Source organism: Nocardioides sp. (assembly GCF_036493135.1).
Lineage (GTDB): Bacteria > Actinomycetota > Actinomycetes > Propionibacteriales > Nocardioidaceae > Nocardioides.
In genome coordinates this window covers 1-57671 of record NZ_DASXQG010000035.1, presented here as the reverse complement: position 1 = coordinate 57671, position 57671 = coordinate 1, and the positions used below count along the sequence as shown (strand labels likewise).

Here is a 57671-nt window from a genome sequence, read left to right as displayed (position 1 = left end):
AGCGTCGATCTATCTGGCTCTGAACGCCGGGCACTCGAGCGCACACGGCTGGGGCGTCGCGATGTCGACCGACACCGCGCTGGCGCTCGGTCTGCTGGCGCTGCTCGGTCGCGACGTCCCCGACCGGGTGCGGGTCTTCCTGCTGACCGTCTCGGTCGTCGACGACCTGATCGCTCTGGCCGTCATCGCGGTGGTGTACAGCGACGGTCTCGACTTCGCTCGGCTGGGCATCGCCGTCGCGGTGTTCGCCGCCCTGCTGGTCGCCGCGGTTCGACGGGTGCAGCGGCGGTGGGTCTACGTCGGGCTCGGGCTCGCGATGTGGTCGGCGTTGCTGGCCAGCGGCGTCGATCCGATCGTCACCGGTCTGGCCATCGGGCTGTCTGCCCCGGCCTACTCCCCGCCCCGCGAGAGACTCGAGCAGGCGACGGAGCTGGTGAGGTCGTTCCGCGAGCAGCCGACCTCGGAGCTGGCGCGTTCCGCGAGCGCCGGCCTCACCTCCGCGCTCTCGCCCAACGAACGGCTGCAGACGTTCTTCCACCCGTGGACCAGCTATCTGATCGTTCCCCTGTTCGCGCTGGCCAACGCCGGCATCGAGCTCAACCCCGACTTCCTGGGTACGGCGTACACGAGCCCCATCACGCTCGGTGTGCTGATCGGCTACGTCATCGGCAAACCGGTCGCGCTGATGGCGACGTCGTCGGTGATGACGCGGCTGAGCCACGGACGGATCCGACCACCGGTCGGCTGGGCGGCCGTGCTGGGCAGCGGCACCATCGCCGGCATCGGCTTCACCGTGGCGCTGCTGATCGCCGACCGCGCCTTCTCCGGCGCCGAGCTGGCCGAGGCGAAGCTCGGTGCTCTGTCGGCGGCGGTCGTCTCATCGCTGCTCACCTGGATGGTGTACCGGCTCACCGGGCTGCTGTCCCCGGCCCGGCGGATCCAGGCGCTGCAGGGCGACGTCCGCCTGATCCAAGACCTGATCCCCGAGGTCGACCCCGAACGCGACCACATCCGCGGGCCGCACCAGGCAGCGATCACCGTCATCGAGTTCGGCGACTTCGAATGCCCGTTCTGCGGTCAGGCCGAGCCGGTGGTGCGTGAGCTGCTCGGTGGCAGTGACCTGCGCTTCGTGTGGCGACACCTGCCGCTGCCCGACGTGCACCCGGCCGCGCTCCTGGCCGCGGAGGCCTCGGAAGCTGCGGCCGCCCAGGGCAGGTTCTGGGAGATGCACGACCTGTTGCTCGACCATCAGGAGAACCTCACACCGGCCGATCTCGTCCGCTACGCCGGTGACCTCGGCCTGGATGTCGAGCGGTTCCACGACGACCTCAGACGCCACGTGTACGAGACGAGGGTCGCCCAGGACGTCGAGTCGGCCGACGTCAGTGGCGCGACCGGCACCCCTACCTTCTTCGTCAACGGACAGCGGCACTACGGCGCCTACGACCTCGACTCACTGGCGGCCGCCGTCGCCGCCGCCGACGCGCAGCTGCGCTCCGCCGGGGACGACCGGGGCTAGCGTCGGATCCGTGACATGGCTGAGTGAGCTCGGCGCCACCAGTCCGGTGGTGGCCGCGCCGATGGCGGGTGGCCCGACGACACCGGAGCTGGTGCTGGCGGCTGCCGGAGCGGGCTCGCTGGGGTTCCTGGCCGGTGGCTACCTCACCGCCGGCGCATTGGCCGAGCAGCTGGCCACGGTGCGCACCGCGACCGAGCTGTACGGCGTGAACCTGTTCGCCCCCAACCCGGTGCCGGTCGACCGCGTCGCCTATGCGGCGTACCGCGACCTGATCGGCATCGAGGCCGAGAGGTACGGCGTCGAGCTCCCGGCCGAGCCGGTCGAGGACGACGATGCGTGGCAGCACAAGATCGACCTCCTCGCCGAGCACCCGGCACCGATCGTGTCGTTCACGTTCGGGATCCCCGACGCCGAGTCCGTGGACGCCCTCCGGGCCGCAGGGAGCCTGCTCGTGCAGACGGTGACCTCGGCCGACGAGGCCCGGCAGGCCGACGCGGCCGGTGTTGACGCCCTCGCGGTCCAAGCGAGCGCGGCGGGCGGCCACTCCGGGACCCTGGCCCCCGAGCACATCCCGCCCGAACGACCACTCACCGACCTCGTCCGCGAGGTGCGGGCCGCGGTCTCGCTGCCGGTGCTGGGCGCGGGCGGCATCGCCTCGGCCGACGACGTGGCGGCCGTGCTCGCGGCCGGCGCGGACGCCGCCGTCGTCGGCACCGTCCTCCTCCTCGCCGACGAGAGCGGGTCCTCCGCCGCCCACCGGGCGGGGCTCGGCGACCACTCGAGGGAGACCGCGGTGATGCGCGCGTGGACCGGACGGCCGGCCCGCGGACTGCGCAACGCCTTCTCCGACGCGTACGACGTCTCGGCACCGAGCGGCTATCCCGCGCTGCACCACCTCACCCGCCCGCTGCGCCGGGCCGCGGCCTCGGCGGCCGATCCCGAGCGCGTGAACCTGTGGGCCGGCAGCGGCTACCGCGCGGCCCGTCAGGCGCCGGCAGCGGAGATCCTCCGCGGGCTCGGCTGAGCGACTCCGGCCGTCGGGAGCGACGGTCACCTCGGCCCCACGCCGAGTCGCGGGACCTCTCAGGATCCTCACGGTCACCACCCGTACCCTTGGGTCCGTGCCGCTCCTGGAAGCAGTCAAGGGTGCCGTGCGCCGCCGCCTCGTGGCGCGGGCCGGTGGCATCGACCTGACCCAGGTCCACCGGGTTCCCGACCGGCTCAGCTGGCCCCTCGACCGGGAGCTGGCCGACCCTCATCCGCGGATCGGCGAGCTCCGCGCGAAGGACCCGGTCTCGAAGCTGATCACCTTCCTCGGCATGGACGTGTGGCTGGTGACCGGCGACGCCGAGGCCCGAGAGGTGCTCGGCGACCTCACGTCGTACTCGACCGACGTGCGGCCCTACTACGGCAAGTCCGGCGCCGAGAACGGCGACATCGGCGGTCTCGGGTTCACCGACCCGCCCGAGCACACCCGTCTTCGCAAGCTGCTGACGCCGGAGTTCACGATGCGCCGGCTGGCCCGGTTGAAGCCCGCCATCGACCGGATCATCGAGCAGCAGCTGGACGAGACCGAGCGGGTCGCCGCCGAGAACGACGACCTGGTCGACCTCGTCAAGACCTTCGCCTTCCCGATCCCGTTCCTGGTGATCTGCGAGCTGCTCGGGCTGCGCGACGAGGACCGCGAGACGTTCCGCAAGCTCGGCTCCGCCCGGTTCGACGTGAGCATCGGCGGCAGCGCCATCATGGGCGCGGTCGGAGCGTCGCGCGAGTTCCTGTTCGCGGAGTGCGAGCGGCAGCGGACGCAGCCGGGACCCGGTCTGATCGGACAGATCATCCGCGAGCACGGCGACGAGATCGACGACTTCGACCTCGGCGGCCTCGCCGACGGCGCGTTCACCGGCGGCCTCGAGACCTCGGCCTCGATGCTGGCCCTCGGCACCGTGGTGCTCCTCGGCCGCCCCGAGCTGTACGCCGGCATGGCCGGCGACCCGACCTCGGTGACGCCGACGGTCGAGGACCTGCTCCGGCACCTCTCGGTCGTGCAGGTCGCCTTCCCGCGGTTCACCAGGCAGGAGGTGACCGTCGGCGGACACCGGATCCGCAAGGGCTCCTGCGTGATGGTGCACCTGCCGGCCGCCGACCGCGATCCGCGCGCCTACCCCGCGGGCGACCTCCTCGACCCCGCGCGCGCCACGTCGTCCCACCTGGCCTTCGGCTACGGCTTCCACCGGTGTGTCGGCGCCGAGCTGGCCCGGATGGAGCTGCGCGCGGCGTACCCCGCCCTGGCGCAGCGCTTCCCCGACCTCACGCTCGCCGTACCGGCCGAGGAGCTGGACTACCACGCCAAGTCGATCGTGTACGGCGTGGAGTCGGTCCCGGTCCGCCTGCACGGCTGACCGGGATCGACCCTGCGCTCAGCCCTCGAGGGCGTCGACCTGTTCGGCCGCCTCGACCGGACTCGGCTCGTCGCCGCGGTCGAGCTTGCTCGGCCACCAGATCTTGCTGCCGACGTCGAGGTTGATCGCGGTGACCAACACCGACCGGACGATCAACGTGTCGAGCAGCACGCCCAGCGCGACGGCGAACCCGATCTCGGCGAACGCCACCAACGGAAGCGTCGCCAGGACCGAGAACGTCGCAGCCAGCACCAGGCCGGCCGAGGTGATCACCCCGCCGGTGGCACCGAGCGCGATCAGCGAGGCCCGCCGGGTGCCGTGCTGCGGTGTCTCCTCACGGACCCGGGTCATCAAGAAGATGTTGTAGTCGATGCCCAGGGCGACCAGGAACACGAACACGAACAGCGGTAGCGAGGCATCTGCCCCCGCGAACCCGAACACGTTCCGGAAGATGATCGAGCTCAACCCCAGGGACGCCCCGAACGACAGCACGACCGTGGCCACCAGCAGCAGCGGGGACAGCACTGCCCGCAGCAGCACCATCAGCACGAGCATCACCACGATCAGGACGAGCGGGATGATCACCTTGTCGTCGTGCAACGAGGCCTTCTCGATGTCGGTACTGATCGCCGAGCCGCCGCCCACGATCGCATCGGCGCCCTCGACCTGGTGCACCTGGGCCCGCACTCGGTCGACGGTCGCGAAGGCCGCCTTGGAGGTCGGGTCGGAGTCCAGTGGCGCCTGGACCAGCGCGACCCCGCCCTTGACGATCGGCGGCGAGGGCTGGCCGATGCCGGGGATGCCCTGCATCGCTTGCTCGACGGCTTGCCCCTGGTCGGCGTTGGCGACGACCTGGACCGGCGACGAGGTGTCGGCCAGCCCGTGGTCGACGAGTGCCTGCTGGCCGGTCACGGAGTCGAAGTCCTTGGTGTAGGCGTCCTTCGTGGCCAGACCGTGGGCGTTGAGCTGCAGGAACCCGAGGCTGCACACCGCCAGGACCACCGTGGTGACGACCCACACGAACCGCGGCCGCGGAGCGATCCGCGCGCCGATGCGGGCCCAGAAGCCTGCCGAGCTCGGCTCGACCGTGTCGTAGTTCGGGCGCCGTGGCCAGAAGATCCAGCGACCGAAGATCACCAGCAGTGCGGGCAGCAGGGTGATCATCACCAGCAGGCCGACGCCGATGCCGATCGCCGCCACCGGACCGAGGCCGGCGGTGGAGTTCATGTCGGCGAAGACCAGGCAGAGCATGCCGAGCACGACGGTGAGCGCGCTGGCGATGATCGCCGGGGTCGCCCGGTGCAGGGCGAACGCCATCGCCTCGTGCCGGTCCTCGTGCCGGTGCAGCTCTTCTCGATAGCGGGCCACGAGCAACAGCGCGTAGTCGGTGCCCGCGCCGAACACCAGCACCGTCAGGATGCCCGCACTCTGCCCGTTCACCGTCAGGTCGGCATGCTTGGCCAACAGGTAGATCACGGCCTGGGCGCAGGTCAGCGCCACGCCGGCCGAGAGCACCGGAAGCAGCCACAGCAGCGGGCTCCGGTAGGTGAGCAGCAGGATGACGATCACCACGATGATCGTGCTGTAGAGCAGCTTTCCGTCGATGCCCGCGAACGCCGCGGCCGAGTCGGCGGCCTGGCCGCCCGGGCCCGCGACGTACACCTTGGCGCCGTCCAGCGTGGCGATGCTCTCGATCTGGTCCTTGACGTCGGGCAGCTTGTTCCAGCCGTCCTTGCCGAAGTTGAAGGTCACCATGCCCTGCGCGACCTGGCCGTCCTTGGAGACCTGAACGAGCTGGCTCGGCTGCACGGGCGTGCCGTCGGGCGCCTTGGCCGGGACGGCTCCGTCGAGCTTCTGGATCTGGTCGATCTGCTGCCCGATCGTGGCGAGGTCGGCCTTGGTCAGGTGGGAGGTCTTCTCGTAGACCATGACGGTCGGGATGTCGTTCTGGTTCTGGAAGGGCGCGAGCTTCTCCAGCGCCTTGGTGGACTCAGCGCTGGCCGGCAGCCAGGACGACGCCTGGTTGTCCTGGACACCGGTGAGCTTGCCGGCGACCGACCCGGCCGCCATGACGATGATGATCCAGACGGCGAGCACGACCCACTTCGTGACGCGTCCGGTCAGCTTCCCCGCGATTTGTCTATGCATGCGAGCAAGTTCAGCAGACAGCCCCGACGGTCGTCATCGGGGTTTACCCCGAGTTCCGGCGCTTCGTTGCCTGATCGTGACGTACCTGAGGTACCTCAGGTCAGCTCGGTCTCGCGGCCGGCCTTGGCGCCCTTCGCGGTCGGCAGGTCGTCACGGGCCGAGGCCGCCGTACCCTGCTTGCGGAGGGTGGCCACGGAGACGTGCGGCCAGCGCAGACCGTTGAAGTCGAGCATCACGGTCTGGGTGTACTGCAGCTGCAGGAAGTGTCCACTGGTGTGCGGCTTCTTGACCTTCTCGATCCAGAACGTGGCGGTCACGTGGTCGGCCGAGGCGTTCTGGGTGAGGAAGAACGTGTTGGCGGTGCCGGCGCTCAGCGGCTGGCTGTTCCGCGCGTCCACACGGAGCACGGTGGTGCGCACGATGTCCTGGCCCACGATCGCCTTCTGCAGCACGTGGTTGGGGTTCTTCACCATCCCCTGCGTGATGTCCGGCTGGGTGGTCGCGTCAGACGGCTGGCGGAACTTCGTCTTCTTGGCCAGGTTCAGCTCGGGGAACGACTTCTCGGCGTCGGCGAACGAGCCCTTGCTCGAGGGGTCGTTGCCGAAGAACGGGATGATGTCGGTGTCCTTGATGACCGGTGGGCCGGCGATCGTGAAGGCCCTGCCCTGGGCGAGGACGGCGGTGCCGTGCGGGATCGACGCCATCCGGACGACGGTCGGCGGCTCCTTCGGCGCGGTGGTGGCGGGCACCGTGGCCCAGATGCCGGGCTCGAGGTGGATACCGGCCGACAGGGCGCTGTCGGAGACCTGCTGCATGTAGTGGACGCCGAACATCTCGATGTCCTTCTGGGCCAGGCCGCGGTTGGGGATGGCTCCCGGGATCTCCTCGAAGACCAGCGTCTCGGAGGTCTGGTTCAGCTCGAGGAACCGGTCCTGTCTCCCCGAGGGGAAGTGGGGACGCCAGATCGTGTTGAATCCGGTGCCGGTCCAGGTGCCGGGAAGGGCGGCGAGCGGCCCCAGCGGGTCGTTGATGGTCTTGAAGGGGTGCGGCTCGGGATTCGCGACTGCCGGCACGGGCTCGAAGGCGAAGTGGTGGAGATTCATGTTTCTCCCTACGTGTGGGGCGCCCGGAGCCCCGTGCCCGGACGCACGTCGAAGGTGAAGAGGGGCGGTGTGACTGACCAGATACGTCAGCCGTAGAGGCGGTCGATGACGTCGGCGTACTTGGCGTGTACGACGCGCCGCTTGAGCTTGAGCGTCGGGGTGAGCTCCTCGGACTCGGCCGTCCACTCGGTCGGCAGCAGCTCGAAGAACTTGACCTGCTCGGGTCGTGAGAGCCGCGCGTTGGCACTGTCGACGGCGGCCTGCGCCATCGCCCGGATCTCCGGCTTGGCGGCCAGGTCGGCCAGGTCGGTGAAGTCGATGCCCCGGGTCCGCGCGAGGACCGGTGCCACCTCGCCGTCCAGGGTCAGGACGGCGACGACGTACGGCCTGTTGTCGCCGAACGCGAGCGCGTGCCCGACGATCGGCGACTCCTTGAGGAGGCTCTCGATGTTGGACGGCGCGACGTTCTTGCCGGCCGAGGTGATGATCAGCTCCTTCTTCCGGTCGACGATGGAGAGGAAGCCGTCGTCGTCGACGGCACCGATGTCGCCACTGTGCACCCAGCCGTCGTCATCGAGGAGGGTGGCGGTGGCTTCGGGGCGGCGGTGGTACCCCGACGTCGTGATCGGGCCGCGCATCAGCACCTCGCCGTCGTCGGCGATGCGGAGCTCGACGCCCGGCAGCGCCCGGCCGACGGTGCCGAGGCGGAACTGTCCCGGCCCGCACGCCGTGGCGGCGCCACAGGTCTCGGTCATCCCGTAGATGTCGTGGATCGCCAGCCCGAGGCCGGCGAAGAAGCGCGCCACCTCGACCGGCATCGGCGCCGACGCACTGCCTGCCCATGTCACGCGCTCGAGGCCGAGGCGAGACTTGATGGGGTCGAGCACGGCGGCGCTCGCGGCGTCGTACCGCGATCGGAGATCGGGGGACGTCGCCCCTCCCACCTGGAGCGACTCGACGTACTCGGTGCCGACGGCCATCGCGCCCGCGATCGCGGCCTTGCGCGCGGCGTCGGGTTCCTGGGCGAGCATCCCGGACAGGCCGGCGCGGATCTTCTCCCACACCCGCGGGACCCCGAAGAACTGGATCGGCCTGACGTCGACAAGGGCGGGGACCAGCAGGGTCGGATCGCCGACGAGGTGGACGTGCCAGTCGCCGAAGTGCGGTGGGAGGTACATGCTGAGCACGCGCTCGGCGATGTGCGCGTAGGGGAGATAGGACAGCGTGATGTTGCCCGGGTCGACGCCGTTGCGACGCATCGTCGACTCGCACTCGTAGACGACGTTGGCGTGCGAGAGCACGACGCCTTTCGGGTCGCCGGTGGTGCCGGACGTGTAGAGGATCGTGGCCGGATCCTCCGGTCGTACGGCGCGCGCCCGGGCGTCGACGTCGTCCTTCGGCAGGTCGGCTCCCTCGGCCACGAGGTCGTCCCAGCGCACGAACCGCTCGTCGTCGTGCTCGGGGCCGTCGGGGCCGATGTCGCCGATGCCGACGACCAGGCGGATCGAGGCGACCTCGGCCAGGGCTTTCCGCCACCGTTCGACGTGGTCGGCAGACTCGAGGAACACGGCCTGCGGCTCGGCGTGGCCGGCGATGTAGGAGACCTGCTCGGGGGAGAGCGTGTTGTAGATGGACATCGGCACGGCGCCGGCGAGCAGTGCCGCGTGGTCGGTCACGACGTGCTCGATGCGGTTGGTCGCCATGATCGCGACCGTGGCGCCGGCGTCGAGACCGCGCCCGACGAGCGCGGCCGCGACGTTCCGCCCGGTCGCGTGGAGCTCGGCCCAGGTGAGCGTCCGCCAGGCTCCCGTCGGGGTGCTGGTCCCGGACGCCACCTGGTCGCTGTACGCCGGACGCTCGCCGTACGCCGCGACCGTCCGGGCCATCGCATCGAGGACCGTCAGGCCCGCGACCTCCTGCTCGATCTCCCGGCGTTCGTCCGTGACGGTCATGCTCGCCATGCTGGCACCGGCGCGAGGTCGGGGGAAGGGTCGGCCGGACCCACCTCGGGGAGTGCTCCCGGACCGACCCGTGGCGTCACAGTCCCAGCGAGCGGCCGATGATCTCCTTCTGGATCTCGGTCGTGCCGCCGTAGATCGTCTGGACGCGGGAGTTCACGAAGGCGCGGGCGACGGGGTACTCGGCCATGTAGCCGTAGCCGCCGTGGAGCTGGACGGCGCGGTCGACGATCTTGTTCTGGAGCTCCGTGGTCCACCACTTCGCCATCGACGCGGTCGCGGTGTCGAGCTCTCCGCGCACGTGGCGGGCGAGGCAGTCGTCGATGAAGACCCGGGCGATGTGGGCCTCGGTCGCCATCTCGGCGAGCGTGAAGCGGATGTGCTGGAACTTCCCGATCGGCCGGCCGAACGCCGAGCGCTCCTTGACGTAGTCGAGCGAGGTGGCGACCAGGGCCTCGCAGGCCGTCGCGGCGCTGACCGCGATCGAGAGCCGCTCCTGGGCGAGGTTCGTCATCAGCTGGACGAAGCCGGAGCCCTCCTCGCCGAGGAGGTTCGCCTTCGGCACCCGCACGTGGTCGAAGAAGAGCTCCGCGGTGTCCTGGGCGTGCTGGCCGATCTTGTCGAGGTTGCGGCCGCGCTCGAATCCCGCCATCCCCCGTTCGACCACCATCAGGGAGATGCCCTGGTGCCCGGCGTCGGGATCGGTTCGCGCGACGACCACCACGAGGTCGGCCAGGATCCCGTTGGAGATGAAGGTCTTCTGGCCGGTGAGCACGTAGTGGTCGCCTCCGTCCACCGCCGTGGTGCGGATGCCCTGCAGGTCGGAGCCGGCACCGGGCTCCGTCATCGCGATCGCGGCGATCGTCGTACCGGCGCAGAGGCCGGGGAACCATCGGCCGGCCTGCTCGGGCGTCGCGCTCGCCACGAGGTACGGCGCGATCATGTCGTTGAAGAGGGGAAAGGCGCAGCCGTAGATGCCACGCCGGGTCATCTCTTCGCCGACGACCGCGTTGTAGCGGAAGTCGGGCGTGCCGCCGCCGCCGTGCTCCTCGGGGAGCTGGAGCCCGAGCAGCCCCTGCGCGCCGGCCTTCGCCCACACCTCGCGGTCGACGACGCCGTCCTTCTCCCACTGCTCGTGGAACGGCACGGCCTCCTTGTCGAGGAAGGTGCCGACGGTCTCTCGGAACGCCTCGTGCTCGGCCTCGAAGATGCTGCGGGTCACGCCTCAACAGTGACAGTGAGACTGTCACGGTGCAACCGGGAGGTAGCGGTGCGGATGAGTGGTTGCGAGAAGGTGGGCATACCTGTATGATCGAACGTATGTTCGAGACGCCTTCTTCCGACGGTACGGCGCTCGACACCGGCTGCGTCGACGCGTGGGTCGAGCAACTGGCAGCCAGCAATGGTCCCGACGACGACGAGTCGCGAGTGGCGATGCTCGGTGCCCTCGAGCGACTGACCTGCGCCGCGGCCGGGCTCCAGGCCGAGATCACCGCGCGGCTCGACGAGTCCGTGCGCCGGGTCGAGACCGAGCGAGGCGTCCGCAAGGAGCGACAGGGTCGCGGAACCGCAGCCGAGGTCGCCCTCGCCAGGCGGGAGTCGCCGCATCGCGGGCGCCAGCACGTCGGGCTCGCGCGGATCCTCGCCGACGAGATGCCCTGCACCCGGCGCGGGTTGCGCACAGGCCGCATCGGCGAGTGGAAGGCGACGATCCTCGTCCGCGAGACGGCCTGCCTCTCGCTCGAAGACCGGCAGACGGTCGACCGTCGCCTCGCCGGCGACCTCGACCGCGTCGAGACGATGGGGGTGCGCGAGCTCGAGGGCCGGGCCACGAGTCTGGCGGCCGAGCTCGATGCGGCAGCGTGCGTCCTGCGGCGTCGGGTCGCCGAGTCGGAACGTCGGGTCACTCTGCGCCCGGCACCCGACACCATGACGCGGCTGTCCGCCGAGCTGCCCGTGGCGATGGGTGTCGCAGTCTTCAGGTCCCTGTTGGACGCGGCCGATGCCGCGCGGGCGCAGGGCGACCCGCGCAGCCGCAACCAGGTCATGGCAGACACCCTCGTCGAGAGCGTGCTGGGCACGACCGCGGGAGTCCCGGTCGAGATCGAGCTGGTCGTCAGTGACGAGGTGCTCCTCGGCACCCGCGAGGACTCGGCGTACCTCGGCGGGTACGGCCCGATCCCCGCGGAGCTGGCCCGTGAGCTCGCCAAGCAGGGGGCTGAGCAGGGCCTGGCCACCGTCCGCCGGCTGTACCGGGGTCCGCGGCCGGGCCAGCTGGTGGCGATGGACTCCCGGAGCCGTCGCTTCACGGGTGGGCTCGCGCGGTTCATCCGGCTGCGGGACCAGACCTGTCGCACGCCCTGGTGCGATGCCCCGATCCGACACACGGATCACCCGGTCCCCGTCGCCGCCGAGGGGGAGACGTCGCACGCGAACAGCGCGGGCCTCTGCGAAGCCTGCAACTACGCCAAGGAAGCCCTGGGCTGGTCGGTACGCGTGGTCGACGTTGAGCCGCACATGATCGAGATCCGCACCCCGGCCGGCCAGGTCCACCGTTCGCAGGCCCCACCACTACCGGGCCACGTGCCGCGCGTTGACCTGGTGTTCTCCTACGGTGCCGCGTAGCCCAGCCCGAGCTGGTCGAAGAGGAACGAGTAGATGTCCGTCGATTCCTCGACCATCTGGTCCAGCGACCCGTCGAGGTGGCCGCCGGCCTCCATCCGGAGCAGCACCGGATGCTCCGACCGGGTCGCGGCCTGGAGCCGGGCGGCCATCTTCTTGGCGTGCCAGGCGTCGACCCGGGTGTCGTGCTCGCCCGCCGTGAGCAGCACCGCCGGGTAGCTGGTCTGGTCCGCGACGTGGTGGTACGGCGAGTAGGCCAGCAGGGCTGCGAAGTGCTCCGGGTCGGCCACCGTGCCGAACTCCGTGACGTTGTAGACGCCGTTGGTGCTCGTCTCGGACCGGAGCGAGTCCAGGACCGGTACCGCGGCGACCACCGCGCGGGCGATGTCGGGTCGCTGGGTGAGCACCGCGCCCATCAGGAGCCCTCCGTTGGAGCCGCCGAGGATCGCCAGACGATCGTGACTGGTGATGCCGTGGATCGCGAGGTGCTCGGCGCAGGCGATGAAGTCGTCGAAGCAGTTCTGCTTCGTGGTCAGCCGGCCGCCCTGGTGCCACTCCTCGCCGTACTCGCCGCCGCCGCGGATGTTGGCCACGGCGTACACGCCACCTTGTTCCAGCCAGAGCACCCGTTCGGCATTGAACATCGGCACCAGCGAGATGCCGTAACCGCCGTAGGCGACGAGCAGCGCGGGGGCGGAGCCGTCTCGGGGCGTGTCCGGTGCCGAGATGATCGAGATCGGGACCAGGGTGCCGTCCTTGGACGTCGCCATCTCGCGGGTCACCACATATCCCGAGAGATCGACGGAGGTCGTGGTGCGCAGGGCGGTGGGCCCGGGCGTGCCGCCGTCACCGGTCACCCACCAGGTGCCCGGGGCGGTGAAGGACGCGCCGCTCCAGGCCACGAGGTCGGGCCGGAGCCGGGTCAGGCGCGCGCCGTACGACGACACCGAGCTCACCGGCGGGATCTCCACCGACGCCAGCTCCTGGCCGTCGGGGTCGAAGCGGCGCACCTGCTGCGGACCACCGTCCAGGTCGACCACCCACACCGTGCCGGTGGTCACGGCGAGGTCGTCGATGGCGTGTTCGCCCGCCGGCACGATCGTCTCGGCGCCGGACACGGTCGCGCCCTGCGTCAACGGCAGCCGGAGGATCCGGCCACGCGGCGTCCCCAGCCGCGACAGCAGGTAGACGGCCTCCTCGCCGAGGACGGCGTACACACAACGGTCCGGGATGTCGGCGGCCTGCCACCACGCGGAGCCCGCGTCCTGCCCCCGCACGAAGATCTGCCACTCGCCGCCGTCGCCCTTCTGCACCCGGTCCATCACCCAACGGCCGTCCGGGGAGGAGGACAGGAAGTTCTCCGCGATCTGCGCGTCGGCGAAGGGGCCTGTGAGCTCGACGGTGTCGGTCCCGGTGTCGAGGTCGCGGAACCAGACCTGCTGCCGGAAGCCCACGTCGGCCGGAAGGGTGTACCAGATCCCGTCGCTGTCATGGCGCCAGGTCATCGACCCGCCCATCACGTTCACGTGCGGGATGGGCGCACCCACGTGCTCTCCGGTCGCTACGTCGTACACGTGCAGCGTCCCGTCCTCGTTGCCGTGCTCGGAGAGCGAGACCGCGACCCGGCGCCCATCGGGGGAGGGGACGAACCAGTCGATGGTCGTCTCGCCCGACGGGTCGACCTCCAGAGGGTCCAGGACGACGCTCTCGGTGCCGGGGTCGTCCAGGTCGGTCAGCGACACGAGCATCGGCCGCTGTCTGGGCCGCTGCTCCTTCAGCGCGAAGAACAGCTCTCCGCCCGACCCCAGGCTCACATACCTCGTCGACGCGTCTCGCATGAGCTCCTCGACCCGGGCGCGCAGGGCGGGGCGCCAGCCGATCGCATCGAGGTAGGCGCGAGTGCGCGCCTGCTGCGCCTCGGTCCACCGGATGGTCTCCTCGGAGGACGCGTCCTCGAGCCAGCGGTACTCCTCGGTGACCGCGACCCCGTGGTACGTCGTCGTCACCGGAACGCGTGGGGTCGGGACCACCGGGAAAGCCGTCATGCGCGGCAGTCAAACACCGCTCCCCGGCCACCGACAACGCTGGACACGTGCGTCAGACTGGCCCAGGACGTGCCAGGGGGGAGAGCCTGATGCGGACGTTGCTGCCTGGGGACAACCCTCAGGCCTACATCCCGGAGGACCGGAGACGGGCGCTCGCGCGCGGTGACGACCTGTCCCCACTGGCGTACGGCGCCGCCGTGTTCGTCGACATCTCCGGCTACACCCCGCTCACCGAGGCTCTCGCCCGCGCCCACGGCGAGCGCCGCGGGGCCGAGGAGCTGACCGCGACCGTCGACCGGATCACCGCCGCGCTGATCGAGGTGCTGCACCGCTGGCAGGCGAGCGTCATCTACTTCAGCGGGGACGCCGTGACGGCGTGGATCGACCAGGACGACGGGAGCCGGGCGACGGCGTGCGGCCTGCAGATGCAGGAGGTGATGAGCGGCATCGGCAGCGTGATCACGCCGGGTGGCCAGACCTCCGGCCTGGGCGTGAAGGTCGCCGTCGCCGTGGGACACGTACACCGCTTCGTCGTCGGCGACCCCAAGGTGCAGCTGATCGACGTCCTGGCCGGTGAGCTGATGGACTCGCTGGCCGCGGCCGAGCAGCAGTCCCGGTCCGGTGACGTCGTGCTCGACGCGGGCGCGATGGCATCGCTCGGAGATCGGGTGACTCTCCTCGAGACCCGGCACGGCGACGCCGGCGACGTGGGAGTGGTCGCCCGGCTCGTGGACGCACCGGCGGAGCCGGACGGCGCCACAGACTGGCCACACCTGCCCGACGGCACGGCCCGCGAGTGGCTGCTGCCGACCGTGTGGGAGCGGATGGTGGCGGGGCGCGGCGAGTTCCTGGCCGACCTGCGTCCCGCCGTCCCCGTCTTCGTCCGATTCGGCGGGCTCGACTTCGACGAGGACCCGGAGGCGCCGCGGGTCCTCGACGACTTCGTGACCCGGGCCCAGGTCGTGCTGGACGAGCACGGCGGATCGGTCCTCCAGCTCACCATCGGCGACAAGGGTGCCTATCTGTACGGCGTCTTCGGTGCGCCGATCGCCCACGAGGACGACGCGTCGCGGGCCTGCGAGGCCGCGTTGCGGCTCCTCGAGATCGCGGACGACGTGCCGGTGACCGACGTCCAGATCGGGGTCGCGGCCGGTCGGCTCCGGAGCGGTACGTACGGGCATGCCGAGCGCCGTACCTTCTGCTGTCTCGGTGACGCGGTGAACCTCGCCGCCAGGCTGATGACCCGTGCCCCGGCCGGAGGCATCTGGGTGCACGGCGAGGTCGCCTCGCACACGGGGGACCGATTCGACTGGGAGGAGCTCCCGCCGACGCGGGTCAAGGGACGTGCCCGGCCCGTCCCGGTCAGCTCCTTGCGCAGCCGCGCGACGCGCCACGGAGTGGCCGCCGCCTCGGGTCCGTCGCACGCGATCATCGGCCGCGACGCCGAGCTGGCCCGTCTGCGCAGTCTCTGGCAGCTCGCCGCGAACGGCGAGGGTCAGGTCGTCGTCGTCCAGGCCGAGGCCGGCACCGGCAAGAGCCGGTTGGTCCGGGAGCTCACCGACGGACTGGCGGCGTCCGGCGTCCCCGTGGTCGCGGGGGAGGCCACTCCGCTGGCCACGCAGGCCGCGTACACCGCGTGGCGCGACGTCTGGCAGGACCTCCTCGGACTCTCGTCCGAGTCCGACGAGGCGGCCGTCGCGCAGGCCGTCGCCGGTCTCGACCCCGCGCTGGTCGCCCGTGCCCCGCTGCTCGGTCCGGTGCTCGGACTGGCGTTGCGCGACAGCGACCTGACCGTCGCCTTCGACGGCGAGCTCCGCAAGACCTCGCTGGAGGACCTGCTCGCCCGCCTCCTCACGGCGTACGCCGCAGCCCGCCCGCTGGTCGTCGTGCTCGAGGAGGCGATGTGGCTCGACCCCCTCTCGCGCGACCTGCTGGAGGTGTTGGCGCGGACCGTGCGGACCCTGCCCGTGCTCCTCGTCGCGCTGCTGCGGCCCGACGGCACCGCCGTCGCCGGTCTCCCGGTCCGCGGCGGCCACGTCACCGACGTCGTGCTCGGGCCGCTCGACGCCGACGCCTCCCGTGCCTTGGTCTGGACCCGCCATCGGGAGCTGGTCGGCCGTGACCCGGACCGCGGCCTCGTGGACACGGTGGTGGCGCGCGCAGAGGGCAACCCGTTCTACCTCGAGCAGCTGGTCGAGTACGTCCTGGCCGAGACGGCCGACGCGGACGCTGTGTCTGAGGTGCTGGAGCTGCCCGCGAGCCTGCACAGCCTGGTGCTGAGCCGGATCGACGCCCAGGCGGAGGGCTCGCGCCGGGCGGTCAAGGTTGCCAGTGTGATCGGGCGCGCGTTCCACACCCCGCTGGTCGCGACGGCGTACCCCGACCTCGGCGTCGAGGAGGCGGTCCACCAGGACCTCCTCGGGGCTGCGTCGACCCGCCTGATCGACCTCGAGGACCCCGCCGAGCGCGCCTTCGCGTTCGGCCACGCGGTGACCCGGGACGTCGCCTACGACTCGTTGCCCTTCAGCACCCGCTCGGTGCTGCACGGTCGGGTGGGTGACGCGCTGGAGAGCGAGCCCGACGGCCCTCGTCGACACCTCGACCTGCTCGCCTACCACTACTCACGCAGCGACGACCTGCCGAAGAAGCGGCAGTACCTCCGGCAGGCCGCGGCGGCGGCACGCGCGGCGTACGCCCAGGAGACGGCGATCTCCTACCTCGAGCAGCTGCTCCCCATCGTCGACGCCGACGAACAGCCGGAGGTGCTGCTCCAGCTTGCCGAAGAGCTCGAGATCGACGGCGATTGGGCGGCCGCCGAGGACGCCGTCGCGCGCGCCCGCGCGGCTGCCGAGGAGGTGGGGGAGGCGGCCGACGTCGCGCGTTCCCGCGTCGCCGGGGCCGAGCTCGCGCGCAAGCAGGGCCGGTACGCCGAGGCCGAGGCCGAGCTGTCCGCCGCGGAGACCGCGTTCGTCGAGCTCGGCGAGCTCGCCGGACGTGCCCGGGTGCTCCACCTGCGCGGCACGCTGGAGTCTCAGCAAGGGCATCCCGAGCGCGCGCGGGCGGCGTACGACGAGAGCCTGGCGCTGCGACGAGACCTCGGCGACGAGGCGGGCGTCGCGGCGATGCTCACCAACCTCGCCCTCGTCGCCGAGGACGAGGGCGACCTTGACGAGGCCGAGCGGCTCGGCCGGGAAGGTCTGGCCCGGCGTCGCGCGCTCGGCGACCGCCGTGCAGTGAGCGTCTCCCTGACCAACATGGGGATGCTCGCGACGGCGCGCGGCGACCTGCCACTCGCGCACGAGCGCTTCCTCGAGGCCCGGGCGCTGGCCGAGGAGGTCGGTGACCCGTGGGTCGTCGCCGTCGGCCGCCACAACCTGGCCAACGTCAGCCGTGACCTCGGCGACCTGGGTCCGGCCGCGGCCGACTTCCGCCTCGCCCTGGAGGCGTACGTCGAGCGCGAGGACCGCTGGTCGGTGGCGCACCTCCTTGAGGACGTCGCGGTGTGGGCACTCGCCGGAGGGTCGACGTACGACGTGGATGCGGTATATCTGCTGGCGGCGGCCGCGCGGGTCCGGGAGGTGATCGGCGCGCCCCGGTTCCCACCCACCGAGGCGGCGCTCGTCGAGGCCCTCGCGCCCGCGCGCGACCGGACGGCGGCCGAGGCGCTCGGCCGGGCCGAGGCAGAGGGTGAGGCGGCCGATCTCGCGTCCGCGGTCCAGCGCGCCACGGACCTGCTGACCGCCTGAACGAGCCGCCCTACCCCAGGCCCGCGTGGTCCCTTCGCATAGTCAGATCGGTGACAGTCCGCTGGGGTCTGGTGGGGTTAGTCTTCATTTGCCGCTCTCGGGGGACGGGTCCGGGCCCGACGGTGGCCGAGGGGGCTAACAGGGGGAGAAGTCAGCGTGTCCGGAACATTTCGTGTGTCTCAGTCCGTGCGCCCGGATCGGCGTACGTCGACGCGTCGGCCCGGTCGGCTGACCGCGCTCCTGGCGGCGCTCGCCACCGCGATCGGGCTTGCGACGCCACTAGCACTTGCCGGCCCCGCGGCCGCCGCACCGAGCGACCCGGTCTGGACCGCCAGCGGCACCGGCACGGTGCAGACCGTCTCTGACGGCACGGCGTCCGCAGCCCAGATGACCTACGACGCCACCAACACATTCACGGGCAGCTGGACCTTCACCGCGACCGCGACGAGCACCGGCACCGTCACGGTGCCCTACACCTGGCAGGGGCTCCACGCCTGGTTCCAGGTGACGACCCACCTCGAGGCGTTCGTCACCGGTGGTGCGACCCAGGTGCTCGTGAACGACGGCCCGGCGAACTGCTGCACGAGCCCGTCCAACGGGTTCGACTACGGCGGTGTGGCGACGTTCCAGGTGACCGCAGGTCAGACCTACGGGTTCCGGCTGAGCGGATCGAACTTCGACTCCAACAACTTCCTCCGCGGCTCCCTGACGCTGAGCACCAAGCCCTACATCGACGCGACGATCGGATCCGACAACCGGCAGTGGGTCGGAGCCGAGGACCTGCCCTCCGGCACCGGCATCGACCGCAGCCTGGCCGAGCCCGGTGAGACCCGTTGGTACAAGTTCCCGGTCGTGCCCGGCCAACAGGCGACGGTGAACCTGACGAACCTCCCGGCCGACTACGACGTCGCGCTCTACGGCGACATCGGCGCGGCCTTCGACCAGCTCAGCAACGGCACCGACCTGAGTCAGCTCGCCGCCGCGTCGGCCCAAGGTGCTCCCGGGTCGGAGTCGCAGATCCCGAGCTACCCGGCCGCGGCCACCGACATCCCGACGACCAACACCGCCGCGAAGTTCGCGCCGCGGATCTACGCACCCGACCTCTACGCGCCGCGGATCTACGCGCCGCGGATCTATGCGCCGCGGATCTACGCACCCCGGATCTACGCCCCGCGGATCTACGCGCCGGACGCCTACGACCCGAACCTCGCGTCCGACCCGGACTTCAGCAACGCGTTCTCGGCCGCGCAGGATCAGACGCTCCTCGCGGTCTCGGCCAACACCGGTAGCCAGCCCGAGACGGTCTCGGCGCCTACCGGCAACACGCTGGGCTTCTTCTACGTCCGGGTCCAGGGCCACACGGACCAGACGCCGGCCGGAGGCTTCCACGTCGCCCGGACCATCACCGACACCGCCGGCACCCAGTGCGCGGGCCTGCAGGACGAGAGCAACGTCCCGCTCGCCCTCGCGCCGCCGCCAGGAGCACCGACCGCGCCGGACCCGACCGACCCGCAGACCGTCGTGGTCACCGACACCAACCGGCTCGGCCTCACGGTGGGCACCCCCGAGTACGACGCGTACCTGGGCTCGCTGGACAGCCTTGCGAGCGGCACCGACGGCACGCGGATCGACGTCGCCCAGTCGCCCCGTGTGCAGGCCCTGTGGACGCAGGTCGCCGGGCACCCGACGTGCCCCTACGCCGTGAACCTCGTCGCGGGAGCCATCAAGGAGCTGGTCCACGGCTTCCGCAACGACAACAGCGCGTACGTCGTGCTGGCCGGCGGCGACGACGTCATCCCGTTCTTCCGCTACCCGGACGTCTCCGGGCTCGGCGAGGAGAGCCAGTTCTCCCCGCCGGTCCGTGACGACACTCCGTCGGGGGCCAGCCTCAAGGCCGACCAGGTGCAGAGCCAGGACGCCTACGGATCGGATACCACCGTCACGATCAGCGGCGTCACCCTGCCGGTGCCCGACCTCGCCGTCGGCCGGCTGGTCAAGACACCGGACGAGATCGAGTCCACGGTGACGCACTACCTCACTCTGCCGAACGGCACGCTCCCGACGCCGACCTCGTCGCTGGTGACCGGGTACGACTTCCTGGCCGACGCGGCCGACGGCGTGCACGACCAGTTCGCCGCCGCACTCCCCAGTGGGAGCAACGACACCCTGATCGACCACCCGGGCGTCGACGACGGAACGGCCGACAACTGGACGGCCACCCAGCTCAGCGACGCGCTGCTCGGGTCGCACCACGACCTGGTCTATCTGGCCGGCCACTTCAGCGCCAACGACACCCTGGCGGCCGACTTCCAGACGGCGTTCGACGCCAACGAGCTGGACCCGAACGGTGCCCACCCGAACGCGCTCAAGGACACCGTCGTCCTCAGTGCCGGCTGCCACTCGGGGTACAACATCGTCGACGCGGCCGGCGTGCCTCAGGTCACCAACCCGTTCGACTGGACGCAGCGGATGGCCGAGCAGCACGCGGTCCTGATCGGCGGCACCGGGTACCAGTACGGCGACTCCGACTTCCTCGAGTACAGCGAACGGCTCTACCTCGACGTCTCCCGTCGTCTGCACGAGACGACGGCCGGCAACGCCCCGGTCCCGGTCGGCACCGCCCTGGTGCGGGCCAAGCAGGACTACCTGTCCGGGCTGAGCACGGTCAGTGGCATCGACCAGAAGTCGATGCTCGAGGCCACTCTGTACGGCCTGCCGATGACCGGCTTCGATGCCCCCGGCCGTACGGCGATCGGGTCCGACGTCTCCTCCGCGTCTCCGCAGGCTGTCGGCGCCGGCACCCCGGGCGCCACCTTCGGGCTCAAGACCGATGACCTGGGGGTCGACACCCCGACGGATGCGCGCACCAAGGACTCCGGCGTGGATCCGTCCGACCCCCAGCAGGCCGGCCTGCCCGCGAAGAGCACCTGGCTCGCGGGCCGGGACGGCGTGACGGTCCTGCCCGGCGCCCCCGCCCTGCCCAAGCAGATCGAGGACGTCACCGTCTCGGGTCAGGTCCTGCGCGGCGTCGGCTTCCGGAGCGCCGACTACGCCGACACCACGGGAATCCTGCCGGTCACCGGCGCGCCCGCGATCGAGGGATCGACGCCGAACACGACGTTCCAATCGGACGCCTTCTTCCCGCAGCGGCTGATCACCCCGAACTACTTCGGGACCCTCGGCGGCAGCGGTCGCACGTCGCTGATCCTCACGCCCGGCCAGTACCGCTCCGACACCGGCGGCGCGCTCACGGACACGCAGCGGGCCTACACCCACATGGACATGCGGCTGTTCTACAGCGGGACCGACGGCCAGTCCTTCGGGGCGAACCAGCCGTCGCTCGCGGCGGCGCCGAGCATCGGCAACGTGCAGGGCACCGTCAGCAACGGCGTCGTGACGTTCTCCGCGACCGTCACCGGCGACCCGTCCGCCGGCGTCCAGGAGGTCTGGGCCACCTGGACCGGGACGGGCGCCGACTCCGGCTACGGCCACTGGAGGTCCGTGGACCTGACCCAGGACCCCCACGACTCCACCCACTGGACCGGCACCCTGCCGCTGCCGGCCGGGCAGTCGTCGTCCGGGATGCGGTTCTTGGTGCAGGCCGCCAACGGGGTCGGCGCGGTCGGCCTGGACACGGCGGAAGGCGACGGGTATCGCGTCGTCCAGGCCGGTGCCGACACCGCCCAGCTGAGCCTGGGCACCGCGGCGCCGACGTCGGGCTCGCCGTTCGGAGTGACGGCCACGGTGACCGACCAGAGCGGACCGGTCGCGAACCGCACCGTGCGGTTCACGGTCTCCCGCAACGGCACGCAGCTCTTTCAGTACGCCGATGCCTCGGCCGCCGACGGCACCGTCGTCCTGAAGCTGCCCGCGGGCGAGGGCCTCCCCTCCGGGCAGGTGTCGGTGCAGGCCGACCTGATCGGAGCCGACGGCGAGCCGATCGACTCACAGCAGGTCCAGGTCGTGCTCACAACGGCGACACTCACCCTCGACCCGGGATCGGCGACCACCTTGCCGGCTCTGCCGTTCCCGGACCTCCAGGCCACGCTTGCCGACGGTCGAGGACCGCTGGCCGGAGTCCCGGTGACCTTCACGCTTCCTGCGAACGCTCCGGGGGCCGTGTTCCCCGGGTTGAAGACGACCGCGACCGTCACCACGAACGCCCAGGGCGTCGCGTTCGCCCCGCGGATGACGTCGCGGCTGGTGGTCGGGACCTTCGCCGTCACCGTGACGGCGCCGAACGCCGTGCCGTCGACGGCGGCGTTGGCCACGTCGTACCTGATCAGCCCGTTCGCGCCGCCGATCAAGAACGGCGGCACGACGGTGGTGGGCGTCAACGGCACGACGAAGATGGCCGCCCTGGTGCTGCAACCCGTCCAGCTCGTCCCGGACGCCACGGCCAAGGCGCTGGTCGCGGCGAACCGGACGCAGATCCGCTGGCGCGAGGTCGGGAGTACCGGCCCGTGGACGGCACGGACCGACCTGGTCACCTACGACGCCAAGGAGCACACGTTCAACGCCACCCTGGTCGGCACGAAGCTGGGCTGGGTGAAGGGCAAGACCTACACGGTCACGTTCCGGATCCTGCCGGCCGCGAACGACGTGAAGCCCGTGGGCGAGGATCCCGTGAACGGCTCGTTCGACCTCGGGAGTCGTAGCTTCACGATCCAGCTGCAGTGACCGCCGCCGCGGCCCTGAGCTCCATCTCGGTGCGGGGGTCGCGGCGGTCCAGCCGGCTCGTGCTGCTCGTCGGAGATCAGTCGACGAGCTCGCGCAGCTGACGGATGGTCGCCGGCGGGTCGTCGCTCGCAGGCATCACCTGGAGGTTGGTGACCCCCGCCTCGGCGAAGGCCGCGATCCGCTCCTTGACGTACGACGCGGGGCCGACCAGGTTGCCCCACTCGAGCAGCTCGGCGGGGACGAGCGTCTCGGCGTCGCGCTTGTTGCCGCCGAGATAGAGGTCCTGGATCTCCTTGGCCTCCTTCTCGTAGCCGTACTGGCACATCAGGTCGTTGTAGAAGTTCTTGCCGCGCGCGCCCATGCCGCCGACGTACAGCGCGACCATCGGGCGGGCGAAGTCGAGCAGCGCCTTGGTCTCCGGACCCTCGCCGATCGCGACCATGCCGCCGGCGCAGATCTCCAGCGGGGCGAGCCCCGCTTGACGTTTCGCCGTGCCGCGCTCGAGCGACTCGCCCCAGACCTGCTGGGACCTCTCCGGGACGAAGAGGAACGGCAGCCAGCCGTCGGCGTACGCCGCGGCGCCCTCGACGCTCTTCGGGCCGAGCGCCGCGATGTAGAGAGGGATGCTGGGACGCTCCGGCTTGTTCATCAGCTTCAACGGCTTGCCGAGACCGGTGCCCTGCCCCTCCGGGAGCGGGAGCGTGAAGATGCCGTCGTGCACGAGCGTCTCGCGGCGCAGACCGCGCCGGATCAGGTCGATGATCTCCTTGGTGCGACCCAACGGCTTGTCGTACGGCACGCCGTGGAACCCCTCGATCACCTGTGGCCCGCTGGCGCCGAGGCCGATGATCGCGCGGCCCTGGGTGACGTTGTCCAGCCCGGCCGCCGTCTGCAGCAGCGCGCTCGGGGTGCGGGAGTAGACGTTGAGGATCGCGCTGCCGATCTCGATGCGCTCGGTCTTCGCGGCGAGATACCCCATCAGCGTGGGGGAGTCGAAGCCGTAGGCCTCTGCCACCCAGACGGTGTCGAGCCCGGCGTCCTCCAGTGCCTTGACCTGGTCGGCCGCGTCGCGCGGGTTGCCGGCGTACATCAGCTGCGTCGAGAGCTTCACGCTCCCGACTGTGACAGAACCACTGTCACGGTCGCAAGATCAGGACCTCTGGACCCGGTGGAAGGGCCGCGCAAGCTCGTGGGCGCGCTGTCGCAGAGTGCCCGGAGGTAGGCCTCGAAGACCTTCTTCGAACCGAACCGCTCTGTCGACCTCCCGGGACGTCATACGAATCGGGCGTTAGAACGACCAGAACGTATGACGTCCCACGTCGCTCAGCGACCCAGGCCGGCCAGTACCTCGGCACCCGGCAGCTCGCCGAGCAGGCGGCCGGGCACCAGCAGCTTGGAACGGCGTACGCCGGAGCCGATCACGGCGGCGGGGATGTCGAGGCAGGTGTCGTCCACGAGGATCCGCCAGGCCGCGGGCAGGCCGAGCGGGGTGATGCCGCCGTACTCCATCCCCGACTCCTCGACGGCCCGGTCCATCGAGAGGAAGGAGCACTTGCGGACGTCGAGGGTGCGCTTGACCAGGTTGTTGACGTCGGCGCGGGTGTCGGCACGGACCAGGCAGGCGGCCAGCCGCTCCTCGCCCTCGCGCTTGCCCATCACCACCACGCAGTTCGCGCCGTCGGCCATCGGGACGTCGTAGTGCTCGCTCATCGCGGCCGTGTCGGCGTACGCCGGGTCGATCTCGACGACCGCGACCTCGGCCGCGCCGGCCCAGTCGCTCAGCGCGTCGTGGACCGGCGGGGCCACCAGCTCGGGATGGGACAGGGCGGGCAGGGACACCAGTGACCCGATGCGCGGCAGCGGCATGGAGCCACTCTCGCAGAGGAGATCAGTCGCGATACCCACGCATCCGCGGCGCGGCCGCGACCAGGCCGGCCACGCCGGCGGCCACCCAGGGGATCGGGAGCAGCCAGCGCAGGTCGTGTGACCCGACGACGTCGGACATGTACAGCGCCCAGATGATGGTCAGCCCGGCGAAGGCGACGCCCATCACGAGGTGTCCCACGTTGATCGGGTGGAGACCGTCGCGCCAGCTGTCTGCGTGCTCCGTGGTGGTCTGGTCGAGGTCGCTCATCGTGACTCCTCCGTGTGCAGGTCGATCCCGCCGATGTCGAGCTGGGCGTCGATGGTCAGGGTCGGGGCGTCCGCCCCGACGACGTGGTGGGTGTCCATCTCGTGGCCGAAGCCGCCCTCGTCCTGGCCGAAGGCGTTCATGCCGCCGGGGCCGTCGATGTCGAGGTGGGCGTCGACGTTGAGTCCCTCGGGCACGCGGATGTCGAGATGGCCGATGTCTCCGGACACGTGGATCTCGCGCCCGTCCAACGCCTGAGGCGAGATGCCGGCGAGGTCGACGACCAGCTCACCGCTGTCCATCCGGTAGCTGCTCTGCACCTCCGCGGGCGTCGTCGGGCGCGCGACGGTGCGGTCGACGTCCCATCGGTCGGCGATCGTCAGGCCCGCGGTGACGGCGTAGGCGACGAGACCGACCAGGATGATCCCGCCGGCCCGGCCGAAGAAGGCCCCGATCAGGAGGGACACCGCGCTCAGCCCGAGCACCGTGGCGGGGTACGCCGAGGGTGCGACGTCGGCGCCGGCGAGGTCGGCGATCCCGAGGACACCGAGGGCGACGGCCATCACCGCCAGCGCGAACCAGAACAGGATCGGGCCCTTCTTGCGCGGGTTGACCGGGCGCGGCTGCTCGGGCACGACGTACGACGGGGGCGGGGGCGTCGCGGTCGGCGGCGTCGTGGTCGGAGGCACCGCGCCCTGGTACGTCGCGGGCGGACCGTCGCCGCGGTGGGGGAGCTGGGTGGAGACCACGACCGCGGCTGCGACCACGACCAGGCAGACGAAGAGCCATCCGCCGCCGCCCCACCAGCCGTGCTGGACCAGCAGGAGCAGCGCCAGCGCGCCGACGACGACCAGGGCGACCGTGCGGCTGCGGCGGTCGAGCTTGATCTTCGCCCAGTCGCTGCCGTCCTCGGGCAGGAGCAGCCACAGCGCGACGTACAGCAGCAGGCCGACGCCGCCGAAGAAGGTGAGGACCACGAACGCCACCCGCAGGATCACCGGGTCGATGTCGAGGTGACGAGCGAGCCCGCCGGCGACTCCGGCCACCTTGCGGTCGGACCGGCTGCGCCGGATCCGGGCAAGGTCGCGGATGTCGTCCCATCCCACGCGGGGGCCGGTGTCCGGTGTGGGGCCCTGGGGCGGGGAGGTGTCGGGTGGTGTCGTGGTCATGTCATCCAAGGTGCGCCATCCGCGCGGCGTACACCATCGGGGGAACCCCTGATCGCGCCCGCGCCGTCGGGGTCGCGGCTCAGGGTACGACCGGGGCTCGTCCTCGTGGTTCGGGCCCGGCCGACCTGAGACGATGGACGGTGTCATGACCACCATGTCCGCACCCACCGAACGTCCGGTGCGCCGCGCCACCCGTGACACGCGCCACCCGATCATCGGCGGGGTTGCGGCCGGCCTGGCGCGCCACCTCGGCGTGCCCGTGCTGTGGATGCGGGCGGGGTTCCTGATCGCGGCGGTTCTCGGCGGCAGCGGCATCCTGTTCTACGCCGGACTCTGGCTCGTGCTGCCCGCCGAGTCGCTCTACGACCATGAGGCACCCGGGCTCGAGAGCGCCGCCCGACAGGGCCGCCGTCCGGGACGCATCCGCCGGCTCGCGGACTCCGGTCCGGCCATCGCCCTGGTGGCGCTCGGCCTCGGCATGGTGCTGACCGCCGAGGCGATCTTCGGCAACGGGATCGTGATCTGGGCCCTGGTGCTGGCCGTGCTCGGCTTCGGTCTGCTGTGGCGTCAGGCCGACGAGGCGCAGCGGTCGCGTTGGCTCGACCAGTCCGAGAAGCTCAACCCGGTGCGCGCGGTGTTCGGCGCCGGTGGCTGGGCGGCGTACCTCCGGGTGGGCGCCGGCTTCCTGCTGATCGTGTCCGCGATGGCGCTGTTCGCCGTTCGGCAGGGTCACCTCCGCCAGGTGACCGACGTCTTGTTCGCCGCGGCCCTGGGCGGCATCGGCCTGGCGATCATCCTGGGGCCCTGGGTGTGGCGCCTCACCAACGACCTGTCCGCCGAACGCGCCGAGCGCGTGCGCACCCAGGAGCGCGCCGACCTCGCCGCACACCTGCACGACTCGGTGCTCCAGACCCTCGCCCTGATCCAGAAGAACGCCGCCGACGCCCCGACCGTCGCCCGGCTCGCCCGGTCGCAGGAGCGCGACCTGCGCGCCTGGCTGTTCGACGCGACGCCGGACGGCGGCACCATGGCCGGGGCGCTGCGCGAGGTGGTCCGCGAGATCGAGGACACCTACGGCGTCGACGTGGAGCTGGTGACCGTCGGCGACGTCGACCTCGACGAGGCCCTGACGCCGATCGTGGCCGCTGCGCGGGAGGCCGCCACGAACGCCGCCAAGCATGCCGGGTCGCCGGTCGTCGACATCTACGCGGAGGTCTCGCCGGACCGCGTCGAGGTGTTCGTGCGCGACCGAGGCACGGGATTCGACCGCCAGACCGTCCCCGCCGACCGCCAGGGAGTGCGGAACAGCATCCTGGACCGGATGACCCGCCACGGCGGCACCGCCGAGATCCGATCCACACCCGAGACCGGCACCGAGGTGCGGCTGAAGCTGCCGCGACAGGAGAGCAACCAGTGAGCACTGCGCCCCGAGGTGGGATCCGAGTCCTGATCGTCGACGACCACGCGATGTTCCGGGCCGGCGTGCGCGCCGAGCTCGGCTCGACGGTCGACGTCGTCGCCGAGGCGGCCGACGTCGACGAGGCGGTCGCCGCGATCGCCGAGCACAAGCCGGACGTCGTCCTGCTCGACGTACACCTGCCCGGCGGTGGCGGCGCCGAGGTGATGCGAAGGATGCCGCCGGCGATGGCGGCCGACGGTCCACGCTTCCTCGCGCTGTCGGTGTCGGACGCCGCCGAGGACGTGATCGGCACCATCCGAGCCGGTGCCCGCGGCTACGTCACCAAGACCATCACCGGCCCCGAGCTGGTGGACGCCATCAAGCGGGGGTCCGAGAACGACGCGGTCGTCTCTCCGCGGCTGGCCGGATTCGTGCTCGACGCCTTCGCCGGCACCATCGAGATCTCCGCCGTCGACGAGGACCTCGACCGACTCACCGAGCGTGAGCGGGAGGTGATGCGCCTGATCGCCCGCGGCTACGCCTACAAGGAGGTCGCCCGCGAGCTGTTCATCTCGATCAAGACCGTCGAGACCCACATGTCCAGCGTGCTGCGCAAGCTCCAGCTCTCCTCACGCCACGAGCTGACCCGCTGGGCGTCCGACCGGCGCCTGCTCTGAGGGTCTTGGGGGTGCCGGGCCGTAGGCTGGACCGGAGATGAGCGACACCCTTCCGATCATCGGCCAGACGCTCGGCCCGACCGATGTCGAGACCGAGAAGGCACGGCCCCGCGGTCCCTCGGCCGACGAGCTCCTCGCCGGGTTGAACGAGCCGCAGCGGGCGGCCGTCGTGCACGAGGGTCCACCGCTCCTCGTCGTCGCCGGCGCGGGCTCGGGCAAGACCCGGGTGCTCACCCGCCGGATCGCCTGGATCGTCTCCCAGCGCAAGGCTCATCCCGGCTCGATCCTGGCGATCACCTTCACCAACAAGGCCGCGGGCGAGATGAAGGAGCGGGTCGAGGAGCTGGTGGGGCCCCGCGCGCGCCTGATGTGGGTCTCGACGTTCCACTCCGCCTGCGTGCGCATCCTGCGCAAGGAGATCGACAAGCTCGGCTTCAAGTCCAGCTTCACCATCTACGACGCCGCCGACTCCAAACGGCTGATGACGATGGTGATCAACGACCTCGACCTCGACCCGCGGCGCTACCAGCCCGGCGCCGTGCTCCACTGGGTCTCCACCCACAAGAACGAGCTCCGCGGGCCGGAGGAGGTCGCGGCCGACACCCGCAACAAGTTCGAGGAGGCGTACGCCGCGGCGTACACCCGCTACCAGCAGCGGCTGCGCGAGGCCAACGCCCTGGACTTCGACGACCTGCTGATGACCACGGTCGACCTGCTCGCGACGTTCCCCGAGGTGCGCGAGACCTACCGGCGCCGGTTCAGACACGTCCTGGTCGACGAGTACCAAGACACCAATCACGTGCAGTACGCGCTGATCCACCAGCTCTGTGCCGACTCCCTCGAGGACCCCATCTCGTCGGTCGAGCCTGTCGAGACCACCACGGAGCGCGTCCCGCCCGCGGAGCTGATGGTCGTCGGCGACGCCGACCAGTCGATCTATGCGTTCCGGGGCGCCAACATCCGCAACATCCTCGACTTCGAGCAGGACTTCCCGGACGCCACGTCGATCCTGCTCGAGCAGAACTACCGCTCGACGCAGACGATCCTCAACGCCGCCAATGCCGTGATCGAGCACAACCGCGGCCGCAAGCCCAAGAACCTCTGGTCCGACGCGGGCATGGGCGCCAAGATCGTCGGCTACGTCGCCGACGACGAGCGCGACGAGGCGCGCTTCGTCTCCGGCGAGATCGACACGTTGACCGACGCCGGGTCGCGGCCGGGCGAGGTCGCGGTGTTCTACCGCACCAACGCCCAGTCGCGTGTCTTCGAGGAAGTGTTCATCCGCCTCGGCATGCCCTACCGCGTGGTCGGCGGCGTGCGGTTCTACGAGCGCCGTGAGGTGCGCGACGCCCTCGCCTACCTCCGGATGCTGGTGAACCCGGACGACGAGGTCTCGCTGCGCCGCATCGTGAACACCCCCAAGCGTGGCATCGGCGACCGCGCCCTGGAGTGCGTGACGTCGTTCGCCCAGCGCGAGCGCATCACGTTCTGGGAGGGGCTACGCCGCGCCGACGAGGCCCCGGGGCTGGTCAGCCGCTCGTTGCTGGCGATCCAGGGCTTCGTGGCGCTGGTCGAGGAGCTCCAGTCGATGGTCGACGCGGGGGAGCGGGCCGACGTGATCTTGGAGTCGGTGCTCGCCCGGTCGGGATACCTCGACGAGCTCGAGGCATCCGACGACCCGCAGGACGGCACCCGCCTGGAGAACCTCGCCGAGCTCGTCGCCGTCGCGCGCGAGTTCGCCGACGACCCGCAGGCGGGGCCGTCCGCCGACCCGACGGACGTCGACGCCGGGGTCGTGACGCCCGGCCTGTCCGACTTCCTCGAGCGCGTCGCCCTGGTTGCCGACACCGACCAGATTCCCGACGCCCCCGGCCCCGACAGCCCCGACGACGGCGGCATGGTCACCCTGATGACCCTCCACACCGCCAAGGGCCTGGAGTTCCCGACCGTGTTCCTCACCGGCCTGGAGGACGGCGTCTTCCCCCACTCCCGCAGCCTCGACGACGGCGGCGAGCTCGAGGAGGAACGACGGCTGGCCTACGTCGGGCTCACCCGCGCCCGCGAGCGGCTCTACCTCTCACGTGCCCTGGTCCGATCCGCCTGGGGAGCGCCGGCCCACAACCCCGGTTCGCGTTTCCTCGGCGAGGTGCCCGACGAGCTGGTCGACTGGCGGCGTACCGAGGCCGACCAGGTGCACTGGCAGCGGCCGGACCTGTCGCAGACCACCGGTGTGGGCCAGCCGACCGCGGCCGGGCGACGCAACTTCAGCGCGGCCGCGGCCCGAGCCGACGTGGCCGCGAAGTCCAAGCGGGCCCGTGAGGTGCCGTCGCTGTCGCCGGGTGACCGGGTCGCCCACGACACCTTCGGGTTGGGGACCGTGGTGACCGTCGAGGGCGTCGCGGAGAAGGCCGTCGCCTCGATCGACTTCGGCTCCGAGGGCGTGAAGCGGTTGCTCCTCCGCTACGCGCCGGTCGAGAAGCTCTGATAGGTCAGGGATTCAGGCCGTGCACCTGGAGCGCGGTGTAGGGGTCGACCGGGTCGCCACCGCCGGGGTGCACCTCGAGGTGGAGGTGGGGGCCGGTGACGTTGCCGGTGGAGCCGACGTACCCGATCACCTGGCCGGGCTTGACCGTCGCGCCGACGGAGGTGCCGAACTCGTTCTGGTGGCAGTACCACAGCTCGGTGCCGTCGGGGAGCAGCTCGATGGTGCGGTTGCCGTAGGCGCCGGAGTAGCCGACCTCGGTGATGGTGCCGCCGGCGACCGCCATGATCGGGGTGCCGGTGGGGGCCGCGAAGTCGAGGCCGGTGTGGAAGTGGGACCACAGCGAGCTGTAGTCGCCGAAGCGCGCGGTCAGGTGGTAGACGCCGGGCGTGACCGGCAGCACCCACTGGTGGAGCTTGACCTGGGCGGAGCGCTTCTCGGCCTTCGCGGCGAACTCCGAGAGCGCCTGATCGCGCTGCTTGGCCTGGGCGTCGGCCGCCGCCTGGAGGCTGCCGGCACCCGACGCCACCTGGCGGTCGGAGTCACGGCTCACGACCGTGCCCCGGCCTCCGAGCACGTTGGCCGAGCTGACCGCGCTGCTGCCCGACAGGGCTCCGGCGGGGGAGAGGTGTCCGTCGGCGTCGGTGCCCGAGAGGCCGGGATGCATCGCCTGGAGCGCACCGCCCGCAGAGATCGCGAGGACCGCGACACCGGCCAGGAGCGGCAGGCTCGGGACTCGGGCGCGCCGGGTGGCCACGCGGCGGCCGGAGGGCCGGTTGCGCTTGACGGTGCGCACGGCGTCCGGGCGCTTCTCTGGCGTCACCATGAGCTCGGGCTCGGTGACGAGCACGGGAGCCACGACCGTCTCGACCACCGGCACGACCACCGGCTCGGGCTCCGGCTCGAGGACCGTCTCGACCAGGGGCTCGGGGACCGTCTCGACCACGGGCTCGGGCAACGCCTCGACCACGGGCTCCACGGGCTCGGGCTGTGTGATCAGCCGGACCGTGGTGGCGACCCGGCGACCGACGTACGGCGTGAGGGTGGGCGCAGCGGTCGGCCGGAAGAGGTGGCCGGCGACGTCGTCGGAGTCGCCCGGGCAGTCCACGTCGATCGCGATCCGACGGCCGACCGGTCGGACGGTCTCGGTCTCGGACTCGCTCGGGGCGGGTGGAGGGACGACGGGGTCGCGCCCGGAGACGCGGCGGCCGACGTACGGCTCAGAGGTGCGCTGCTCCGCACTGTGGCGGGCGACTCGCTTCCCGGGGGTGGGTGCACCGACTGCGGTGGCCGTACCGGACGGACCGGCGCGGTGGTCACCCATGGACATGCTCCAGGAAGGGTCGGGGGAAAGGTGGTAGCGGCCATGACAGTAACGGAAAGGTCACGGGGGTTGTAATCCCCCCTCGACGGGTTGTGCACAAACGTTTGTACCGGATGCGTTCACCGTGGAGGGCACGACCGCAGCCGGAGGGGATCGCGGACGCGGTCGGTAGTCTGCGCGCATGGCGTCACCTTCCTCCCGGCTCCGCATCGTGGTGGCCAAGCCCGGGCTCGACGGTCACGACCGTGGCGCCAAGATCGTGGCGCGAGCCCTGCGGGACGCGGGGCACGAGGTGATCTACACCGGCCTCCACCAGACGCCGGAGCAGATCGTCGAGACCGCGATCCAGGAGGACGCCGACCTGATCGGGCTGTCGGTGCTCTCGGGTGCCCACATGACGCTGTTCCGCCGGCTGATCGAGCTGCTCGGCGAGCGCGACGCCTCCGACATCCGCGTCTTCGGGGGCGGGATCATCCCGGACGAGGACATCCCGGTGCTCGAGGAGCTGGGCGTGGCGAAGGTGTTCACGCCCGGCGCGACGACCGGCGAGATCACCGGCTGGGTGGCCGGCGCGTTCGCCGAACCGGCCTGACGGCGCGTCTCGCTACGCGCCCCGATCGACGTCGAGCACGATCCGCACCCGCTGCCCGCTCTGCCGAGCCTCACGGAAGCGCATCCGCTGCGAGGTGATCCGACGCGGCAGCAGGGGACGTCCGGCGCCCAGGGTCACCGGGGTCATCCCGAGGCTGACCTCGTCCAGCAGCCCCGCGTCGTCGAACTGGCCGACCAGGTCACCGCCCCCGACGATCCAGACGTCCTTCCCGTGCGCGGCCGCGACCAGCTCGTCGTACACCGGCGCGACATCGCCACGGACCAGATGCACGTCGACGCCCGGGATGCCCGGCAGGTCGCGATGGCTGAACACCCAGACCGGGCGGTCGTCGTAGAACTCCTGCCACTGCTCGGGGTGCTCGGTGAAGTGCCGGTCGAGCGTCCACTGGTACGTCGTCGCGCCCATGACCAGCGGCCCGATCCGGCCGATGAAGTCGTCCCAACTGCCGTCGTGCTCGGTGTGCGGCACCTCGTAGAGCCAGTCCAGCGAGTCGTGCTCGTCGGCGATGAAGCCGTCCAGGGTGCAGGCGGTGAAGTACACGACCCGGGTCATGGTCTCGACGCTAGCGGGATTAGGGTGCGAGAGGCTTTCTCGCGGCGGAACCGGTCTCACAGGAGTTGGTGGAACGTGGATCTGATGGAGTACCAGGCGAAGGAGCTCTTCGCCGAGCACGGCGTACCGGTCACGCTCGGCATCGTCGCCACCACGCCCGAGGAGGCCCGTGCGGCCGCCGAGAAGCTCGGCGTCGTCGTGGTCAAGGCGCAGGTGAAGGCGGGCGGTCGCGGCAAGGCGGGCGGTGTCAAGCTGGCCAAGACCCCCGACGAGGCCTTCGAGCATGCGACCGCGATCCTCGGCATGACGATCAAGGACCTCCCGGTTCATCGGGTGCTGATCGCGCCGGCCGCGAGCATCGAGGAGGAGTACTACTTCTCGTTCCTGCTCGACCGCGCCAACCGCCGTTACCTGTGCATCGCCAGCGTCGAGGGCGGCGTCGAGATCGAGGAGGTCGCGAAGACCAACCCGCACGCCGTCAAGCAGATCCCGGTCGACCCGGGAACCGGCGTCGACGAGGAGAAGGCGCGCGCGATCGTCGCCGAGGCCGGATTCCCGGCACCGTTGACCGACCAGGCCGTGGCCCTGGTGCAGGCCCTGTGGCGGGTCTTCGTCGAGGAGGACGCCACCTTGGTCGAGGTGAACCCCCTGGCCCGGCTGGAGGGCGACGTCCTCGAGGCGTTGGACGGCAAGGTCTCCCTCGACGACAACGCCGACTTCCGGCACGAGGACCACGCGGTCTTCGAGATGAAGGACGAGACCGACCCGCTCGAGGCCAAGGCCAAGGAGAAGGGCCTCAACTACGTCAAGCTCGACGGCGAGGTCGGCATCATCGGCAACGGCGCGGGCCTGGTGATGTCGACCCTCGACGTCGTCGCGTACGCCGGCGAGCGGCACGGCGGCGTGAAGCCGGCCAACTTCCTCGACATCGGCGGCGGCGCCAACGCCCAGGTGATGGCCGACGGTCTCGACGTGATCCTCGGCGACGACCAGGTGAGGGCCGTGTTCGTCAACGTCTTCGGCGGCATCACGGCCTGCGACGAGGTCGCCAACGGGATCAAGGGGGCCCTGGAGATCCTCGGGGACCACGCGACCAAGCCGCTGGTGGTACGGCTCGACGGCAACAACGTCGACAAGGGCCGGGCGATCCTCGAGGAGTTGGGCCACCCGCTGGTCACCCAGGTCGACACGATGGACGGTGCGGCCGACAAGGCCGCCGAGCTGGCCGGCGCCTGAGCGCTCGACGTACAGACGACTAGGACGGACTGACGAGATGTCGATCTACCTGAACAAGGACTCCAAGATCATCGTCCAGGGCATGACGGGCGGGATGGGCTCCAAGCACACCGCGCTGATGCTGGACGCCGGCTCGAACATCGTCGGCGGCGTCAACGCGCGCAAGGCCGGGTCGACGGTCGAGCTGGGGGGCCAGGAGCTGCCGGTCTTCGGGACCGTCAAGGAGGCGATGGCCGAGACCGGCGCCGACGTCTCGGTCGTCTTCGTGCCACCGGCCTTCACCAAGGAAGCGTGCATCGAGGCCATCGACGCCGGCATCGGGCTGCTGGTGGTGATCACCGAGGGCGTGCCCGTCCAGGACACCGCCGAGGTGTGGTCCTACCTCCAGGGCAAGACCACGCGGATGATCGGCCCGAACTGTCCCGGCGTCATCACGCCGGGGGAGTCGCTGGCCGGGATCACGCCGCACACGATCGCCGGCGCGGGCCCGATCGGGCTGGTCTCCAAGTCCGGCACCCTGACGTACCAGATGATGTACGAGCTGAAGGACTTCGGCTTCTCGACCGCCATCGGGATCGGCGGCGACCCGATCGTGGGGACCACCCACATCGATGCGCTGGCCGCCTTCGAGGCCGATCCCGAGACGCAGGCGATCGTGATGATCGGCGAGATCGGCGGCGACGCCGAGGAGCGCGCCGCGGCGTACATCGAGGAGCACGTCACCAAGCCGGTCGTCGGGTACGTCGCCGGCTTCACCGCCCCGGAGGGCAAGACGATGGGTCACGCGGGCGCGATCGTCTCCGGTTCGTCCGGCACGGCCGCCGCGAAGAAGGAGGCCCTGGAGGCCGTCGGCGTCAAGGTCGGGAAGACGCCGTCGGAGACGGCCGAGCTGATGCGGGAGATCCTGAGCTCGCGCGCCTGAGCTGTCACTCGGGCATCGCCGCGAGGCGCTCGCCGGCACGTCGTACCAGCGCGACGAACTGCGCCGTCGTCATCGTGTGCGACCCGTCGGGGACGAAACCGACTTGCGCGACCGCGCCCCCGGACCGGACGACGCCCATGTCGAACGTCATGGTCTGGTTCTTGGTGACCTGCGTCCGCACCCGCCACGCGGCCCAGGTCGGCCCGCTGCCGAGGCGCAGCACCTTCGTGCCCGGGTCGCGGTTGACGCACGACGCGAGCTTGGACCGGACGCCGTCGACGAAGCTCGTCGCGTCGGGCTCGGGCAGCCGCCCGACCGTCTCGGTGATGCCGAACGCTGCGGCCAGGTGACCGCCGGGCACCAGGAACGACCGCGTCGCGTCGTGGGTCCAGCCGCCGCCGTGGAAGCTGCTCTGGTCGCAGCCGGTGGCCGCGACGTTGTGGACCGCCTGTCGCGGAGTCGTGGCCACCCACGGCTGGCCGACGCCGGCGGCCGGGGGCAGGTCGAACTCACTGAGCATCATCGGCAGCTTCCCGGCCGCGGGCGCGGGTACGTCGACCGGCTTGGGGAGCGCCGAGCAGTGACCGCCCAGCGTCGACGAGCAGAGATCGTCGACCGCGGTGACCAGGAGCCGCAGGTTGCCGGCGAGATCCGGCCGGACCACGCCGGCGGTGCGGGTCAGGGTGAGGGTGTTGATCCGGCCGGTCCGCGCGACACCGAGCACGTACGTCGCGGTCGGGCTGCCCCAGTTGCGCAGGACGTACTGCTGCGCGTCGTCGCCGAGCCGCTGGATGTGCCGGACCGCCAACAGCTGGGTCTGCGGCATGGCGCACTCCGCGAACCAGCGGTTCGCCTTCGCGTAGCCGGCGCGCGCGGCGGGCACGTCGGTCGAGAGCTCCATGCCCTGCACGACCGCGAGCTGCGCCCTGCCCTTCTCGTGACGGGCGGTGAAGTTGCGGACCAGCGCGGTCGACGCCTTCGGGTCGGCGAAGGCCCGGCGCTGGCAGGGGAACGTCGTGCCCTGCTTGGGATCGGTGCCGGTGATCCGCCACGCCCGACCCGGCACGGCGCGGTTCAGCTGAGCCTTGGAGACGAGATTCGAGGGCGTGACGTCCTCGTCCGGCGGGATCGTCTCCTCGTCGGTCCCGGCCGCGGGCACCGACGTCAGCCGGTCACCCGCCGCCGACAGCGTCGGGTGGACCCCGTGGTCGTCGGCCACCAGGAACCCGGACCCGACGAGAGTGGCCACGACCACACCGGCGCCGGCGAGCACGTGGGTACGCCGGCGCGTGGTACCGGCGCGACGGATGATCGTGGCGCGGGGCCAGCGCTGGCCGGCGCAGTGCTCGGCCAGGCGCTCGAGCTGCAGCCGGACGGCCGTCGAGGGGACCTCGCGCTGCAGCGCGAACTGGGACGTCGCGGTCTGGAGCCGGCTCTCGGCCTCGTGCAGGGGCAGGCCGACCTCGTGGGCCATCTCCTGGCGTGACGCAGACGTGAGCTGGGTGAGCAGCAGGGCCTTGCGCGACACCACGGGCAGCCTGGACAGCGCGTCGAGGGTCGCCTTGACCTCGGGGTCGAGCCTGCGGTCGCGGTGCCAGATGCGGGCGGTGTGGCGGCGCTGGGCGTGGCTCCAGACGTGGGGGCGCACCCACGTCTCCGGGTCATCGAGCCGCTTGAGCTTCGACCAGTGGTGCCAGGCCGCGACGAACGTGTCGCGCACCGCTCCACGAGACGCGGGCAGGTCTCCGGTGAGCGCGAACGCCAGCACCAGCAGCCGATCTCGGCTGTCGGCGTAGTAGGCGTCGAACCGGTCGGCGTCGGACATGGCGCCGACCACGGTACGAGGCGCCCGTGCACGGAGCCAATCGGCCGAGGCGTCACCGTCCCGGCGTGGCAGCCCCGATCGTGCCGGTCACGCGGGCGATGATGAGCGAACCATGACCTCGCTGCTCCCGGCCCCGCGTCGTACTCGGGCACCGCGCGGTGACCGGAAGGACACCGCCCACCGGCGCCCCTTGGTGCTGCTCGGTGCGCTGGCGGGGGTCGGCGCAGCCTGCTCGACGCTCGTGGTGTGCCTGGCCGGTGGGGTGATCGGCTGGTTCCTCACCGACGCGGGTGCCCACGGCGCACCCCGCGACGGTCTGCGCGTGGGTGCGACGGGCTGGCTGATGGCGCACGGCTCGAGCGTTCGGGTCGAGGGGACCGTGATCACCGCGCTGCCCCTGGGCCTGACCCTGCTGGCCGCCGTCCTGATCTGGCGGCTCGGGCTCCGGCTGGGCGACTCGGTCTCCGGTCACGGCCCGGACGCCGACGCCATCGCCGATGGGATGCGCGACTGGACCGTTGCCTCGGCCACCGGCGTCTTCACCCTGGGGTACGCCGTCGTCGTGGTCGTCACCCATCACCTGGCCGCGACCGCGGCCACGTCTCCCTCGCTCGCCCGGACACTGGTCTGGACCGTCGTCCTGTGCGGCGTCATCGGTGGCAGCGCGATCGCCGTCGGGTCCGGCCGTGCCGCGATCTGGACGTCGTTCCTGCCCCTCTCGCTGCGCGCCGCCGCGGCCGCCGCCTGGCGCATCCTGATCGCGTACGTCGCGGTGTCGGCGGTCGTTCTCGGCATCGCCCTGGTCGTCGACTGGGACGGCGCGGTCAACGTCATGTCACAGCTGCACACGAGCCCCGGCGCGGCCACCCTCCTGATCGGGCTCTGCGTCCTGGTGTCGCCGAACGCCACCCTCTTCAGCGGCTCCTACCTGCTCGGCCCCGGGTTCGCGGTGGGCACCCACACCCTGGTCGCCCCGACCGGCGTGGTGCTCGGGGCCCTGCCGATGTTCCCGCTGCTGGCAGCACTCCCCGACGCCGGCCCGACCCCGGGCTGGACGGCCGGGCTGCTGGCGCTGCCGCCCCTCGTGGCGGCGGTCGCCGTCTACCGCACGCTGCGCAGCTACCCGACGTCCCGGTGGGACGAAGCGGCGCTCCGCGGGGTCGGTGCGGGCCTGGCCTGCGCGGTCGGGTTCGCGTTGCTGGCCGCAGTCTCCGGCGGCGCGGTGGGTCCCGGGCGGATGGCCGACGTGGGCCCGTTCGTGTTCCAGGTGCTCCTGCACGGGGTGGCCACCTTCGGCATCGGCGGTCTCGTCGGATCCCTGCTAGCCACCCTCCGCCACCGCCGATCGGCGCAGGGTCAGCGGGACGTCACCATCACCGGGCGGTAGCCGACCTTCAGCCGGGCGGGACTCCCCGACCGAGGGGCGGACCGACCGCGCTGGTCCTCTGTGGACGCCGTGCCAGGCACCCTCATGGTGACCTTGCGGGTCGGGTTCCACAGGATCGTCCGGGTGCCGCCGGCGTACTTGACCGTGCAGGTGTAGGTGCCACGAGCGTTGCGGGCGCACGGCTGCTTGCCGCCGGTGCCGACGAGCCGGCCGCGCATCCAGCGCCGGACGGTGTGCAGCGCCCGTCCGGCCGGAGTGACCACGCGGTGGTCGGCGGGGTCCGAGAGCAGGGTGTTCCCGAGCGTGCCACCGCCGGCTGAGTCGGGGAGCCGGCCCCAGTCGTAGCGGTACCAGTAGACGCGGGCGATCCCCGAGGCCGCCGCGAGCAGGTACGTGCGGATGACGTTCGCGGCCTGGCGCCGGGCCGAGATGGGGGTCGCGGCAAGGTGTCCCGGCGGGGCACCGGACGGCAGCCCGTAGTTGATCTCGGTGGCCCACAACGGCAGAGAGGCCGGGACGTGCGCGGCGGCGAGGCGGTGCCGCACGTTGCCGAGCATCGCGACGGCGTCCTCGGGTCCGCCGGTGCGCGCGCCGTACGTCGCCTTCGGGTAGAGGCTGAGCGCGGTCACGTCGAAGTAGCTCCAGACCGGCCGGCCGGCGACCCGCTGCGCGACGTACGCCGACAACCAGCGCCGCTGCCCGGGCAGCCGTACGGCGAACGAGGGCGCGACGACGGTGGCGGCCGGGTCGACCTGGTCGCGTACCTGGTCGACGATCCGCGTCAGCTGGGCCAGCTGGGCAGGCGTACCGGTCCAGAACGTCGACACGTTGCCCTCGTTCCAGACCTGGTAGTCGATGACGCCACGGCTGCCCTCGAAGCTGCGGTAGCGGGTCATGGTGGCGCGGACGAAGTCGCGGTAGCGGGCGAGATCGGTCGGCGGGAGGGACGGCGCGTCGGCGTAGAACGAGGGGGTCATCGCCAGGACCAGCGTGACCTGGGTGTGGTGTGCCTGAGCCGCCCGGACCAGGGTGTCGAGGCGACTCCAGTCGTAGACGCCGGGCGAGGTCTCGATGTCACGCCAGGTGACACCGGCGTCCCAGAGCCGGATCGAGCCGAAGTCGAGGCGACCGTAGGCCAGGGTCGAGGCGTCGTGGATCCCGAAGAAGCGGGACGTGACGTGGATCCGCGTCCGGTGAGAGGCGCGCGCATCGGCGGGAGCCTGAGCGGCCAGCGGGATCAGGCAGGCGAGCGCGAGCATCGTGCCGAGGATCCTGCGCACGTGGGGGACGACCTTTCTGTGGCCCCCACTTGTGGTGCGGTCTTCCCCCGAGACCGGCTTGATCTTCACTTAACGGAATACAGCCTATGCAGTGATGAATGGGTCCGCGACCGGTTCGCCCGAACTCGTGAACCCTGCTCGTGAACCGTGCTCGAACCCTGCTCGTAGACTCGCGGCCGTGGTCGGGAGCCAGCTGCGCGTCGTCGTCCTGGTGTCCGGCTCGGGCACGAACCTCCAGGCCCTGCTCGACGCGACCGCCGACCCGGCGTACCCCGCGACCGTGGTCGCCGTCGGCGCCGACCGCGAGGGCATCGAGGGACTGACCCGGGCCGAGCGCGCCGGCGTCCCGACGTTCGTGCTCCGGGTGAAGGACTTCCAGACGCGGTCGGCCTGGGACGCCGCGCTGACCGCGTCGGTGGCCGGGTTCGATCCGGATCTCGTCGTGTCGGCCGGCTTCATGAAGCTGGTCGGCGAGGACTTCCTGGCGGCGTACGCCGGACGGTTGCTGAACACCCACCCCGCACTCTCACCGTCGTTCCCCGGCATGCACGGGCCGGCCGACGCGCTGGCGTACGGCGTGAAGGTCACCGGCTGCACGCTGTTCGTGGTGGACGCCGGCGTCGACACCGGACCGATCGTCGCGCAGTCCGTCGTTCCGGTGCTCGATGACGACACCGCCGAGACGCTTCACGAGCGGATCAAGACCGAGGAGCGCCGGATGCTGGTCGAGGCGGTCGGCAGGATGGCCCGCGAGGGGTTCACCGTCGACGGCCGAGTCGTGCGTTTCGGCGGCTGATCCGGCCGGTAGGGTGTGGCCACACGACTGGCGCAGGTGGGCAACCACCAGGGAGTGACGTCACCGAGCATCGACCGCCTGGGTGCTCGGATCGAGCGCAGGAGTGTCCCGTGAACGACCAGATCCCGATCAGGCGCGCCCTGGTCTCCGTGTACGACAAGACCGGGCTCGACGACCTCGTCCGCGGCCTCGCCGGTGCCGGCGTCGAGCTGGTCTCGACCGGCGGCTCGGCCGGGCGCATCGAGTCGCTGGGCCTGCCGGTGACCAAGGTCGAGGACCTCACCGGCTTCCCCGAGTGCCTCGACGGCCGGGTGAAGACGTTGCACCCGAAGGTGCACGCCGGCATCCTCGCCGACCGGCGCCTCGACTCTCACGTCCAGCAGCTGGCGGATCTCGGCATCGAGCCGTTCGACCTCGTGGTCTCCAACCTCTACCCGTTCGTCGACACCGTCACCTCAGGCGCCACGCCGGATCAGTGCGTGGAGCAGATCGACATCGGCGGGCCGTCGATGGTGCGGGCTGCGGCCAAGAACCACCCGTCGGTCGCCGTCGTCACCTCACCCGACCGGTACCCCGACGTGCTCGCCGCCCTGACCGCCGGCGGGTTCACGCTCGAGCAGCGCCAGAGGCTCGCCGCCGAGGCCTTCGCGCACACCGCGGCGTACGACGTGCAGGTGGCGTCGTGGATGGGCAGCGTGCTGACCGACACCAGCGACGCTCCATCCGATTCGGAGGCGAGCTTCCCGGCGTTCACCGGCGCGACCTGGGAGAAGAAGGCGGTGCTGCGGTACGGCGAGAACCCCCACCAGCCGGCCGCGCTCTATGCCCACTGGCGCGGCGGTCTGGCCGATGCCGAGCAGCTCCACGGCAAGGAGATGTCCTACAACAACTACGTCGACACCGACGCCGCGCGGCGCGCGGCGAACGACTTCGCCGAGCCGGCGGTGGCGATCATCAAGCATGCCAACCCGTGCGGCATCGCGACCGGCGCCGACGTCGCCGAGGCCCATCGCAAGGCGCACGCGTGCGACCCCGTCTCGGCGTTCGGCGGCGTGATCGCGGTCAACCGGCCGGTGAGCCGGGAGATGGCCGAGCAGGTCGCGGAGGTGTTCACCGAGGTGATCGTGGCGCCCGACTTCGAGGACGGTGCCGTGGACGTGCTCGAGGGCAAGAAGAACATCCGCATCCTGCGATGTGCCGTCGACGCGCACCCCGACCCCGTCGAGTTCCGCGGCATCTCCGGTGGCGTCCTGATGCAGCGGGTCGACCACGTCGACGCTCCGGGTGACGACCCGTCGACGTGGACGCTCGTCGCCGGCGACGCCGTCTCCGACGACGTGCTCGCCGACCTGACGTTCGCCTGGCGCGCCTGCCGCGCCGTGAAGTCGAACGCGATCCTGCTCGCCCACGACGGTGCCTCGGTCGGCATCGGGATGGGCCAGGTGAACCGTGTCGACTCGTGCCGCCTCGCGGTCTCACGCGCGGGAGAGAGGGCGGCCGGCTCGGTGGCGGCGTCCGATGCGTTCTTCCCCTTCGAGGACGGCCCCCAGATCCTGATCGACGCCGGCATCCGGGCGATCGTCCAGCCGGGCGGCTCGGTCCGTGACGAGCTCACGATCAAGGCCTGCCAGGATGCGGGCGTGACGATGTACGCCACCGGAACCCGCCACTTCTTCCACTGACCGACCGACGTCACCGACGTAGACCCAAGGGAGCAGCACCGCATGACCGCACGCATCCTCGACGGCACCGCCACGCTGCGGACGATCAAGGCCGAGCTCGCCGAACGAGTGGAGAAGCTGAAGGCGCGCGGTGTCACGCCCGGGCTCGGCACGGTCCTGGTCGGCGACGACCCGGGCTCACACTGGTACGTCGGCGCCAAGCACAAGGACTGCGCCTCGATCGGCATCACCTCGATCCGGCGCGACCTCCCGGCGACCGCGACCCAGGCCGAGGTCGAGGCCGTCATCGACGAGCTCAACGCCGACCCCGCGTGCACCGGGTTCATCGTTCAGCAGCCGACCGGCCTCGACGAGTTCGCACTGTTGTCGCGGGTCGACCCGGCCAAGGACGTCGACGGGCTCCACCCGACGAACCTCGGCAAGCTGGTGCTCGGCGAAGAAGGTCCGTTGCCGTGCACCCCGGTGGGCGTCGTGGAGCTGCTCCGCCGCCACGACATCGTGATCGAGGGCGCCGAGGTGGTCGTGGTCGGTCGCGGCATCACCGTCGGCCGCCCGCTCGGGCTGATCCTCACCCGGCGTACCGAGAACGCCACGGTGACCCTGTGCCACACCCGCACCCGCGACCTGGCCGCGCACGTGCGTGGGGCCGACATCGTGGTCGCCGCGGCGGGCGTGCCCGACATCATCACCGCCGACATGGTCAAGCCCGGTGCCGCCGTGCTCGACGTCGGCGTCTCGCGCGTCGACGGGAAGATCGCCGGCGACGTGGCTGAGGAGGTGGCCGAGGTCGCCGGCTGGATCTCGCCCAATCCGGGCGGCGTCGGGCCGATGACCCGGGCGATGCTCCTGGCCAACGTCGTGGCGATCGCGGAGGAGGCGGCACACTAGAGCGATGGAGGGAGACGTGGAGCTGCGCGAGCCCGACCCGGGACCCGACATCGACCCGCCGGTCGACGACGTACCCGCGGAGTCGGCCGAGCCGCAGGGCCGGCGCTACCCGTCGACGATCGGCGGCGCGTTCTACCTGCTGGTGCTGATCGTCTCGGCGGTCGGCCTCGCGATCGTCACCCGGGGCGAGTGGCGACTCGGCGTGAAGTGGATCGCCGCCGCGCTGGTCTTCGGCGCGCTCGTGCGGCTGGTGATCCCGGCCCCGCAGGCGGGCATGCTCGCCGTACGCCGCCGCTGGGTCGACGTCGTCATCCTGACGGTGGCCGGTGTCGCCCTCTGGATCCTCTCCACGAGCATCCCCAACCAGCCGCCCCTCTGACGCCGAGTCGGCTGATCCCGACTCGGCGAGGGTCAGATCAGGCCGAGCCCGGTGACGGCGTCCTTCTCCTCGGCGAGCTCGGCGACGCTCGCGTCGATCCGGCCGCGGGAGAAGTCGTCGATCTGGAGACCCTGGACGATCGACCAGTCGCCGTTCGAGGTGGTCACCGGGAACGAGGAGATCAGTCCCTCCGGCACGCCGTAGGACCCGTCGGAGCGGACGGCCATCGAGACCCAGTCGCCCTCGGCCGAGCCGTGCAACCAGTCGCGGGCCGCGTCGATGGTCGCCGAGGCGGCCGACGCGGCGGACGACGAGCCGCGGGCGTCGATGATCGCGGCACCGCGCTTGGCGACGGTCGGGATGAAGGTGTTCGCCAGCCAGTCCTGGTCGTCGACGAGCTCGGCGGCGTTCTTCCCGCCGACCTCGGCGTGGAACAGGTCGGGGTACTGGGTCGCCGAGTGGTTCCCCCAGATCGTCATCTTCTTGATCTCGGTCACCGCGGCACCCGTCTTCTGCGCGAGCTGCGAGATCGCGCGGTTGTGATCGAGCCGGGTCAGCGCGGAGAAGCGCTCCTGCGGGATGTCGGGCGCGTTCGTCATCGCGATCAGGGCGTTGGTGTTGGCCGGGTTGCCGGTCACACCGATGCGTATGTCGTCCGCCGCCACGTTGTTGAGGGCCTTGCCCTGGGCGGTGAAGATCGCGCCGTTCGCCTCGAGCAGGTCGCTGCGCTCCATCCCCGGTCCCCGCGGGCGGGCGCCGACCAGCAGCGCGAGGTTCACACCGTCGAAGATCTTCTCCGGGTCGGCGCCGATCTGGACGCCGGCCAGCGACGGGAACGCACAGTCTTCGAGCTCCATGACCACACCCTCGAGCGCCTTCAGGGCCGGCTCGATCTCGAGCAGCCGCAGCTCGACCGGGCGGTCCGCCCCGAGCAAGGATCCGCTCGCAAGACGGAACAGCAGGCTGTAGCCGATCTGGCCGGCGGCGCCGGTGACGGCGACCTTGAGCGGGGCTGAGCTCACGAGACTTCTCCTCGACGAATCCTGGACGCAACGACGACGACGCTGGTGACGCTAGCAGCGGAACGGAGGTCGTCCTCCGCCGGGCTGGCATGCTGCTGGCATGACGCGCGCGGCAGCCTGGGCGGTCCGCGCAGCGGCCACGTTGGCAGCGCTGACGCTCGGTCCGGCGGTCCTCACCGGCTGCGGCGCATCACCTGCTCCGCTCGGTCCGGCCGGCATCGACGGGCTCACCATCCCCACGCCCAGCCCGAGCCCCGCCGACTTCGCCGGCCACACCGAGAACCCGTTGTTCCCGCTCCGGTCGGGCACCCGATGGCTCTATCGCCAGTACACGCCGACCGGCTTCCGCGCCGTCGTGGCGACCGTGCTTCCTGAGCAGCGGGACATCGCGGGGATCCCCACCACCGGCGTGCGTTGGCAGGTCCGCGTCCGGGGGCACGAGCGCACCGCCTTGGTCCGGTGGTACGCCGTGGACACGGCCGGGAACGTGTGGTGGTTCGGCCAGCAGGTGCGGCCGCACACGCCGCGCCTCGACAGCCTCGCCCCCTCCTCGTGGCTGGCCGGACGAGACGGCGCCGAAGCGGGCCTGGTCCTCACCGACCCGCCGCGCCTGGGCGACGGCTACCTCAACGCCCTCCAGCCCGGTGTGGTCGAGCGTCGCTCGACCGTCGTCTCGCTCACGGCCACCGTCGCCACTACCGAGCGCACGTTCCGACACACGGTCGCCACGCGCGACCTCAGCACCCTCGAGCCGTTGCACTCCGTGCAGTCCTACTACGCCCGAGGTCTGGGCCTGGTGGCACAGCAGGACACCGTGGCCACGTCCACCGGCATCTCGTTGGTGCGGATGCGCCACGGCTGACGCCTACGCTGCCCCGGTTTGCCGCACGTCCGCACCGCTGACTAGCGTCGTGAACGTGTCCGAGAGCCCTGCCACCGACAGACCAGCCATCATCTACACCCACACCGACGAGGCGCCGCTGCTGGCGACGTACTCCTTCCTGCCGATCATCGAGGCGTACGCCGGACAGGCGGGCGTGGCGGTCGAGTCGCGCGACATCTCGCTCGCCGGGCGGATCATCGCCCAGTTCCCCGAGCGGCTCTCCGACGAGCAGCGGCTGGGCGACGCGCTGGCCGAGCTCGGCGAGCTGGCCAAGCGGCCCGAGGCCAACATCATCAAGCTGCCCAACATCTCGGCGTCGACGCCTCAGCTGAAGGCCGCGATCGCCGAGCTGCAGTCGCAGGGCTACGACCTCCCCGACTACCCGGACTCCCCGTCCACCGACGAGGAGAAGGAGTCGCGGGCCCGCTACGACCGGGTCAAGGGCAGTGCCGTCAACCCGGTCCTCCGCGAGGGCAACTCCGATCGACGTGCCGCTGAGTCCGTCAAGCAGTACGCCCGCAAGCACCCCCACTCGATGGGCGCGTGGAGCCCCGACTCGAAGACGAACGTCGAGACGATGGGACGGCACGACTTCCGGGCCAACGAGAAGTCCGTCGTGATCGAGGCCGAGGGCACGCTCCGCATCGAGCACGAGGCCGAGGACGGCGCCGTGACGGTGCTCAAGGACGCCGTGCCGGTGCTGGCCGGCGAGATCGTGGACGCCACCGCGATGCAGGTGGCGCACCTCCACGCCTTCCTGACCAACGCGATCGCCCGGGCCAAGGCCGACGACGTGCTGTTCTCGGTCCATCTCAAGGCGACCATGATGAAGGTCTCCGACCCGCTCATCTTCGGGCACGCGGTCACCACGTTCTTCCCCGAGGTCTTCGCGACGTACGGCGAGCAGCTCGCCGCCGCGGGCCTCAGCCCCAGCAACGGGCTCGGTGGCATCCTGGCCGGTCTCGACACGCTCGAGAACGGTGCCGAGATCAAGGCGGCCTTCGAAGCCGGCATCGCCGCCGGCCCCGCGCTGGCCATGGTCGACTCCGACCGCGGCGTCACCAACCTCCACGTCCCCTCCGACGTGATCGTCGACGCGTCGATGCCGGCGATGATCCGCACCAGCGGCCACATGTGGGGACCCGACGGCCAGGAGGCCGACACGCTCGCGGTGATCCCCGACTCGTCGTACGCCGGCGTCTACCAGGTGGTCCTCGACGACTGCCGGGCCCACGGCGCCTTCGACCCGACCACCATGGGCTCGGTGCCGAACGTCGGGCTGATGGCCCAGGCTGCCGAGGAGTACGGCTCTCACGACAAGACCTTCGAGATCCGGTCCGCGGGCAACGTGCGCGTGGTCGACGGCTCGGGCGACGTCCTGATCGAGCACGACGTCGAGGCCGGCGACATCTGGCGTGCCTGCCAGACCAAGGACGTGCCGGTCCGCGACTGGGTGAAGCTCGCCGTGACGCGCGCGCGTGCGACCGGCGCTCCGGCGGTCTTCTGGCTCGACGAGAGCCGGGCCCACGACGCCAACCTGATCGCCAAGGTCCGGGCGTACCTGCCCGACCATGACACCTCCGGCCTCGAGATCCAGATTCTGTCGCCCGAGCTCGCCACGGCGTACTCGCTCGAGCGCATCCGCAAGGGCGAGGACACCATCTCGGTCACCGGCAACGTCCTGCGCGACTACCTCACCGACCTGTTCCCGATCCTCGAGCTCGGCACCAGCGCGAAGATGCTCTCGATCGTCCCGCTGATCAACGGCGGAGGGCTGTTCGAGACCGGCGCCGGCGGCTCCGCGCCCAAGCACGTCCAGCAGCTGCTCAAGGAGGACTACCTGCGCTGGGACAGCCTCGGCGAGTTCCTCGCCCTGGCCGAGTCGTTCGCCAAGTACGCCGAGGCGAACGACAACCCGCACGCCAGGATCCTGGGCGAGACCCTCGAGCGCGCGACCGGCACCTTCCTGAACGAGAACAAGAACCCCGCCCGCAAGGTCGGCTCGATCGACAACCGCGGCTCGCACTTCTACCTGGCGATGTACTGGGCCCAGGAGCTCGCGCGACAGGACGACGACCCCGAGCTGGCCGCGGCGTTCAAGGGTCTGGCGGAGACGCTCACCGAGAACGAGCAGACGATCAACGACGAGCTGATCGCCGTCCAGGGCCACCCGGTCGACCTCGGGGGCTACTACCGCCCCGACGACGCGCTGGCCTCGGCCGTGATGCGCCCGTCGCAGACGTTCAACGACGCGCTCGCCTCGCTCGGCTGAGGTTCCTACCGGGCCGTCGTGGAATTCACGACGCGGCCCGATGGCCGCACACTGGTAGGAGCATGACGACGACCACCCCGGCGACGGCCGACACCCGCACCATGAGCTTCACCCTGGCGCTCCTCGCCCTGGCCATGGGCGGGTTCGCGATCGGCACCACGGAGTTCATGGCGATGGGCCTGCTGCCCCAGGTCGCGGACGGCGTCGACGTGTCCATCCCCTCCGCCGGCCACCTGATCTCGGCGTACGCGCTGGGTGTCGTGGTCGGCGCGCCGGTCCTGGCCTTCGTCGGCGCCCGGCTGCCGCGGCGTGGACTGCTCGTCGCCCTGATGACGGCGTACGCCGCGGCCAACGCGCTGAGCGCGGTGGCCGGCAGCTACGGGCTGCTACTCCTCTCGCGGTTCCTCGGCGGAGTGCCGCACGGCGCCTACTTCGGGGTCGCGTCCCTCGTCGCCGCCAGCCTCGCTCCGCGCGGCCGCGAGGGTCGTGCCGTCGCGATGGTGATGATCGGTCTCTCGGTCGCCAACGTCGTCGGCGTCCCGGCCGCCACGTGGATGGGACAGCACCTCGGCTGGCGCTCGGCGTTCTGGGTGGCGGCGGCGCTCGCGATGCTCACCGCGGCTCTGGTGACCCTGCTCATCCCGGCCTGTCCCGGCGACGCCGACGCCACGGGCCGCCGCGAGCTGCGGCTGTTCGCCGAGCCCCAGGCGTGGCTGACCCTGCTCGCCGGCGCGATCGGCTTCGGCGGCATGTTCGCCCTGTACTCCTACATCGCCAAGGCCGTCACAGAGGTCGGCGGGCTCGCCGACGGCGCCGTCCCGGTGTTCCTGCTGGCGTTCGGCCTGGGCATGGTCGCCGGGACGTTCGTCGCCGGGGCGCTGGCGGACTGGTCGGTGTTCCGTTCGCTGCTCGGCTCGTCGCTGGCCATGGCCGTCTTCCTGCTGGCGTACGCCGCGCTGGCTCCGGCCGGCTGGTGGGCGCTCATCCCGGCGTTCCTGGTCGCGATCGCATCGTCGGTGCTGGTGGTCAACCTCCAGCTGCGACTGATGTCCGTCGCCGGCGAGGCCCAGACCCTCGGCGCGGCGATGAACCACTCGTCTCTCAACGTCGGCAACGCCTTCGGGGCGTGGATCGGCGGCCTGGTGATCGCGGCGGGCTGGGGCTACCGGGCACCGTCGGTGGTCGGCGCCGGCCTCGCGCTGGCCGGGCTCGGGGTGCTGCTGCTCTCGGCGAACTTCGCGCGTCGTAGCGCCGCCGCCGCCGAGCCGGCCTGACCGGTCAGTCGCCGGGCTGCCGGCAGGTCCCGCCGGGCTGCTGGTTGTCGGGGATCACGTCGAAGTCCGAGGTGAGCACGTAGGCGCCCGCCTCCGGCGCGTGGAGCACCGTCCACTGCCCGTTCTGCGACAGGCATCCGGGGGCACGGACGCCGGCCGACACCGGCTGGGAGCCGTCGAGGACGGCGAGGTGGTCCGACCAGCGGATCTGGATCGGCACCCGCGCGCGGTGCGGCACCCAGAGTCGCAGCTGGTTGCCGTCCACGGAGAGCACCCGCGCATGTCGTGCCAGCGGCGCGGAGTCGATGACCTGGTACAGCTTCCAGTCCTGGTTGTGCCAGACCTCGCGCAGGTAGGGCAGGCCACCGGCGATCAGCTTCGCCTCGTCGACCGAGGCGAAGTCCAGCTTGGCATCGGGGACCGCGACGTACGCCACCGCGAGCTCGTCGAGCCAGTGCCGGTACGAATCGGCGTTCAGGGCGTCGTCGGTGTAGAAGATCGGGTTGTCCGTGACGTCGGCCTGCCGCTCCCACCCGCGGGCGACCGGCATCGACTCGCCGACGTACCGTGCCGCCCCCTTGGTCTCCGGCTCGACGACCTCGACCCGCTGCCCGATCGAGGCGTCGGTGTTCATCCGGTCGCGGAGCTGGCCGAGCAGCGGGGTGTAGTACGACGCGGATGCCGACGGCGAGTCGGCCTCGGCGAGCTGCCAGGTCACGTCGACGGACGGGAAGATCAGGGCGAGGGCGGTGAGCGCCACGACGTGACGGTCGGGGCGGTGGCCGTAGCCGACGATGAGCGGTGCCGCGAGCAGCCACACCATCCGGGTGAGGTTCAGGCCGACGCTGTTCGGGGCGACCATGCACGCGACGAGGCCGATCGCGACGATCACCGCGCCGACCCGGATGGTGCGCTCGCGACAGGCGACCACGACCAGCGCGAGACCGAGCAGGGCCAGGAACATCTGCCCGGGCGGCGAGCCCATCACGCCTGGGTTGTGGAACAGCAGGCCCAGGGTGCCCAGCGAGGCGCCGGTGGCGGCGCCGACGACCAGCGCCTCACGGCGACGGCTGGGATCGGAGAGCAGCACGGCGGCGGCGACGATGCCCGTGAACAGGCCGGCCAGCGGGCTGCCGAGCACGCTGACCACGGTGGCGACGCCGGCGAGCCACGGATGGCGACGGACCAGGGCGAGGACGGCGACCATCGCGGCCGCGAGGCCCACCAGGAAGGTGATCCGCCCGCCGAACAGGTTGATCAGGACGCTGGCGGCGAACACCACGCTGGCCGCCCGAGGCCGGGCCGAGTCTCGCAACAGGATGTGGGCGATGACCATGCAGATCGCGGCGGCGAGGGCGCCGGTGGTGGCGACACCGATGGTCGCCATCAGCCCGGGCGCGATCACGGAGTACGTCGGCAGCTCGAGGCCGCCGTACCACCCCGGCCACCAGGAGACGTTGCCGACCTTCTCGAAGATCGCGGCCCTCGTCGCCTGCGCGGCGAAGTCGGGGACCGGTGGGACGAGGATCAGGTAGAGCGTCAGCCCGACCGCGGGCACGAACCACGTCAGCATGCGGCGAGTCCGCAGCGACGAGATCGCGCGCGGCATGCTCACGACTCTCCACCTCCCCAGGTCTTGTGACATTGTGCCGCGCGGGGCCCCCCGACCCGAAATCTCGCGGCGTGGGTCACCGGCGACGCGACGCCCGCCAGTCGTCGATCATCAGGTCGTAGAACACGCAGTCGGCCGGCCCGCTGCGGAGCCTGGTGCCGAATCGTTCGGTGCCCCAAGCAGTCAGACCGTTGGCCTCGATCACGTGCCGCGACGCCGTGTTGTCCACAGCCGCCCCGGCCATCACCCGTCGTACGCCGACGTCCTCGAACGCGTACTCGACGACGCGCGCCATCGCACGGGTCATCACGCCACGACCACGAGCGTCCGGGTGGGCCCAGAAGCCGATCTCGAGCTCGAGCTCCGGGGTGTAGTGGAAGAAGCTCACCGACGCCAGAGCCACGTCCTTGCTGGGGTCCACCACGGCCCACGCGGCGCTGTCGCCGGTGGCCAGGTTCTCGCGCTGGTGCTCGAGCCAGGCCTGGGCGTCGGGCTCGCCGTACGGGTCGGGCATCGTGCCGAGCCAGGTCAGCGTGCGCGCATCGGAGCAGGCCTCGACGATCCGCGGCACGTCCGAGTCGCGCCACGGTCGCAGGCGCAGCCCGTCGGCCTCGAGCACCGGTACGTCGAGCCAGGTCCCTTTCGGGGCCCGGTCATCGGTGGCGAGGAGCGTGCCCACCCACGCGTCGCGCAGCTCACCGCGCTGGGGCAGCGCGGCTCGGATCGTGCCCTCGAGCGTGAACCCGAGCCGCCACGCCAGCTTGCGCGACGCCCAGTTGCCCTTGTTCGCGCGCCAGACGACCACCCGGGCGTTGCGCTCGGTGAACGCCCAGTCGACCAGCAGCCGTACGGCGCGCGTCATGGCGCCGGTGCCGCGCACCCACGGATGCGAGCCGTAGGCCACCTCCACCCGACCCTCGCCCTCGTCGCGGAGCTCGACGGTGCCGGCGTACCGGCCGTCCACCTCGACCGCGAAGCCCCACGACGTCCCGTCGGCCCAACCCTGCGGCATCGTCTCGGTGACGAACCGGCGGGCGTCCTCGTGCGTGTAGGGGAGCGGCACCGTCGTCCACTGCTGGCTGACCGGGTCCTGGCACTGCTCGTAGGCCCCCTCGGCGTCGTCCTCACGATGGGCGCGCAGGGTGACCGTGCCGTCGGTGAGGGTGGGGATCCGAGTCATGCGGGCACCCTGCCAACCGCGGTCGGACGTCGGCAACCCGGTATTCCGGGACCGGGCACCGGGCCTGACACAATGCGCCCCATGCCCAGTGCCACCACGTCACCGGAGCTGACCGTCCCCGACGTGACGTCCGGTGCCAAGCCCCGCGTGCTGTCCGGCATCCAGCCGACCGCCGACTCGTTCCACTTCGGCAACTACCTCGGCGCGCTGCGGCAGTGGGTGGACCTCCAGCGGGAGCACCGGCCCTTCTTCTTCATCGCAGATCTGCACGCGATCACCGTCGAGCAGGACCCGAGGGTCCTCCGCGAGCGCACCCTCCGGGCCGCCGCGCAGCTGGTCGCGATGGGCATCGATCCCGAGCGGTCGTCGATCTTCGTGCAGAGCCAGATCCCGGCCCACGCCCAGCTGGGCTGGGTCCTGCAGTGCCTGACCGGATTCGGCGAGGCCCGCCGGATGACGCAGTTCAAGGACAAGTCGGCCAAGGGTGGCGAGGGCGCGGCCAGCGTCGGGCTGTTCACCTACCCGGTGCTCCAGGCCGCCGACATCCTGCTGTACCGCCCCCACTACGTACCCGTCGGAGAGGACCAGCGTCAGCACCTCGAGCTGACCCGCGACCTCGCGCAGCGCTTCAACCACCGCTACAGGAAGACCTTCCGGGTCCCCGAGCCGTACATCCTCAAGGCCACCGCGAAGATCACCGACCTGCAGGAGCCGACCGCGAAGATGTCGAAGTCGTCGTCCTCGCCGGGCGGCATCATCGAGCTCCTCGACGACCCGTCGGTCAGCGCCAAGAAGATCCGCTCGGCCGTCACCGACTCCGGCACCGAGATTCGCTTCGACCCCGACCAGAAGCCCGGCGTCTCCAACCTGCTCACGATCTACTCCGCCCTCACCGACCGCGCGGTCGGCGACCTCGAGGATGAGTACGACGGGCGCGGGTACGGCGCCCTCAAGCAGGACCTGGCCGACGTGGTGGTCGAGTTCGTGACCCCGTTCCGCGACCGCACCCTCGAGCTGCTGGAGGACCAACAGGCGTTGATGGACATCCTGGAGGCCGGACGCAAGGAGGCGTCCGCCATCGCCGAGGCCACGTTGCGCGACGTGTTCCAGCGGGTCGGCTTCGCCGCTGCCCGCCCGTCGGGGCTCTGAGGAGGAACCGGGTGCCGACCATCGGAGTCTCGCTCGCCGTACCGGAGCCCTGGGGCAGCCAGCTGCAGGAGTTCCGGGTCGCCAACGGCGACTCCCAGGGTTCCACGATCCCGGCCCACATCACGCTCGTCCCGCCCGTCGAGGTCGACCAGCCGCGGCTCGGTGACGTGGAGCGGCACCTGGAGGCGGTCGCGGCCCGCTGCCCGGCGTACCGGGTCCACCTGCGCGGTTCCGGCACGTTCCGGCCCGTCTCTCCGGTGGTGTTCGTGAACCTGGTCGAGGGCATCTCGCCGACCGAGCAGCTGGCCAACGACTGCCGACGGGGGCCGCTCGCGCTCGAGCTCGAGTTCCCGTACCACCCGCACGTGACGGTGGCCCACCTCCCGGACGACGTGCTCCTCGACCGCGCCTTCGCCGGGCTCGCCGGCTTCGACTGTGCCTTCACCGTCGACGCGTTCCATCTCTACGTGCACGACCCGGACGTCGGCTGGAAGGCGACCCGCGACCACGCACTCACCGGCGACCTGCGCTGATGACCTCGCCGCTGGCGCGCATGCGGGCGGCCCTCGAGCACGCGCGAGCGAACTCGCGGCTGCTCGACCACGGAGTCCGGATGCAGCAGCACTACGGCCGCGTGAACGCCGGCTCGCAGGCCGGGGCGGTGACCTACTTCGCGTTCCTCTCCTTCTTCCCGATCCTGGCCCTGGCGTTCTTCGTGGTGGGCTACATCGCCCGCTACTTCCCCGACGCGCAGAGCAACCTCGTCGACGGCATCGAGCAGGTCCTCCCGGGGATGATCGGGCCCGACGAGGGGCAGATCTCCTTGCAGTCGATCAAGAGCGCGGCCGCGACCGTCGGGCTGATCGGGTTCGTCACGCTGATCTACTCCGGGTTGGGCTGGCTCTCCGGCATGCGTACCGCGCTCCAGGTGGTCTTCGAGCTCCCGCGCAGCCGCCGGCCCAACGTCCTCGTCGGCAAGCTGCGCGACCTGGTCACGCTGGCCGTGGTGGGGTCGACGATGCTGGTCAGCGTCGCCGTCAGCGGTGTCGTGACCCGCTTCTCCACCGAGGTCCTCGACCTCGCCGACCTCGACCACGATCTCTCCTGGACCGTCCAGGTGGGCGCCGTGGTGGTCGGGTTGGTCGCCAACACGCTGCTCTTCTTCGTGCTCTTCACGGTCCTCGCCCGCCCACGCATGCCGGATCGGGCGTTGTGGGAGGGCGCCTTCCTCGGCTCGATCGCCTTCGAGATCCTCAAGCAGCTCTCCAGCTTCCTGTTGGCCGCGACCCACCGCAGCCCGGCGTTCCAGGCGTTCGGGATCGCGCTGATCCTGCTGATCTGGATCAACTACTTCTCACGAGTCGTCATGTACGCCGCAGCCTGGGCGTACACCGCGCCCACCGCACGCGCCGCCCGCGAGCGCGAGAGCCGTCCGGTCCCGCCGGAGGCGATGGCCCTCCGGGCACGGGTCGAGGCACCTCGCGACGGCGTACGCCTCGACCCGCGGCTCGCCTTCGGCGCCGGCGCCGCGACCGCCCTCGGTCTGGTGGCTCTGCTCCGCCGACGCCGCGACTAAGGGGCCCGACCGATGGAAATCTCACACCACCCGGGTACGGCGACATCCCGGACCGCGCGATAAGTTTCTGTGTCGCCCGCGCCCCTCGGCGTCCGGGTGCGCACGAGGCTCGGAGAGGATGGCGATGACAACTGGAGTGCACGGCCCCACCCGGGCCCGCATCGAGGCCAAGACGCTGCGGACGGACCGGTGGTGGCTGTACCCACTCACCACGTTCGTCGTCTTCTCCGCCTTCGTGGTCTACGCGACCGTCCGCGCGTTCCAGGGCAGCGACTACTTCAGCAAGCCCTACCTCTCGCCGTTCTACTCGCCGTGCCTCGGTGACTGCGTCAAGGGCAGCTCCGACTTCGGCCAGCCGTTCGGTTGGTGGCCGCTCTCGTCCGCGCTGATCATCCTGATCTTCCCGCTCGGCTTCCGCCTCAGCTGCTACTACTACCGCAAGGCCTACTTCCGGTCGTTCTGGCTGAGCCCGCCCGCATGCGCGGTCGCCGAGCCGCACAAGGCCTACTCCGGCGAGACCAGGCTGCCCCTGATCCTCAACAACATCCACCGCTACTTCTGGTACGCCGCGGTGGTCGTCGCGCTGGTCCTCACCTACGACACGGTGCTCGCCTTCGGGCCGGCCGAGGGTGAGTCGAGCGGTGTCCACATGGGTCTCGGCACGGTGATCTTCGTGGTCAACATCGTGCTGATCTGGCTGTACACCCTCTCGTGCCACTCCTGCCGCCACATCGTCGGCGGCAAGCTGCGCCACTTCAGCAAGCACCCGGTCCGTTACCGGATGTGGGACTGGGTCTCGCGGCTCAACGTCAGCCATGCGATGTACGCCTGGCTCTCGTTGTTCTCGATCGCGATCGCCGACCTCTACGTGCTGCTGCTCGCCGCCGGCGCGTTCAACGACCCGAGGTTCTTCTGAGATGACCGAGAACGTGACGCCCCCCGACCTCGAGAAGCACCAGTACGACGTCATCGTGATCGGCGCGGGTGGTTCCGGCCTCCGGGCCGCGATCGCCGCCCACGAGGCCGGTGCCAAGGTCGCCGTGGTCTGCAAGTCCCTGCTCGGCAAGGCCCACACCGTGATGGCCGAGGGCGGTGCCGCCGCCGCACTCGGCAACCTGTGGCCCGACGACAGCTGGCAGGTCCACTTCCGCGACACCATGCGCGGCGGGAAGATGCTGAACAACTGGCGGATGGCCCAGCTCCATGCGCAGGAGGCGCCGGAGCGAGTGCTCGAGCTCGAGGACTGGGGCGCGCTGTTCGACCGCACCAAGGACGGCCTGATCTCCCAGCGCGACTTCGGCGGGCACCGTTACGCCCGCCTGGCGCACGTCGGTGACCGCACCGGTCTGGAGATGATCCGCACCCTCCAGCAGCGCACCGTCCAGCTCGGCATCGACGTGTACATGGAGTGCACGATCACCGACCTGATGAGGAACGACGGGAAGATCTCGGGCGCCTTCGGCTACTGGCGCGAGACGGGTTCCTTCATCGCCTTCGAGGCGCCGGCGATCGTGCTCGCCACCGGCGGGATCGGCAAGAGCTTCAAGGTCACCTCGAACTCCTGGGAGTACACCGGCGACGGCCACGCGATGGCGCTGCGCGCCGGCGCGAAGCTGATCAACATGGAGTTCGTCCAGTTCCACCCGACCGGCATGGTCTGGCCGCCGTCGGTGAAGGGCTTGCTGGTCACGGAGTCGGTGCGCGGCGACGGCGGCATCCTGAAGAACTCCGACGGCAAGCGGTTCATGTTCGACTACGTCTCCGACTACTTCAAGGACGAGACGGCCGACTCCGAGGAGGAGGCGGACGGCTGGTACGAGGACAAGAAGAACAACCGCCGACCCCCGGAGCTGCTGCCGCGTGACGAGGTCGCCCGGGCGATCAACTCCGAGATCAAGGCCGGCCGCGGCAGCGAGCACGGCGGTGTCTACCTCGACATCGCCTCGCGCCGTACGCCGGAGTTCATCCGCAAGCGGCTGCCATCGATGTACCACCAGTTCAAGGAGCTGGCCGACGTCGACATCACCCAGGTGCCGATGGAGATCGGCCCCACCTGCCACTACCTGATGGGCGGTGTGGAGGTCGAGCCCGACACCGAGATGAGCGGCGTCGAGGGCCTGTACGCCGTGGGTGAGTGCTCCGGCGGCATGCACGGCTCCAACCGTCTCGGTGGCAACTCGCTGTCCGACCTGCTGGTGTTCGGCAAGCGCGCCGGCGACGCGGCCGCGACGTACGTCTCGGGCCTGAGCGGCTCCCGCCCGGTGCTCTCGGACTCCGACGTGAAGAGGGCCGAGCAGCTGGCGCTCGCGCCGTTCGCGGGCTCGGACTCCGGCACGGAGAACCCGTACACGATCCAGCACGAGCTCCAGGAGACGATGAACGACCTGGTCGGCATCATCCGCGTCCGCGAGGAGCTGGAGAAGTCGCTCGACGAGATCGCGAAGCTCAAGGAGCGGGCGAAGCGCCTCTCGGTCTCCGGTGACCGTCGCTACAACCCCGGCTGGCACCTCGCGATCGACCTGCGCAACATGCTGCTGGTCGCCGAGTGCATCGCGAAGGCCGCGCTCGAGCGTGAGGAGTCGCGCGGCGGGCACACCCGCGAGGACCACCCGGGCTTTGCCGAGAAGTGGGGGACGCTCAACATCGCGCTGTCCATGAACGCCGCAGGCGACGGCGTCGACCTCGCCACCCAGCCGCTCCCGGTGATGCCGGACGAGCTGGCCGCCTTCTTCGAGGGAGATCACTGATGGCCTACACGCTGAAGATGCGGCTCTGGCGCGGCGACCAGTCCGGCGGTGAGCTCAAGGACTACGACGTCGAGGTCGAGAGCGGAGAGGTGGTGCTCGACGCGATCCACCGTGTGCAGGCCACCCAGGCCGGCGACCTCGCGGTCCGGTGGAACTGCAAGGCCGGCAAGTGCGGCTCGTGCAGCGCGGAGGTCAACGGCCGCCCGAAGCTGATGTGCATGTGCCGGCTGTCGGACTACGACGAGGCCGAGACGATCACGGTCACCCCGATGCGCACCTTCCCGGTGATCCGCGACCTCGTCACAGACGTCTCGTACAACTACGAGAAGGCCAAGGAGCTCCCGTACGTCGAGCTGCCGCCGCGCGACGCCGACGGCAGGCGCCGGATGATGCAGGAGGACGTCGAGCGCGGCCAGGAGTTCCGCAAGTGCATCGAGTGCTTCCTGTGCCAGAACACCTGCCACGTCGTGCGTGACCACGAGGACAACAAGGTGAGCTTCGCCGGACCTCGCTTCTTCCTGCGCTACGCCGAGCTCGACATGCACCCGCTGGACACCGTCGACCGGACCAAGGTCACCCGCGAGGAGGCCGGCCTCGGTTACTGCAACATCACCAAGTGCTGCACCGAGGTCTGCCCCGAGGGCATCCACATCACCGACAACGCGATCATCCCGATGAAGGAGCGCGTCGTCGACCGCACCTACGACCCGCTGGTGTGGCTCGGCAACAAGATCGGCATCCGCGACAAGGACCGCGACTCACGGACCGAGGTCTGAGGCGCCGCCCCAGGGCCCGTCCTACGGCTGGCCCGGGTGATCCGGCGCGTCCCGCTCGACCGTCTTGAGGGCACGCCCCAAGGCCGCGCGTTCGGCGGTGAGGATCTTGGAGTGCACCTGCGCGACCTGCTGGGCCGTGGGCCGTCCCTCGGGATGGTGGTGGTGGCAGACCATCCAGCTGGTGCCGATCACCTGCTGCTTGGCGATCCGCCAGCAGC

43 protein-coding genes and 1 riboswitch (1 of these 44 running past the window's edge) are annotated in these 57671 nt (G+C 71.0%); of the genes, 26 read left to right on the top strand and 17 right to left on the bottom strand.

Annotated elements, in window-relative coordinates:
* The 3 genes from nhaA to VGJ24_RS05670 all read left to right on the top strand — a co-directional run.
* On the top strand, positions 1–1519 hold the 3' portion of the coding sequence (gene nhaA, locus VGJ24_RS05680; RefSeq protein ID WP_331499534.1) for a Na+/H+ antiporter NhaA. Its footprint begins 371 nt before the window's first position; 1519 of the gene's 1890 nt are visible here — the last part of the coding sequence; its start codon lies beyond the left edge, outside the window; its stop codon occupies positions 1517–1519.
* A gap of 10 nt (positions 1520–1529) precedes the next feature.
* A complete protein-coding gene (locus VGJ24_RS05675; protein ID WP_331499533.1) occupies positions 1530–2543 on the top strand; it encodes a nitronate monooxygenase in 1014 nt (337 codons plus the stop codon).
* A gap of 97 nt (positions 2544–2640) precedes the next feature.
* Positions 2641–3918 (top strand): cytochrome P450, encoded by a 1278-nt coding sequence (locus tag VGJ24_RS05670; RefSeq protein ID WP_331499532.1) that lies wholly within the window; start codon positions 2641–2643, stop codon positions 3916–3918.
* Positions 3919–3936: 18 nt separating this feature from the next.
* On the opposite strand, the gene VGJ24_RS05665 is transcribed toward VGJ24_RS05670, so the two are convergent.
* The 4 genes from VGJ24_RS05665 to VGJ24_RS05650 form a co-directional block, all read right to left on the bottom strand.
* Complete coding sequence (locus tag VGJ24_RS05665) at positions 3937–6066, bottom strand: MMPL family transporter (RefSeq protein ID WP_331499531.1); 2130 nt, start codon at positions 6064–6066, stop codon at positions 3937–3939.
* Positions 6067–6161: 95 nt separating this feature from the next.
* Positions 6162–7169: a heme-binding protein gene (locus tag VGJ24_RS05660; RefSeq protein WP_331499530.1), complete on the bottom strand. Its 1008-nt coding sequence runs from the start codon at positions 7167–7169 to the stop codon at positions 6162–6164.
* A gap of 86 nt (positions 7170–7255) precedes the next feature.
* Positions 7256–9121 (bottom strand): AMP-dependent synthetase/ligase, encoded by a 1866-nt coding sequence (locus tag VGJ24_RS05655; RefSeq protein WP_331499529.1) that lies wholly within the window; start codon positions 9119–9121, stop codon positions 7256–7258.
* Positions 9122–9206: 85 nt separating this feature from the next.
* Positions 9207–10349, bottom strand: a complete 1143-nt coding sequence (locus tag VGJ24_RS05650; protein ID WP_331499528.1) for an acyl-CoA dehydrogenase family protein — start codon at positions 10347–10349, stop codon at positions 9207–9209.
* A gap of 98 nt (positions 10350–10447) precedes the next feature.
* Here VGJ24_RS05650 and VGJ24_RS05645 point away from each other — a divergent pair, with 98 nt between their 5' ends.
* Positions 10448–11752: a DUF222 domain-containing protein gene (locus VGJ24_RS05645; RefSeq protein WP_331499527.1), complete on the top strand. Its 1305-nt coding sequence runs from the start codon at positions 10448–10450 to the stop codon at positions 11750–11752.
* On the opposite strand, the gene VGJ24_RS05640 is transcribed toward VGJ24_RS05645, so the two are convergent.
* Complete coding sequence (locus tag VGJ24_RS05640) at positions 11737–13794, bottom strand: prolyl oligopeptidase family serine peptidase (RefSeq protein WP_331499526.1); 2058 nt, start codon at positions 13792–13794, stop codon at positions 11737–11739. The two genes, VGJ24_RS05645 and VGJ24_RS05640, sit on opposite strands and share 16 nt — an antisense overlap.
* 89 nt (positions 13795–13883) lie before the next feature.
* Between VGJ24_RS05640 and VGJ24_RS05635 the strand changes: the two genes are divergently transcribed.
* Together VGJ24_RS05635 and VGJ24_RS05630 are read left to right on the top strand one after the other, a co-directional pair.
* Entirely contained in the window at positions 13884–17540 is a 3657-nt protein-coding gene (locus tag VGJ24_RS05635) for an AAA family ATPase (protein ID WP_331499525.1), read from the top strand.
* Between the two features lie 174 nt (positions 17541–17714).
* Complete coding sequence (locus tag VGJ24_RS05630) at positions 17715–22220, top strand: hypothetical protein (protein WP_331499524.1); 4506 nt, start codon at positions 17715–17717, stop codon at positions 22218–22220.
* A 76-nt stretch (positions 22221–22296) separates the two neighbouring features.
* Here the strand turns inward: VGJ24_RS05630 and VGJ24_RS05625 are convergent, their stop codons facing one another.
* The 4 genes from VGJ24_RS05625 to VGJ24_RS05610 form a co-directional block, all read right to left on the bottom strand.
* Positions 22297–23331 carry an LLM class F420-dependent oxidoreductase gene (locus VGJ24_RS05625; RefSeq protein WP_331499523.1) on the bottom strand — a complete coding sequence of 345 codons (1035 nt, stop codon included), beginning with the start codon at positions 23329–23331 and terminating at the stop codon, positions 22297–22299.
* 212 nt (positions 23332–23543) lie between these two features.
* Positions 23544–24086, bottom strand: coding sequence for a YbaK/EbsC family protein (locus VGJ24_RS05620; protein WP_331499522.1), 543 nt, complete (start codon positions 24084–24086; stop codon positions 23544–23546).
* Positions 24087–24108: 22 nt separating this feature from the next.
* Positions 24109–24354 (bottom strand): hypothetical protein, encoded by a 246-nt coding sequence (locus VGJ24_RS05615; protein ID WP_331499521.1) that lies wholly within the window; start codon positions 24352–24354, stop codon positions 24109–24111.
* Positions 24351–25520 carry a PspC domain-containing protein gene (locus tag VGJ24_RS05610; RefSeq protein ID WP_331499520.1) on the bottom strand — a complete coding sequence of 390 codons (1170 nt, stop codon included), beginning with the start codon at positions 25518–25520 and terminating at the stop codon, positions 24351–24353. Before VGJ24_RS05610 ends, VGJ24_RS05615 begins: the two co-directional genes overlap by 4 nt.
* A gap of 145 nt (positions 25521–25665) precedes the next feature.
* On the opposite strand from VGJ24_RS05610, the gene VGJ24_RS05605 reads away from it, so the two are divergent.
* Genes VGJ24_RS05605 through pcrA form a run of 3 tightly spaced genes read left to right on the top strand, consistent with a single transcriptional unit; the run spans position 25666 to position 30081 of the window.
* Positions 25666–26937 carry a PspC domain-containing protein gene (locus VGJ24_RS05605; protein ID WP_331499519.1) on the top strand — a complete coding sequence of 424 codons (1272 nt, stop codon included), beginning with the start codon at positions 25666–25668 and terminating at the stop codon, positions 26935–26937.
* Complete coding sequence (locus VGJ24_RS05600) at positions 26934–27596, top strand: response regulator transcription factor (protein ID WP_331499518.1); 663 nt, start codon at positions 26934–26936, stop codon at positions 27594–27596. Before VGJ24_RS05605 ends, VGJ24_RS05600 begins: the two co-directional genes overlap by 4 nt.
* Positions 27597–27633: 37 nt before the next feature.
* On the top strand, positions 27634–30081 hold the full coding sequence (gene pcrA, locus VGJ24_RS05595; protein WP_331499517.1) for a DNA helicase PcrA: 2448 nt from the start codon (positions 27634–27636) through the stop codon (positions 30079–30081).
* Between the two features lie 4 nt (positions 30082–30085).
* Here the strand turns inward: pcrA and VGJ24_RS05590 are convergent, their stop codons facing one another.
* Positions 30086–31402, bottom strand: a complete 1317-nt coding sequence (locus VGJ24_RS05590) for a M23 family metallopeptidase (protein ID WP_331499516.1) — start codon at positions 31400–31402, stop codon at positions 30086–30088.
* A gap of 181 nt (positions 31403–31583) precedes the next feature.
* Between VGJ24_RS05590 and VGJ24_RS05585 the strand changes: the two genes are divergently transcribed.
* Positions 31584–31994, top strand: a complete 411-nt coding sequence (locus VGJ24_RS05585) for a cobalamin B12-binding domain-containing protein (protein WP_331499515.1) — start codon at positions 31584–31586, stop codon at positions 31992–31994.
* A gap of 12 nt (positions 31995–32006) precedes the next feature.
* Here VGJ24_RS05585 and VGJ24_RS05580 read toward each other — a convergent pair whose 3' ends face one another.
* Positions 32007–32567, bottom strand: a complete 561-nt coding sequence (locus tag VGJ24_RS05580; protein WP_331499514.1) for a dihydrofolate reductase family protein — start codon at positions 32565–32567, stop codon at positions 32007–32009.
* 75 nt (positions 32568–32642) lie between these two features.
* On the opposite strand from VGJ24_RS05580, the gene sucC reads away from it, so the two are divergent.
* Both sucC and sucD read left to right on the top strand, forming a co-directional pair.
* Positions 32643–33803: an ADP-forming succinate--CoA ligase subunit beta gene (gene sucC / locus VGJ24_RS05575; RefSeq protein WP_331499513.1), complete on the top strand. Its 1161-nt coding sequence runs from the start codon at positions 32643–32645 to the stop codon at positions 33801–33803.
* Between the two features lie 37 nt (positions 33804–33840).
* Entirely contained in the window at positions 33841–34725 is an 885-nt protein-coding gene (gene sucD / locus VGJ24_RS05570; RefSeq protein WP_331499512.1) for a succinate--CoA ligase subunit alpha, read from the top strand.
* Positions 34726–34729: 4 nt separating this feature from the next.
* Here sucD and VGJ24_RS05565 read toward each other — a convergent pair whose 3' ends face one another.
* Positions 34730–36550: a hypothetical protein gene (locus VGJ24_RS05565; protein WP_331499511.1), complete on the bottom strand. Its 1821-nt coding sequence runs from the start codon at positions 36548–36550 to the stop codon at positions 34730–34732.
* A gap of 112 nt (positions 36551–36662) precedes the next feature.
* Here VGJ24_RS05565 and VGJ24_RS05560 point away from each other — a divergent pair, with 112 nt between their 5' ends.
* Complete coding sequence (locus VGJ24_RS05560; protein ID WP_331499510.1) at positions 36663–37937, top strand: DUF6350 family protein; 1275 nt, start codon at positions 36663–36665, stop codon at positions 37935–37937.
* On the opposite strand, the gene VGJ24_RS05555 is transcribed toward VGJ24_RS05560, so the two are convergent.
* On the bottom strand, positions 37907–39217 hold the full coding sequence (locus VGJ24_RS05555; protein WP_331499509.1) for a hypothetical protein: 1311 nt from the start codon (positions 39215–39217) through the stop codon (positions 37907–37909). The genes VGJ24_RS05560 and VGJ24_RS05555 overlap by 31 nt on opposite strands.
* A 178-nt stretch (positions 39218–39395) precedes the next feature.
* Here VGJ24_RS05555 and purN point away from each other — a divergent pair, with 178 nt between their 5' ends.
* The 4 genes from purN (at position 39396) to VGJ24_RS05535 (ending at position 42962) form a co-directional block, all read left to right on the top strand.
* Positions 39396–40013 (top strand): phosphoribosylglycinamide formyltransferase, encoded by a 618-nt coding sequence (gene purN / locus VGJ24_RS05550; RefSeq protein ID WP_331499508.1) that lies wholly within the window; start codon positions 39396–39398, stop codon positions 40011–40013.
* A 13-nt stretch (positions 40014–40026) separates the two neighbouring features.
* Positions 40027–40104, top strand: a riboswitch (ZMP/ZTP riboswitch).
* A 19-nt stretch (positions 40105–40123) separates the two neighbouring features.
* Positions 40124–41695, top strand: coding sequence for a bifunctional phosphoribosylaminoimidazolecarboxamide formyltransferase/IMP cyclohydrolase (gene purH, locus VGJ24_RS05545; RefSeq protein ID WP_331499507.1), 1572 nt, complete (start codon positions 40124–40126; stop codon positions 41693–41695).
* A gap of 42 nt (positions 41696–41737) precedes the next feature.
* On the top strand, positions 41738–42583 hold the full coding sequence (locus VGJ24_RS05540) for a bifunctional methylenetetrahydrofolate dehydrogenase/methenyltetrahydrofolate cyclohydrolase (protein WP_331499506.1): 846 nt from the start codon (positions 41738–41740) through the stop codon (positions 42581–42583).
* A 4-nt stretch (positions 42584–42587) separates the two neighbouring features.
* Positions 42588–42962: a DUF3017 domain-containing protein gene (locus VGJ24_RS05535; protein ID WP_331499505.1), complete on the top strand. Its 375-nt coding sequence runs from the start codon at positions 42588–42590 to the stop codon at positions 42960–42962.
* 32 nt (positions 42963–42994) lie between these two features.
* Here the strand turns inward: VGJ24_RS05535 and VGJ24_RS05530 are convergent, their stop codons facing one another.
* Complete coding sequence (locus tag VGJ24_RS05530) at positions 42995–43984, bottom strand: malate dehydrogenase (protein WP_331499504.1); 990 nt, start codon at positions 43982–43984, stop codon at positions 42995–42997.
* 100 nt (positions 43985–44084) lie between these two features.
* Between VGJ24_RS05530 and VGJ24_RS05525 the strand changes: the two genes are divergently transcribed.
* From VGJ24_RS05525 to VGJ24_RS05515, 3 genes are all read left to right on the top strand, one after another.
* Positions 44085–44846 carry a hypothetical protein gene (locus VGJ24_RS05525; protein ID WP_331499503.1) on the top strand — a complete coding sequence of 254 codons (762 nt, stop codon included), beginning with the start codon at positions 44085–44087 and terminating at the stop codon, positions 44844–44846.
* 55 nt (positions 44847–44901) lie between these two features.
* A complete protein-coding gene (locus VGJ24_RS05520) occupies positions 44902–47139 on the top strand; it encodes an NADP-dependent isocitrate dehydrogenase (RefSeq protein ID WP_331499502.1) in 2238 nt (745 codons plus the stop codon).
* A 62-nt stretch (positions 47140–47201) separates the two neighbouring features.
* Positions 47202–48413, top strand: a complete 1212-nt coding sequence (locus VGJ24_RS05515; RefSeq protein WP_331499501.1) for an MFS transporter — start codon at positions 47202–47204, stop codon at positions 48411–48413.
* Positions 48414–48417: 4 nt separating this feature from the next.
* On the opposite strand, the gene VGJ24_RS05510 is transcribed toward VGJ24_RS05515, so the two are convergent.
* Together VGJ24_RS05510 and VGJ24_RS05505 are read right to left on the bottom strand one after the other, a co-directional pair.
* Positions 48418–50028 carry a hypothetical protein gene (locus VGJ24_RS05510; RefSeq protein WP_331499500.1) on the bottom strand — a complete coding sequence of 537 codons (1611 nt, stop codon included), beginning with the start codon at positions 50026–50028 and terminating at the stop codon, positions 48418–48420.
* 73 nt (positions 50029–50101) lie between these two features.
* A complete protein-coding gene (locus VGJ24_RS05505; protein WP_331499499.1) occupies positions 50102–51205 on the bottom strand; it encodes a GNAT family N-acetyltransferase in 1104 nt (367 codons plus the stop codon).
* An 81-nt stretch (positions 51206–51286) separates the two neighbouring features.
* On the opposite strand from VGJ24_RS05505, the gene trpS reads away from it, so the two are divergent.
* The 6 genes from trpS (at position 51287) to VGJ24_RS05475 (ending at position 57453) form a co-directional block, all read left to right on the top strand.
* Positions 51287–52354 carry a tryptophan--tRNA ligase gene (trpS, locus tag VGJ24_RS05500; protein WP_331499498.1) on the top strand — a complete coding sequence of 356 codons (1068 nt, stop codon included), beginning with the start codon at positions 51287–51289 and terminating at the stop codon, positions 52352–52354.
* 11 nt (positions 52355–52365) lie between these two features.
* Positions 52366–52887: a 2'-5' RNA ligase family protein gene (locus VGJ24_RS05495; protein WP_331499497.1), complete on the top strand. Its 522-nt coding sequence runs from the start codon at positions 52366–52368 to the stop codon at positions 52885–52887.
* Entirely contained in the window at positions 52887–53930 is a 1044-nt protein-coding gene (locus tag VGJ24_RS05490; protein ID WP_331499496.1) for a YihY/virulence factor BrkB family protein, read from the top strand. Before VGJ24_RS05495 ends, VGJ24_RS05490 begins: the two co-directional genes overlap by 1 nt.
* A 118-nt stretch (positions 53931–54048) precedes the next feature.
* Complete coding sequence (locus tag VGJ24_RS05485) at positions 54049–54846, top strand: hypothetical protein (protein ID WP_331499495.1); 798 nt, start codon at positions 54049–54051, stop codon at positions 54844–54846.
* 1 nt (position 54847) lies between these two features.
* Complete coding sequence (locus VGJ24_RS05480) at positions 54848–56677, top strand: fumarate reductase/succinate dehydrogenase flavoprotein subunit (RefSeq protein WP_331499494.1); 1830 nt, start codon at positions 54848–54850, stop codon at positions 56675–56677.
* A complete protein-coding gene (locus VGJ24_RS05475; protein WP_331499493.1) occupies positions 56677–57453 on the top strand; it encodes a succinate dehydrogenase/fumarate reductase iron-sulfur subunit in 777 nt (258 codons plus the stop codon). Before VGJ24_RS05480 ends, VGJ24_RS05475 begins: the two co-directional genes overlap by 1 nt.
* 21 nt (positions 57454–57474) lie before the next feature.
* On the opposite strand, the gene VGJ24_RS05470 is transcribed toward VGJ24_RS05475, so the two are convergent.
* A partial coding sequence (locus VGJ24_RS05470) for a hypothetical protein (protein WP_331499492.1) occupies positions 57475–57671 on the bottom strand: 197 nt, incomplete at its 5' end.

Bases quoted from the DNA above. Each gene is read 5' to 3' on its own strand.
- sucD (WP_331499512.1), top strand. From the start codon at position 33,841: ATGTCGATCTACCTGAACAAGGACTCCAAGATCATCGTCCAGGGCATG.
- VGJ24_RS05605 (WP_331499519.1), top strand. From the start codon at position 25,666: ATGACCACCATGTCCGCACCCACCGAACGTCCGGTGCGCCGCGCCACC.
- VGJ24_RS05480 (WP_331499494.1), top strand. From the start codon at position 54,848: ATGACCGAGAACGTGACGCCCCCCGACCTCGAGAAGCACCAGTACGAC.
- trpS (WP_331499498.1), top strand. From the start codon at position 51,287: ATGCCCAGTGCCACCACGTCACCGGAGCTGACCGTCCCCGACGTGACG.
- VGJ24_RS05540 (WP_331499506.1), top strand. From the start codon at position 41,738: ATGACCGCACGCATCCTCGACGGCACCGCCACGCTGCGGACGATCAAG.
- VGJ24_RS05525 (WP_331499503.1), top strand. From the start codon at position 44,085: ATGACGCGCGCGGCAGCCTGGGCGGTCCGCGCAGCGGCCACGTTGGCA.
- VGJ24_RS05560 (WP_331499510.1), top strand. From the start codon at position 36,663: ATGACCTCGCTGCTCCCGGCCCCGCGTCGTACTCGGGCACCGCGCGGT.
- VGJ24_RS05645 (WP_331499527.1), top strand. From the start codon at position 10,448: ATGTTCGAGACGCCTTCTTCCGACGGTACGGCGCTCGACACCGGCTGC.
- VGJ24_RS05490 (WP_331499496.1), top strand. From the start codon at position 52,887: ATGACCTCGCCGCTGGCGCGCATGCGGGCGGCCCTCGAGCACGCGCGA.
- VGJ24_RS05655 (WP_331499529.1), bottom strand. From the start codon at position 9,121: ATGACCGTCACGGACGAACGCCGGGAGATCGAGCAGGAGGTCGCGGGC.
- VGJ24_RS05585 (WP_331499515.1), top strand. From the start codon at position 31,584: ATGGCGTCACCTTCCTCCCGGCTCCGCATCGTGGTGGCCAAGCCCGGG.
- VGJ24_RS05505 (WP_331499499.1), bottom strand. From the start codon at position 51,205: ATGACTCGGATCCCCACCCTCACCGACGGCACGGTCACCCTGCGCGCC.
- VGJ24_RS05620 (WP_331499522.1), bottom strand. From the start codon at position 24,086: ATGCCGCTGCCGCGCATCGGGTCACTGGTGTCCCTGCCCGCCCTGTCC.
- VGJ24_RS05590 (WP_331499516.1), bottom strand. From the start codon at position 31,402: ATGGGTGACCACCGCGCCGGTCCGTCCGGTACGGCCACCGCAGTCGGT.
- VGJ24_RS05485 (WP_331499495.1), top strand. From the start codon at position 54,049: ATGGCGATGACAACTGGAGTGCACGGCCCCACCCGGGCCCGCATCGAG.
- VGJ24_RS05535 (WP_331499505.1), top strand. From the start codon at position 42,588: ATGGAGGGAGACGTGGAGCTGCGCGAGCCCGACCCGGGACCCGACATC.
- VGJ24_RS05565 (WP_331499511.1), bottom strand. From the start codon at position 36,550: ATGTCCGACGCCGACCGGTTCGACGCCTACTACGCCGACAGCCGAGAT.
- VGJ24_RS05580 (WP_331499514.1), bottom strand. From the start codon at position 32,567: ATGACCCGGGTCGTGTACTTCACCGCCTGCACCCTGGACGGCTTCATC.
- VGJ24_RS05640 (WP_331499526.1), bottom strand. From the start codon at position 13,794: ATGACGGCTTTCCCGGTGGTCCCGACCCCACGCGTTCCGGTGACGACG.
- VGJ24_RS05660 (WP_331499530.1), bottom strand. From the start codon at position 7,169: ATGAATCTCCACCACTTCGCCTTCGAGCCCGTGCCGGCAGTCGCGAAT.
- VGJ24_RS05610 (WP_331499520.1), bottom strand. From the start codon at position 25,520: ATGACCACGACACCACCCGACACCTCCCCGCCCCAGGGCCCCACACCG.
- VGJ24_RS05475 (WP_331499493.1), top strand. From the start codon at position 56,677: ATGGCCTACACGCTGAAGATGCGGCTCTGGCGCGGCGACCAGTCCGGC.
- VGJ24_RS05515 (WP_331499501.1), top strand. From the start codon at position 47,202: ATGACGACGACCACCCCGGCGACGGCCGACACCCGCACCATGAGCTTC.
- VGJ24_RS05635 (WP_331499525.1), top strand. From the start codon at position 13,884: ATGCGGACGTTGCTGCCTGGGGACAACCCTCAGGCCTACATCCCGGAG.
- VGJ24_RS05615 (WP_331499521.1), bottom strand. From the start codon at position 24,354: ATGAGCGACCTCGACCAGACCACCACGGAGCACGCAGACAGCTGGCGC.
- pcrA (WP_331499517.1), top strand. From the start codon at position 27,634: ATGAGCGACACCCTTCCGATCATCGGCCAGACGCTCGGCCCGACCGAT.
- VGJ24_RS05665 (WP_331499531.1), bottom strand. From the start codon at position 6,066: ATGCATAGACAAATCGCGGGGAAGCTGACCGGACGCGTCACGAAGTGG.